The organism is Chryseobacterium lathyri (assembly GCF_003290185.1).
GTDB lineage: Bacteria > Bacteroidota > Bacteroidia > Flavobacteriales > Weeksellaceae > Chryseobacterium > Chryseobacterium lathyri.
Genome location: NZ_QNFY01000011.1, coordinates 1 through 57,671, shown reverse-complemented (window position 1 = coordinate 57,671; position 57,671 = coordinate 1). Strand labels below are relative to the sequence as shown.

Here is a 57,671-nt window from a genome sequence, read left to right as displayed (position 1 = left end):
CCTTACGGATATCAATGCTAAAGATTATGATATGCTGATCTTTTTCAGCCCACAGGGAATCAAATCTCTTCAGCAGAATTTCCCGGATTTCAAGCAGGAAGAAACAAAGATCGGTGTTTTCGGAAACACTACTTTAGCAGCAGCGGAAGACGCAGGCTTAAAGGTAGATCTTATGGCTCCTACAAAGGAAACCCCATCTATGACAATGGCACTTGAAAAGTATATTAAAGCTCTTCATAAGTAGACTTTAATACTCAATATAAACAGCCGTCTTTTCAATACAGGAAAGATGGCTTTTTTTTAACTAAATTTGAACAAGAATTAATATTGAATGAAATGTCCTATAAATTATTCTCAAATTATGAAAATCTATAGCACATTACACCAGGCCAAATAAATTTAAAATATTTAAATGAAAGCTCCACAGGCAAAAAAAATAGAGAAAATACTAGAAATACACGGCGACAGAAGAATTGACAATTACTTTTGGCTTAATGAAAGGGAAAATCCGGAAGTGATACAATATCTTGAAGAGGAAAATGCCTATGAAGAGTTTATGATGAAAGACACCGAGGCCTTTCAGGAAGAGCTTTTTGAAGAAATGAATGCTCGCTACAAAAAAGATGATGAATCTCTCCCCTATTTCTTTAACGGATACTGGTACATTGTACGCTATGAAGAAGGAAAAGAATATCCTATCTTCTGCAGAAAGCATAAAAGTCTGGATAACGAAGAGGAAATTATTGTTGATGTTAATATTTTAGCAGAAGGCGAAACCTATTTTGAAGTGGGAAGCATTGCAGTTTCCCCGAATAATGAACTGGTTTCTTTTTCATCGGATAATGTAAGCCGCAGGATTTATACCATTAGCTTTAAAAATCTTGTAACAGGTGAAATCTTCTCTGATCAGATTTTGAACACAACAGGAAAAGCAGTTTGGGCCAATGATAATGAGCATGTATTTTACATCAGAAAAGATGAAAGTTTACGGGCTTTCCAGGTGTACAGACATAAGCTGGGCACTGATGCTGCGGAAGATGTTTTGATTTTTCATGAAAAGGATGATACTTTTGATGTGAATGTCTTCAAGACAAAATCCATGGAGTATATTTTCATTGCCAGCTCCAGTACAATTTCCGACGAGCATAGGTTCATTCCTTCTGACAATGTTTTTGCAGAATGGAAAATCATCCAGCCCAGAATTGATGATCTGGAATATTCTGTAGAGCATTTTGAAGATGAATTTTATATCATCACCAATGCAGATGATGCAATCAATTTTAAAATCGTAAAGACCAAAATTGACAACTGTGGAATGGAAAACTGGGTAGATGTTATTCCACATCGTGCTGAAGTTCTGCTGGAAGGTTTTGAAATTTTCAGGGATTATCTGGTCCTTGAAGAAAGAGAAGAAGGGCTTCTCCAGATTAAAATCATCGATGAAAAAACCCAGGAATCTTATTATCTTCCTTTTTCCGACCCAACATATACGGCCTATATCGGGATCAACATGGAGTTTGACACTGAGGTTCTCCGTTATGGCTATACGTCACTGACGCAGCCAAGCTCAACCTATGAGTATAATATGAAGGAGAAAACAACTCAGCTCCTGAAACAGCAGGAAGTTCTTGGTGGCAAATTTGTTCCTGAAAATTATATTTCAGAAAGAATCTGGGCAGAATCGAGGGATGGAGAAACAAGAATCCCGATCTCATTGGTTTATCATAAAGACACCAAAAAATCTGCAGACACACCTTTACTGTTATACGGTTATGGCAGTTATGGACATACTGTAGATGCAAGTTTTTCTAATGTAAGACTTTCCATTTTAGACAGAGGATTTATTTACGCCATTGCTCATATCCGCGGTGGTGAATATCTGGGCAGAGAATGGTATGAAGACGGTAAAATGCTTTTCAAGAAAAATACATTCTTCGATTTTATTGATGCCGGAAAGCATTTAATTAAGGAAAATTATACATCATCAAACCACATGTATGCAATGGGCGGAAGCGCAGGCGGACTTCTGGTAGGAGCCGTTGTGAATTACGAGCCTAAGCTTTTTAACGGAATTGTAGCACAGGTTCCATTTGTAGATGTGGTGACAACAATGCTGGATGAAACTATTCCATTGACAACCGGAGAATATGATGAATGGGGAAATCCTAATGACAAGGAATACTATGAGTACATGAAGGAATATTCGCCTTACGATAATGTTGAAGCGAAAGACTACCCACATATATTGATTACAACAGGCCTTCACGATTCTCAGGTCCAATACTGGGAACCTGCAAAATGGACTGCAAAACTGAGAGAATTGAAAACAGATGATCATCTTTTATTATTCAAAACTGATATGAGCTCAGGTCACGGCGGAGCCAGCGGACGGTTTGAATCGTTGAAGGAAGACGCTCTGGAATATGCATTCTTGCTGAAAATAGATAAAAAATAACTTTAATCTTTTCTTCAGCTTTAAAAACAAAATCATGTTATTATTAATATTTCTTGCAATAGCCATTGTGTATTATTTAATACAAAAGGATAAAATCCGAAAGACAGAGAAGCGGGAAATTTTTAAAGAAAAACAAGAAAAAAAACTGCAGCAGCTTCTTGAAAAAGCAAGAGAAGAAGATGCAGAAGCTAAAGAAAAAAAATGACGAATACTATGAACGAATCTGAATATTGGCAAAAGATAGAACAGTTTTTTATAGACAATTTTGATACTGAGAAAAATCCTCCGATTGAAACACTTTTATTTCTGATCGGACTGCAGGAATTGGGAAGCGGCCAGCAGAAATACACCAAAGAAGACAAAGTAAACCTGATTCATATTGCAGTGTGCAGATTGCTGGAACCTTTCGGTTACTATAAGTTTACTCATTATGAAGATGGATGGCCACAGTATGACAAGCTGGAAGAGCTTCCGGAACTAAAGCCAAACGAACAGTCTCTTTTGATGAAAAAAGCAATTATACAATATTTTCAGGAAGAGGAGCTGATTTGATGTACTGATGGTAATTTGCCAATCAGGCAATAAATGATGAATGCTACAATGCATATATAAATAAAAAAAAAGACGGGTTTAGCCCGTCTTTTTTATAAAGCCAAAGATAAACATATTCCGGCCTTTAAAAATTTTCATATTATTTGAGAATTTCTTCAAGCTGCGCCAGTCCCATTTTAAAACCTTCTTCAAAACCCATTTCCAGCTGTTGCTTCATAGCTTCAGAAGCTGGAAAATAAATATTGATGGTCACTTTTGTACCTTCTTCTACTCCTGTAAATCCAAGCAGCCATTTTGCCTGTGCAAAATCTTCATTAATGTTTCCTTTTTCGTCACAGAAAGCATCTACACCATCAAAACTTCTATGCTCTGTAATTTCACCATATGCCATCTGACCATACATTTTTTCACCTTCAGGTCCTACCATGGCATAGTGCCAGACCCCACCTTCTTTAAAATCCTGTTTTACAGTTTCACATTTCCAGGGCTTCGGTGCCCACCATTGATCCAATAATTCGGATTTGGTAAAATAGTCCCACACTTTTGAAACGTCAGCGTCATATATTTTCATGACATATACACTGTTTGAATCAAAATCTTTGTTAAAAATGATATTAGATTCCATAAGTAATTATTTTTGTTAAAGCTACTCCTTTATCCATTTACAGGACTTTTCATATGACAAGTTATTGTAAATTCATAAATAATTGTTAAAAAACTCCCTTTTAAGAGAAATTAAACAATTTTTTGGCTCGTTTTTTGTTTATCAAGTCTTAAAATAATTAATTTTAACATTCATTTTTTTCAATATATAAAATCCAATAATGAATAATAAGTTCATCCCAATAATTTCGGTGTTTATGACAATCTCACTGATTGTATTTGTTACGCTCCAATTTTATTGGCTGAAAGGTTATTATGGTGCTCTTGAGCAGGAATTTTCCAATAAAGTATATGCTGCTTTAGAAAACACTTCAAAAAATATTGAAGAAATTGAAGCTGATAAATACCTGAACCAGGATTATACTAATTTAAGAAACAATATCCTTGCCAGCAAAGACCAGCCTTCTTTAACAACCATTCAGCAGGTAGAAGATTCCGGCGCACAGCGTCAGATCATCTATTCTAAAAACATCATATCAAAAACACAGCTTCCGATCTCTCAGAAAGGTGATTCGGTAAAGCTGACAACTTTGTATACAGACGATGCAACTTATAAAATAAAGAAAGACACAACCAACCGCGAGCTTCTTACCACAGACCTTAACAATGATATTGAAAACGGGGATTATGCCATAAAAGAATTTGTAAAAGTGGTTGGCACCAATCTGCCCATCGATAAAAGAGTAGACACTAAAGTTCTTGATTCGGTAATCGCTAAAGAACTGAAAATAAAAGGCATCACTGCAAAATTCGGATACGGGGTAATTGACAAGAACAACAAGCTTACCAGTGTTGTCAATAAGGTTTATAAAGAGAAAAAAGACAGCAATACCTATAGCTATCCCCTTTTTACAGATAAAAAAGACCGGACTTTATACAGTCTGGCTTTAGTATTTCCTAAAAAAGAATATTCCCTGGCGATGAACAACTGGCCCATGCTTCTGGGAACTTTTCTGTCATTACTGACTATTCTTGGGATTTATATTATCTCCATCAATTATATGATGAGACAGAAAAAACTGGCTGAAGTGAAGACAGACTTCATCAATAATATGTCCCATGAGTTTAAAACACCACTGGCAACAATTTCTGTAGCCACAGACTCTTTAGCCAATGATAAGATTGCTACCAATCCAGATAAAGTAAAATACTATTCGGAACTGATCAAACAGGAAAATTTAAGGATGAAAAAGCAGGTGGAAAACGTTTTGAATATGTCCAAGCTTGAAAGAAATGAGGTAGAGCTATTTCTAAAGGAGACCAATGTACGTGAACTGATCAAAAGAACGACAGAATCTTTTAATCTCATTGTGCAGCAGAGAAACGGTTCTTTGACACAGGAATTTACTGCAACGAACTATACTTTTAAAATAGATGAGTTCCACATCTCGAATATGCTGGTGAATTTACTGGACAATGCCAACAAATATTCTCCTGAAACCCCTGAAATTAAAGTAAAAACAAGTAATGAAGGAAACTGGTACGTCATAGAAATTTCCGATAAGGGAATGGGAATGGAGACCCATAATAAAACTAAAATCTTTGAAAAGTTCTTCAGAGAAGAAACTGGAAATATCCACAATGTAAAAGGACAGGGACTGGGGCTTTCTTACGTAAAGAAAATCGCAGAACTGCACAAAGGGCAGATAATTGTAGACTCTCACAAAGACAAAGGAAGTACGTTTACGATAAAACTGCCGATGAGCTAAATCATCAATGATAAGTAATGAGTAATGAATGAGAAGATCCTATAAAAATCAATGAGATCAAGATCATTTATCATTAAAAATAGAAACCAAATAACAAATATAGAAGATAGAGTGAGGAGGTCCATTCTTAATTTTTAATCATTAATTTTAATTATTAAAATCATGAGCAACAGAATATTATTAGTAGAAGACGATCAGAGTTTCGGAGCAGTGCTGAAGGATTATTTAACGATCAATAACTTTGAGGTAACCCTTGCTACAGACGGAGAGCAGGGTTTGAAAGAATTTACAGAAAATGAATTTGACATCTGTATTTTCGACGTGATGATGCCTAAAAAAGATGGATTTTCATTAGCCGAAGACGTAAAAAAAATCGATAAAAACACCCCTATCATATTCCTTACAGCAAGAAATATGAGAGAAGATATCCTAAAAGGATACCAACTGGGTGCGGACGACTATATTACAAAGCCGTTTGATACAGAACTTCTTTTGTATAAGATCAAAGCGATCCTGCAGAGAAGCTCTACTTTGGAAAATGAGGAGCAGGAGCAGTTCAAGATCAGTAACATTTTCTTCGACTCTATGCTGAGACAGCTTAAAGTTGGTGATAAAGAATACAAACTTTCTCCAAAAGAAAATGAGCTGTTAAAACTTCTTTGTATCCACAGAAACGATTTCATGCCGAGAGATCTGGCGTTGAGAAAAATCTGGAAAAAGGAAAATTACTTTACTGCAAGAAGTATGGATGTGTATATTGCCAAACTTCGTAAACTCTTAAAAGATGACGAAGGATTGGAAATTATCAACGTTCATGGTGAAGGATTTAGGCTTTTAGTTAAAAATTAAGCCTATATACCAATTATAAATATAAAATTAGCAAAACAATTAAAAATGTTTTGCTAATTTTGTTTCATACCGATTGGATATGAAAAATACATTCTTGGGCATTATTGCCATTTCAATATTAGCTGTTTCATGCAAAAAGGACGAAAAGCCTACTTATATAAAAGAAGAAGCAGGTGTTCAGCAGCCCAGCATTGCCGTTAATTCAACTTCTCAAACTGCCCTGATGGAGCAGGCAGGTGTACAGTCCAATCCAAATCCGGCTTCTGCCACGGTAGTTCCGGGAATTAAAAACCCTCCACATGGGCAACCCGGCCACAGATGCGATATTCCCGTAGGACAACCGCTCAATGTAAATCCGACAACTATCCAGACAACACCCGGTCAAAACCCCAATAATTCCATTAAAATAGATGCCAATTCTATGTCAGCAGGCAAAGTGCCAATCAACAATAATGCACAGCCGGTTAAAACGGCTCCGGGAATGAATCCTCCGCACGGACAGCCGGGCCACAGATGTGATATCCCGGTAGGACAGCCCTTAAACAGTAAGCCGGCGCCAGCGCCAGCTCCAACACCACAACCTGTTCAAAGTGCAGCGCAAAATGTTCCGGGACCTGTAACAGCCGCTCCTCCAACAGGTGAAAAACCTAAACTTAATCCTGCACACGGAGAACCATGGCACAACTGTGCTTTAAAAGTTGGTGATCCTTTATCATAATTTTTGTATTTTTGCAAAGATGAAGCTGTTTCACATTCTTACAGTTATTTTTTGTCTAGGAATTTTTTTAGTTCCTAAAGACAGCTTCTACTCGCAATCTATGCAGGATACCTGCTGCAAAACCAAGTCTGAAAAAAGCGACTGCTGCAAAAATCACTCTTCAAAAGAGAGTAAGGACAGCCAAACCAAGTCTTCATGTAATGACGACTGCTGCTCAACCTGTGTTGCGTGCTATACTTATATAGAAACTCCGTTTTCAAAGAATTTACATTTTGAACCGTCTTATTACAAAGCGAATAAGAATCCGCAGTTCCAATATTCACCGCCTCATTTATCAGACCGTTTAAAAGAGATCTGGCAGCCGCCTAAAATAGGTTAATTGTCAAACAGTGAGTCCGTTAAGCATTTTAAGGGACCGTTTATAATTAATCTAAACTTTTAAACAAAATGAAATTATATATTTCCAAGTTCATTCTTGGTCTAATGATCGTGTCTGTACACTTTATATCCGCTCAAAACCTTTCAAAATCCCAGTTCAAAGTCAAAGGAAACTGTGAGATGTGCAAATCCAGAATAGAAACTACCGCTAAAAAAGCAGGAGCCAAAACCGCTGTTTATTCTATTGATCTGCAGACTCTAACCCTGGAAACCGACAGCAAAGTTTCTCCCGACGAAATTTTAAAGAAAGTAGCCGATGCCGGTCACGACAATGAAAAATTCAAGTCCCCTGACGAAACTTATAAAAGTCTTCCTGGGTGTTGCCATTATGAAAGAGACCTTCAGCCTTCCATTGCAGAAGCTCATCTGCATCATTCTAAAAAAGGAAATGAGTTTTATGTAAAAGGAAACTGTGCTTCATGTAAAGCCAGAATAGAAAAAACCGCAAAAGATGCCGGTGCAGATTCCGCAGAATGGAATGCGGAAAAACAGACGGTAACCTTAAATTTTGATCCTTCAAAAACCTCGCCGGATAAGGTTTTAAAAGCGATTGCAGATGCCGGTCATGACAATGAAAAATACAAAGCTTCCGACGCTGTTTACAAAAGTCTTCCCGGATGTTGTCTGTACGATAGAGATATTCCGTTTGGAGAAGCCAACCCAAATGTTCACTATGAAGAGGGCGCAAAACACGACGATCATGAAGAACATGGTGCAACTCTTAATGAAACTCATGAACAGCATGAGAAAAGCATTGAAGGCGTAACGGTTACCGGTTCAAAAGCAGCAACTGCATTGAGCAAAAAAGAGGCAGGTCTTGTTTTTAATATTGATAAAAAAGAATTACTAAAAGCAGCTTGCTGTAACCTGTCTGAAAGCTTTGAAACCAATGCCACCGTAGATGTTTCTTTCAGTAATGCTGTTACGGGAACAAAACAGCTGAAAATGCTTGGCCTGGATCAAAAGTATACCAGTTTAACCAAGGAACTTCTTCCTGAAATCAGGGGTCTTGCTTCGGCTTACGGACTGAATTTCATTCCCGGAAGATGGATCGAAAGCATCCAGCTGACAAAAGGCGGAAGTACGGTAACAAATGGTTATGAAAGCATCACAGGACAGATCAATACTGAGCTTCTGAAAAATGCCAAGGAACCTGAAACGTCATTGAATATATTTGCTGATTTCAACGGAAGAGCGGAAGCCAATATCACCAGTGTCTCTCCTATCAATGAGAAATGGTCACAGACATTCTTATTGCACGGAAACGGAACATTTGGAGACACGGATATGAATCATGATACTTTCCTGGACAGACCCAAGGGAACCCAGATTAATGCAGCTTATCTCCTTAATTATAATGATCTTGAAAAATCGGGATTCGGGTCTCATTTCGGGATCAATTTTATCAGAGACGAAAGAACAGCCGGACAGGTTGCTTTTGATAAAAAACTGCCTCAGGACGAACAGGGGGCATATGGTGTGGGTATTGATATTTCAAGATTCCAGGTCTGGAATAAAACAGGGTATGTCTTCAAAGGAAAGCCTTACCAGAGCCTGGGATGGATGAATCAGTATGTATACCATCAGCAGGACAGCTTTTTCGGATTGAGAAATTATGCCGGGAAACAGCATACCTATTATTCAAATTTAATTTTTGAAAGCATTATCGGAAATACCAATCATAAGTACAAGGCTGGAGCCAGTTTTCTATATGACGGCTATGAGGAAACGTATTTAACAGACGATATGAAGAGAAATGAAATCGTTCCGGGGATTTTTGCAGAATATACATTAACGGGATTAAAATATACTTTGGTAGCAGGAGCCAGAGCAGATTTTCATAATCTTGCGGGTACTCAGTTTACCCCGAGACTTAATTTTAAATATGATTTCACGCCGCAGACGATCTTAAGGCTTTCTGCAGGCAGAGGATTCAGGACGGCTAACGTTTTTGCTGAAAACCAACAGTATTTTGCATCAAACAGAAGTATCCAGATTTTGCAGAATGGTGGAGATATTTATGGTTTAAGACCTGAGATCGCATGGAACTACGGAGCCAGTCTACAGCAGGAATTCAAGCTTTTCGGAAGAAAATCTTCCATCGTCGCTGATTTTTTCAGAACAGATTTCCAGGACCAGGTGCTTGTTGATCTTGACCAGTCTCCACAACAGCTTACTTTTTATAATTTAGAAGGAAAATCTTTTGCGAATTCTTTCCAGACGCAGTGGGATTTTACACCTTTCAAAAATTTTGATGTAAGATTGGCTTACAAATATTATGATGTTCAGGCAGATTATCTGGACGGCAGAAGAGAAGTTCCGTTCATGGCGAAGCACAGAGGCTTTGTGAACCTTGCCTATGCAACAAATAAAAATAATAATGGCGGATTCTGGAGTTTTGATACCACTCTGAATTGGGTAGGAAAGCAGAGGCTTCCCAATACATCAAGCAACCCTGCTGAATTCCAACTGCCAATATATTCTGATTCTTATGCTGTGCTGAATGCACAGATCTCGAGGAATTTCAATAAAAAGCTCAGAGCTTATCTAGGAGGTGAGAACCTTACGTCATATTATCAGAAAAATGCCATTGTTGATTTCAGAAATCCTTTTGGAAATTATTTTGATGGCGGAATGGTGTATGCCCCTATCATGAAGGCTAACTTCTATGTGGGACTGGATGTGACTTTTTAATTTTTTAACATAAAGTTGAAGAGTGTAAAGTAGGAATCAATAAGTTGGTTAATGAATCTAATAACTATAAAAGAGACTGTTTTAAAAACAGTCTCTTTTTTATTAAGCTGCGACATTTGAGCATCTTATTTAAAAACGAAATGATCTGTTAAATTCATGTTCAAAAAAAGCATTTAACAAAACCCACTTCTATAGATAAACATCTATGATTAATCGATATATATCGATGCTTTTTATAAGGTATTTTATTTTAGAAAGCTGTTACTTTGTACCAGTAAAATTAACCAACGGGGAATGTTACTGGAAACAAAAATGATGAAACAAAAATATTGATGTACAGATAACCTCAAGAACTTTTTGAAAACTTAAAAACACAAATAAGGAAAAATTAATTTGGTTTAAAGGTTATTTGATACAAATAAAAAAGACTGTTGTTAAGACAGTCTTTTTTTATTTTTGCAATTATCTTCCGAAATCATCCTGTACACGTACAATATCATCTTCATTTGAAGGATTGGAAGCATCGGTATGCTGCCAGATTTCCGCTACTACTCCCCAGCCGTCTAAACCGATCAGCCTGTGTCTTTCACCTTGCTGAAGTTTAATCTGATCTTTTGGATGGTATTCTTTCAGCTCGCCTTCTTCATCGGTATTGCTTGTTTTGATCCCAACTGTTCCTTCCACTACCTGCCAGATTTCGGCTCTGCGATGATGGTACTGCCAGCTTAAACGGGCATTGGGAGCAACCAAAAGGATCTTAGGACTTAGCTTTCCACCTATTTTCAGGTTTTCTACATCAATCCCATCAAAATACTGATTGGCAAAATCCTGCGCCTGGTTTTCATCGATCACAAAAAAGCCGCCCCAAGGTCTTGTATCATCTTTTGCCGCAATAGTAAAACCCTGGCTCGCTAACATTTTTTCTACCTTTTCGAATATTTCTGTTTTCTCTGCATTCATATAAATTGCGTTTCTTTTCTAAATTATTTTTAAATATATAAAAGTTTGTATTTCTTATTCTTTAGACATCGAATAAGGAAAGTCTTTTTCCTGGGATCCTCTTTCTTTATTCGGTTTATTATCCATCTGGAAATCCAGTACAGCTCCACTCATCAACTCTTTGTGGCTCAGCCAGTTTTTCGAATACGGCCGAAGATTTACGTTTAATGATTTTACATATAGATTTTCAGCATTGTTTTCCGGTGCTTTTATTACAATTTTCTTGCCGTTTTCCAAATGGATTACAGCTTCTTTAAAAAGCGGCGCTCCCAAAACATATTGGTCTGTAGCCGGGGTCACCGGATAGAATCCTAAGGCAGAAAATACATACCAGGCGGAAGTCTGACCATTATCTTCATCCCCGCAATAGCCGTCCGGTGTTGCATAATAAAGCTTATCCATCACCTGTCTTGCCCAGTATTGCGTTTTGTACGGGGCACCGGCATAATTGTACAGGTAAATCATATGCTGGATCGGCTGATTTCCATGGGCATACTGTCCCATATTCATAATCTGCATTTCGCGGATCTCGTGAATTACGCTTCCGTAATAGCTGTCATCAAATACCGGTGGAAGTGAGAATACCTCATCCAGCTTGGCTTCAAATTTCTTTTTCCCTCCCATTAATTTAGACAAACCGTCAATATCCTGGAAAACCGACCATGTGTAATGCCAGCTGTTCCCTTCTGTAAACGCATCACCCCATTTAAACGGATTGAATGGCGACTGGAATTTTCCGTCTTTATTTTTTCCACGCATCAGATCTGTTTCCGGGTCAAATACATTTTTATAGTTGTAAGCCCTTTTTTTATAAATATCAATTTCTGAAGCCGGTTTTCCCAATGCTTTTCCTAACTGATAAATGGCAAAATCATCATAAGCATATTCCAGGGTTCTGGCAGCATTCTCATTGATCTTTACATCATAAGGAACATAGCCTAAAGTATTGTAATATTGCACTCCTCTACGGCCTACAGCATCGATCGGGCCTTCGTTATTGGCTCCATGTTTCACTGCCTGCCAAAGTGTTTCCACATCATATCCGCGAAGTCCCTTGATATAAGCATCGGCAACCACTGAAGCGGAATTGTTCCCGATCATAATATCGGAATATCCAGGACTGCTCCACTCCGGAAGAAATCCGCCTTCTTTAAATGTATTGGCTAAACCTTCCTGCATTTCTACGTTCATACTTGGATATACAAGATTCAGGAAAGGATACAGAGCGCGGAAGGTATCCCAGAATCCGGTTCCTGCAAACATTTTTCCGTCCAGGATTTTTCCGTTGTAGGGACTCCAGTGTTTTACTTTGTTCTCAGCATCGATCTCATATAGCTTTTGAGGAAAAAATAATGTTCTGTAAAGGGAGGAATAAAATGTTCTGATCTGCTGATCTGTTCCGCCTTTTACTTCAATTCTACCCAGTGTTTTATTCCAGATATTTTTTGCGTCTGCTTTTACCTGTTCAAAATTCCTGCCTGCAATTTCTCTTTTAAGATTCAGCTCTGCCTGCTCGAAACTGATGAATGAAGAAGCTGTTCTTACATAAACGCTTTCTTTATTTTTTAATTTAAATCCGACAATTGCCCCGGCATGATCACTTGTGATTTCCAGCTGGTTTTTCACAAAAACACTGTCTTTCCAGGTAGTTGTCAAATCAAAATCCTTATCAAACTGGACCACAAAATAGTTTTTGAAATTGTTATATTTTCCTCTGGAATATTTAGTGGTGTACCCAAGGATTTTTCTTTCTTTGGGAAGAATTTTAATGTAAGATCCTTTATTCAGGGCATCAATAACGATATAGGCACTGTCTGTTTTAGGAAAATCGAATTTGAAGAAAGCTGCTCTTTCTGTGGGAGTAAGCTCTGTGGTCACATTGATATCCGCCAGATAAACGCTGTAGCTGTAAGGTTTTGCATTCTCTGCTTTATGGCTGAACCAGCTTGCCCGTTCTTCTTCCTTAAATTTTAGTTTACCGACTCCCGGCATGATGGTGAAAGCACCGTAATCATTCATCCAGGGAGAGGGCTGGTGGGTTTGTTTAAAACCTTTTATTTTATCTGCGTCGTAGGTATATGCCCATCCATCACCCATTTTTCCGGTTTGAGGAGTCCAGAGATTCATTCCCCAGGGAAGTCCTATGGCAGGATAGGTATTTCCATTGGACAAGGAAGGTTTGGATTGTGTTCCCATTAAAGGGTTTACATAATCGGCAAGAGACACTTCCTGGCCAAATGCTAAGATATTAAATAGAATAAAAAAACTTGAGAATAAAGACTTCATGATATCATTTTGTTAAATTGATCCTGGCTTTTTTCAAAGCATACCCTGCAGCACCAAGAATAGCTGCATCTTCAAAAATAGCAGAAATTTTAATAGGAAGATTGATTTTATGCTCTACTAAATGCTGATTTAACCTCTTTTTAAAGTAAGGATACACTTTTGCGATATTTCCGCCAATGACCAGCACTTCAGGGTTATAGTCTTTTACATATTTTATAATGAACCCGGCAAATGAATCTGCATAATCGTCAAATATCTGAGTCTGTATATCTTCCGGCTGGTCCAGCAGGTCTTTGGTGCCAGAAATTTTCTTACCGGTTAATGCCGCATACTGATTAACGAACCAGCGTGTTGCCAGATAATCTTCACAGATAGAATCTTTGAAAGGCGAATCCCATAAATCTTCATCTGAAGCTGTTTCTCCATTATAGAAAGCTGTTCCCAGACCTGTCCCGAGGGTTACACCAAAAATCTTATTATAGTCCTGTACGCAACCGCCAAAAACTTCCCCTTCAAGAAAGGCTCCGGCATCATTCACAAAATGAATCTGATCCGGGGAAACTGAAAGTCTTTGAGCTAATTCGTCTTTAATATTGACTTTATAAATATCAATAAATTTCCCCTGCTGCATCAGCGATATTCCATTTTCATAATCAAAAGGACCCGGCATGGCTATACCGATCAGAAGTTCATTTCTGACAAGGTTATGGATCACTTTTTCGATGGCTGAGATCCAGGAAGAAAAAATGGTTTCGCGTGTCCCGAAGGAGTCCACATGTTCTCTCACATAGGTAGAACTGATAATTTCACGTTTTTCAGGATCAACCTGGGCCATGGTGATGTGCGAGCCACCGATGTCTATTCCTACTATATTCTGCATTATATTCTTTCTTTATATTCTGTATAAATTATTCTTTTTCATTAAAAGGGACAGACAGGAAAGTATTTTATACTCCCCGCCTGTCATCCTAAATCCCCTAATTTTATTTTTACTTTTTATACGCCTGTTGAGGATTCAAATTTTATTCTATGATCACCTTTCCCGAAGATTTCATCTTACCGTCTTTTGAATTGATCTTATAAATATAAGTTCCTGTAGATAAGTTCCCGGTATTAATAACCACATCATTCTTATTAATTTTTTGGTTCATTATTAATTTTCCTACCATATCATATAACGTGATTTCACTGGTAGATTTATCTTTAATGGTAAAATGAATATCATTTCCTTTTTTAACAGGATTTGGATAAGCGTAGTTCATGTTATTTTTTTCTGAAGCAATATCTTTTGTTGATAACGCTGCAGCACAGGCTACATCTGTTCGCCAGTTGGAAGCTGACATATTGACCAGAGTCGCAAAATGAGTGTTTGCTGTAGCATCTAAAGCCCCGTTTCCGCTGCCTTCGTTCATTTTCCAGTTGGCTTCAAGATTGGGAGAACCGGCCGGAACGTTACAGTTATTGGTAAGAATTTCTGAAGCGGTCAATGCTCTTTTCCAAACCCTGAATTCATCCAGGAATCCGTTAAGGGTACGGGAATTATCATAATTTCTGGCCAGATAAAGAATTCCGTTTGCTGTAAAATTTCCAGAAGCAGCTACACTGGCATCAAGCACTCCATTGATATAGATTTTCATTGCTGATCCATCGTAGGTTGCAGCTACGTGATTCCATGTATTAGTTGTCAATGCTGTAACACTGTTAAGTTTTACCTGAGCAGATCCGAAACTTAAGATAAATTGCAGCTTATTATTAGCCAGGTTCCCATCTCCAAATCTCAGCATTGCAGAGTTACTATCACCCACTTCAATTCCAATTACTGATGAAATATAGGGAAAACCGGGTTTGAAGGCATTTACTTTAACCCAACCTTCAAATGTCACTGCGTTTCCACTAAGATTAAATTGCCCTGCATTCAGGTATTGAGTACTTCCATTGAACGAAAGTGATCTTGCGCCAGGGCTCTGCACGGGAGCAAATCCACTGTTGAATGTTGACTCTCCCGAATATACGCTGGTGGTTGTTCCACCACATACAGCCTGTACTTTCCATACATAATTTGTATTCTCCGTTAATCCCGGTAAGGTATAAGAGTTTGTGGAAATATTCTGAACATCAGTCCAGGTTGTTGCTGCAGCTGTTTTATACTGTAAATTATAGCCGGAAGCACTTGCTACCACATCCCATGATACTTTGGTGGTTGTTCCCAAAAAGCTTTCAGACTTCATTCCAGAGGGTGTTCCACATGTACTGCCGGAATTAAAACGGGGAGCAAACAAATAGGTACTTTTTATAGTTGCTGAGCAGTTCGACTGTATTCTCCAGTCATAATCCGTATTTAGCGTCAGGTTATTAACCATAATATTGTTTCCGGAATAATTACTTGCAATGTTTGTCCAAGTAGTTGAATTAGCTGGTTTATAATCAATATTATAGGTCTGGGAAGCATTGCCTGTCCAGTTTAATTTAGCTGAAGTTCCGGTGGTATTAGTCGCTTCAAGTCCTAGAGGCGGGTCACAGGCATCTCCCTGGGCCCAGGAATAAAGCGGTCCGGTAAGCAAGGTATTTTCGTTGTACAGAATATTTGACCCAGTGCTTAAATAACTGGCATTATTAACTCCGTTAAGATCGTACCACATAAAAACGCCATAACCGTCATTAATTGTATTGGTTGCCAAAGTGGAAAGAGTAGCAGCAGAAGTGGACTGAGGATTTGAATTCTGTATCCATGTAGCTGCTGCAGAAAGCTTGGAATTGGTAAGAGGCGGTACGGAAGGCGCACTGTAAGTTCCATAATAGGGATTCCAGCTGTAATTGATATAATTTCCGGCTGCATCACCGTTGTAGCTTTGTCTTGAAGTTGCCGGTCCTAAATAATAAAAGGTGATCAGCTTATCCGGCATTGCTGCCTTTAGCTCCTGCAAAAGCATTACAAAAGAGCTGCTGTTGGGTTGCCCAGTCCCGTTATTTCCGTAGCCTGCATATTCATCGTCAAGATCCACCCCATCCAGACCATAGGTGTAAACGGTATGGGCTAGCTGCCGGGCAAAATCACGTGCAGCTTCCCGGTTCGGGAAATTGGAAATTCCGGCTCCCTGATGATTTCCGAGGATATCCAGAAGTACCTTAATTCCTTTCAGCTGTAAGGGGCGGACGTAGGTATTGACGTCATTCAGGACTTTTGTGACGTTATTGTTATTCGAAATATAGGCCCTGCTTTTGGAAACATCATAATTAATATTGGCAGCAAAAATAATTGCTACATCAAACAGCTGTCTGTTTGTGTTCTGCAAAGTATACGATCCAGCATTCAGCATATTATTGTTGTTCACTTCCACATAGCAGATCCCCACAGGGTTAAGTTGCTGGGCTTTAAGTATGGTTGCCCCGTGAATGACCAGTAAGATCAGGGCGGTAAGAATAGATTTTTTTTTCATAGTATTAATTTAGTTTCGGTAAAATCACCGGGCCGGAGCCCGATGATGATGATTTTTTATTTTATAATTAATTTTTCAGCTTGTTTCAGGCTTCCGTTCTGAGATTCAAACTGAATGATATAATTGCCTTCTTTAAGTCTTGAAAGATCATACTGCTGATCTCCTGCATTGATTGTTTTTGTTTCCAGAGGGTTCCCGGTAAGGCTATATACCGTTAGTTTTCCTTTATTATATTCGTCGGGAACTGAAACTGTAAATGGCAAAGATTTACTTGCAGGATTCGGGTATAACTTTATCTTTTTTGCTGTAACTTCTTCAAGACCTGCATTTTGGATTCTTGCTGTTGAAACTTTTTGAGAACCTGCCGGACAAGGCACATCTGTTCCCCAGTTGGAAGCATCCACTCCCGTTAATGTCAGAGTAATTCCGTTTCCTGAACTGTCCTGAACCGAAGAACCACTCCCTTCATTAAATTTCCAGTAGGCTGTAAGAGAAGTTGCCGGAAGAGTCACATTACACATATTCTGGCTGATTTCTGTCTGGCTTAATGCTCTTTTCCAAACTCTCACCTCATCTATTTTACCATTGAAATTCCTTGATGTATTGTATAAATATCCTACATTGAATGCTCCGCTGGAGGAAACGCTTCCGGTCTGGGATTTAGTGGCATCAAGAACTCCATTGATATAAATTTTCATGGCAGAACCATCGTAGGTTGCTGCAACATGATACCATGTATTGGCATTCAAAGCTGTAGCAGCGGTCAGTTTTTGCTGTACATTATTGATGCTTACCACAAATTGCAGTTTGTTATTGGCAATATTGGCATCGCCTAATCTTAAAAATGCTGAATTGCTGTCGCTTACCTCCGTTCCTAAAAGAGATGAAATATAAGGGGATACCGATTTAAAAGAGGATGGTTTTATCCAGCCCTCCAGTGATAATGCAGATCCGCTTAGATTGATGGTTCCCGCCGCACCTGATTCCGTGCTTCCATCCAAAGAAAGAGAGGTCGATCCCGAAGGAGCTGTTCCTGTTCCGCTGTTGAATCTCGGGGCAAACATATAGGTACTCTTTACGCTACAGTTAGTTCTGATTCTCCAGTCGTATTCCGTATTGGCTGTTAATCCTGATATGGTTACAGATGTAGCTGTTGTAGCTGTTGCAACATTCGTCCATGTAGTAGAAGTAGCCGGTTTATAATCTACATCATATGTGCTGGTTCCTACGGCTGACCAGTTTAATTTTGCACTTGTTCCTGTAAGATTGCTGGTAAATAATCCTATCGGGGCATCACAATTGGTTCCCTGTGTCCATGACTGTAAGGCAGTGCTTAAGATAGTCTGTTCCCCATATAATGTCTGTGTTCCTGCTGAAAGCTGTGATGTTTCATTGGTTCCGTGCAGATCGTACCACATAAATACTCCGTATCCGCCGTTCTTCGTCTGGGTAGCCAGGCTGGTTGTAGTGGAATTGGAAGTATTTCCCAGCCATACAGCTGCCGGAGAGATCTGTGCATTAGTAAGAGGCGGAACATTAGGAGCGGAAAAAGTTCCGTACATAGCATTCCAGCTGTAGTTGACATAATCCCCTACTCTAAGTCCGTTCCATGAAAGTCTTGAAGCAGCAGGGCCATAGTAATAAAAAGTGATCATTTTATCCGGCAGTAAAGCTTTTAATTCCTGTACAAGCATCACAAAAGAACTTGTGTTGGGTTGGCCGGTTCCGTTTTGTCCGTAATCAGAATATTCATCGTCAAAGTCAATTCCGTCTAACCCATAAGTATTTACAGTATGGGCAAGCTGCTGGGCAAAATCCTTGGCTGATTCACGGGTTGGAAAATTACAAATACCTGCTCCCTGGTGGTTCCCCAAAATAGTCAGTACCACCTTCATTCCTTTTGCCTGAAGGGGTTTTATGTAAGTATCTGCGTTGGTCAACACTTTTGTAACGTTGTTATTACAGTACAGATAAGGCCTGCCTCTGCCTGTATCATAATTGATGTTGGCTGCAAAAATATTGACGACATTAAACAAATATTTACCTGATGTCTGCAGTTTGTATGAACCTGCATTCAGGATATTGTTGTTGTTTACCTCCACATAGCATATTCCTGTAGGATTAAGCTGTTGCGCATTCAGCACAGGAATGGCATGAATGATCATTACGATCAACATAGTAATGGCTTTTTTCATAATGTTTTTTTAAGTTGTTTTTGGTATGATCTGAAATTTCTTCCTTGAAATTTAATTTTGCAATATAAATACAGACTAGAAAGCTCCTTCCGTTGACTTTTCCAGCTCACGGGCCGATTTTAAAAATTCTTCCACATCCATTTCTTTGAAAAAGAGCAGTCCATGGGTTGCCCTGAGACGCGGGCTTTCATTGTCGTAGAAATAAGGTTTTCCTAAAACCAGCTGAACATCTTTCAGTTGCTCTACCCAGGTCTGAATGGAAAGGTGACTGAATTTTCCATCGTAACGGTAACTCGGGAACGAAGCATCCACCTGGCTCATGTAGCTGTTGGTAAAGCTTTCATCCATCGTACTCATGGCATTCAGCGATACAGGGAAAATATGCGTGACATCCGCTGCATTAAACTGATACCAAACATTTCTGTACCCCCAGATTTTAATATTTGAAAGATCTTTTTCTTTGCCCCATTCCCTTACAGCTTCGGCTATGGCCTGCAGAACTTTGTAATGGGTGTCGGGACCGCTGCCTTCGGGGTCAAATGCCAGGCTGATTACGGTAGGATCTATCTCCCGCAGCTGTTTGAGGATCGGGATAACATCTCTTTCCCGGTTGGGTTTCTCCGTAAAAATCGCACCGGTATAAAACCCCAGTCTCAGATGATGAACATTTTTGGTTCTCACTCCGAAGTGGGCCCATACCAGCTCTTCTTCATATTCACGGATCATTCCTTTTAAGGTCTGGATCTTTGGCTCAGGATTTTGTCCGTCATAGCTGAAATTCACGGCAGTGATGATTTCACTGATCCTGGTTTCCAGATCCTGTCTGTTTTTGAGATTCCAGAGCTCAACAATATTCCTTACCATTCTGTGGGAAACGGCTCTCGATCTTTCGTAAGCACTTCCAGAGGCAATATTGATCAGGTAATGGTAGACGTCTTTATCTTTTTTATTTTTATATCCTGCTTCAAAAAAATCGGGGTACTGAAGCATTTCTATTTCATCTTTCTTCACAAAATAAAGAGTGTCATTCAGAATTTTTATCAGAAACTTATTGGTAACCGCCGTAAATCCTGAAGTAAGAACCGAATAATGGGATGCATTGGTCTCATTACGCGACTGATAGTGGATATAAGGCAGCAATCCTAAAGAAATATCATCGTGATGTGGTCCGGTATGGTAAAAAACTTCGCTGCTGAGCCTTTCTGTTCCTTTTTTAATTTTCCCGTTAATGGAATCAATGACAGATTGAACGGTATGTTCGCCAAGGCCGGGAATAAGCTGTGTATACTGATCTTCTCTGAGATCATCCAATGTTAGATGTTCCGCATATTTATTCAGCTTCCGGGTAAGGGACATGATGGCTTTGTCTGTTTTTTCCTGTGACCAGCTGCCAGAACGGTAGTAATCATCAATATAATCATTCAGCATACTTGCCGCTCCCAACGTGATATAGAATCTTCCATTCGGGAGCCCTGCAAGAACAGAGGCCGGATATATGTTGGATGGCGGAAGCTCAAGAGCATTTTTTATCACAGGAGCCTTTGCTTCTCCTGCCGCGAAAATAATAGCTACTGCATCTTTGTTATGGGTAATGGTTTCCAGACCAATGGTGATCACCAGCCTTTCCTTTGAAATTTCAATCCCTCCAAGATCTCCTGCTGCAACAGCCTGGGTTTCAAAATTGGTGGATGTAAGCCGTGTGGTAGAGTAAGGATCGGAACCTTTGATATTAAAAGCGATATGGCCATCGGGACCTATTCCGCCCAGAAAAAAACCTATTCCACCCAATCCACGGATCTTCTGCTCATATTCCGAGCACCAGTTATCAATTAAAAAAATAGATTCTTTCTGTAGTTTTTCCTGAGGATTCCGGGCTTCGCGGTATCTCAGCTCAAGGTTTACTTTATGATCCGGGAAAATTTCTTCAAAACCCTTGCCTTCTGCTAAAGGAATTTCATTGGAATTGATGAGCAGTGCATTTTCACGTTTCAGTCCAAAACCTTCAATATAATATTTGTTGACGTAATGATAAAAGCTATTCGCCTGTGATGACTGTATAGGATAAAATTCATCAATCTGAACAAAATAAAGTTCTGCCAGTGAGGGTTTATCCTGAAACATCAATCCGTGTTTCTTCCTCAGTTCAAGGATGCTTTCGTTGTCCCAGTTTTCAAGAATATGTTGGGTCCAGAAAATAAAATATTCCGGCGTTTTACCCGTGGGAAGACTGATGACTCCGGCCGGGTTTTCATGAACCCACTCCAGAAAGCGCAGGGCTGTAAGCATCCCTAAATTCGGAAAGTTATCTACAACGATATAGGGAACATTTACCTTATTGTTGCGTGGAACATCATTTAAAAATGACTGTTCTACGGGCGTAAAAGTTTTGTTCTTTTCCATTACGTTTTGTATTTGGTTTTATACGGGAATAACCTTAAGTCAGCAGGTCAGGATTCTCGTTAAAGGTTTTCCATAATAGTTCTCCAAACAATGTATTGGCCCAGGCAAACCATTCCCTGGTAAATTTCTTATCGTTATCCTTGTGGAAGGATTCATGCATAAATCCTGTTCCTCCATGAGTTTTCTGCAGGGTTTCTATACACCATTTTATTTCCTTCTTGTCATTGGAAGTAAGCGCTTTCATGATGATACTCATCGGCCAGATCATATCAAGACCGATGTGTGGTCCGCCGATTCCTTCTGCCAGTTTTCCTTTGAAAAAGAACGGGTTATCCTGTGACCAAACATAATTTCTGGTATTTACATAAACTGGATCATCAGCTTTTACAGCGCCCAGATAAGGAAGGCCCAGAAGGCTTGGACAGTTGGCATCATCCATTAAATTATAACTCCCGAATCCATTCGTTTCGAACGCATAAATCTTTCCATATTGAGGGTGATCGTAGATTCCGTACTTCTTGATGGCAGCGTTTACCTCATCAGCCAGGCTATTTAGCTGCTGGGCTAACATTTTTTCATTTTTGATCTGTGAAACCATTTCCGCTGCCTGACGTAAACTCACGACTGCAAATAAATTGGAAGGGATAAGGAAAGCATAGATGGTAGCATCATCACTCGGACGGAACATAGAATTGATCAATCCTACAGGTTTTGTCGGATAGCCGTAACCGCCCATTGGAATTCCGTCTGTTGCCCAGGCTGTTGTACGTTCAAATTTATAGGGTCCCAGATCTGTTTTTCTCTGCTGCTCTGTAAAGGTTTGCAAAGTAAGCTTGATTCCCTGCAGCCAGTTGTTATCAAAGGGTTTTGTATCTCCCGTCGTCTTCCAGAAGTGGTAAGCCAAACGAATTGGGTAGCATAATGAGTCGATCTCCCATTTTCTTTCGTGAGTGCCGGGTTTCATATCCGTATGATCATATTCTTTCCACTTGCTTATTTTATTTTCGTCATTATAGAAAGCATTGGCATAAGGATCTTTAAGGATGAATTCTGTCTGTTTATGAATAACCCCGGAGATCAGTTTATGAAGTTTTTCATCCTTTTTTGAGAATTGCAAGTATGGAAAAACCTGTGCAGAACTATCGCGAAGCCACATGGCATCAATATCTCCCGTAATAACGTAAGTATCCGGAGTTCCATTGATTTCTTTATAAAAAACGGTGGTATCTAAAGTATTGGGAAAGCAGTTTTCAAAAAGCCACGACAGCTCTTTATTCTTCACTTTCTTTTTAAAAGCTTCAATTGCACTTTCTACCGCTTCACTCGTAAAATGTCTTTTATCTTTCGGAACGCGGACTACAGGGAAATTTTCTACGCTTAATGTTTTTGCGAAAACATTTTGAGTAAACATCAGTCCCGCTCCTGCCAGTGCACTTGTCTTTATAAACTTTCTCCTTTCCATTATACTTTTATATTTCGTTATTGTTTGATCTATTTTACAGGCTTGCTTCCCATTACAAATTTCAACTCGCCACCATTCATAATGTCGCTGTGATTGATTTCCCAGCTTTTGAATTCTTTCCCATTCAGGAACATTTTCTGAACGTAGATGTTTTTATCGGAAATTTTATCCGCAATCACCGTGAAGGTTTTTCCATTTTCCAGCTTTAAAGATGCTTTCGGAAACTGTGGCGCCCCGATTGCGTATACTGGTTTTCCTGGAGTTACAGGATAGAATCCTAATGATGAGAAAATATACCATGCAGACATCTGGCCGCAGTCTTCGTTATTGACAATCCCGTCCGGTTTTGCCGCATACATATTATCACGGATGAATTTGACCATTTTCTGGGTTTTGTAAGGAGCTCCCGCATAGTTGTACAGGTATGGAACATGGTGTCCCGGCTCATCACCAAATCCCAGAGAACCAATGAATCCTGAAATATCTACATGCTGCTCACCGATCATTTTAAGTTCTTCGGTAAAGGTTTTGTCCAGTTTTTCTTCAAATCCTTTTTTACCTCCATATAGATTCATCATTTCATCAATCTGGTGAGGAACGAAGAAATCATACGCCCATATATTCCCGGAAACCCAGTGTGGCTGCAGTTTTTTCCAGTCGTTTAAGGTAAAGTCCGGTAGGAATTCTCCGTTTTTCTGCTTTGGCCAGAAATGGTTGTTTTCTTTGTTGAATGTATTCAGGAAATTCATAGAACGTTTCTTATAAACTTCTGCCTCTTCTTTTTTACCCAATTTCTCGGCAAGCTGCTGAATGCACCAGTCATCATACGCATATTCCAGCGTTGCAGAGACTGAAGCCCCGTTTTCAGATGGTGTGTACCCTAATTTGATATAATCATTAAGGCCGCCACCGCCATCGCTGCTGCTCATTTTATCCGTTAAAGACGCATCTTTCATTGCTGCAAATGCTTTTTCCTGATCAATACCCGGTACGCCTTTGGAAATAGCATCCCAGATTACGGATACACTGTGATAACCAAGCATGCAAAAATTATCGTAACCACAAAGTTCCCAGATTGGCATGTGATCTTTACGGTCTGTGTATCTGCTGATCAGCGAGTTGGCAAATTCTTTTGTATGTTTCTGATCCATAATGGTCAGCAAAGGATGGGTTGCTCTGAAGCCGTCCCAATAGGAATAGGTGCTGTAGTTAGTAAACCATTTAGTATTCATATTTTCCTGTGCAGCAACATAATCTCCATTGGTATCCATATACAGATTAGGAGCGATGAATGTATGATACACTCCGGTATAGAAGATTTTTCTCTGGTCGTCCGTACCACCGGTCACCTGGAATCTGTTGATTAGATCTCTCCAGGTGTTCTGAGCCGTTTCTTTAGCTTTTGCAAAATCTACGTTCTTAGCTTCGGCATCAAAGTTTTCCTGAGCACCTTCCGTACTTACAGGAGATAAGGAGACTTTAACCTCTATACTTTCATTTTCCTGGGTAGAAAATCTCACGAAAGCTTTGGCATCTTTAGCAAGCGCTATTTTTTCGTTCTCTTTTATTTTTCCTTCAGAATAGGTTCCATAGGATTTAAAAGGTTTTGAAAATTCCATCACGAAATAAGCAAAACGTTTTCCGCCCCAGCCGTTGCTGTAGCAGTATCCTTTGATCTTATTGTTTCCTTCTATGCTTACCAGCGTATGGTAAATATTCCCGAAAATTTTATTGGTAGGATCAATGATGACATTAGATTCTTCACTCTTTGGGAAGGTATATTTATGGAAACCTACTCTCGGAGAAGCGGTCAGCTCGGCTTTAATTCCGTAGCTGTCCAACATCACGGAATAATATCCCGGTGAAGCCGTTTCTTTGTCGTGACTGAATGTCGACCGGTAGCCACTTTCCGGTTTGTCCTCAGAACCTGGAAGCATCTTTATTTTCCCGACGGTTGGCATCACTAAAATATCTCCAAGATCTGCCCAACCTGTTCCGCTGAGATGATTATGACTGAATCCCATAATGGTTTTACTGCTGTAATGGTATCCCGAACACCAGTCCCAATCGCCGCTTTTAGTATTCTGATCCGGACTGAGCTGGATCATTCCAAAAGGTGTAGTCGCTCCGGGAAATGTATGGCCGTGTCCTCCTGTTCCGATGAAAGGATCTACCCATGAAAGAACATCATCCTTCCGTTGCTGGGCATTTCCCACATGAGAAAACAGGATCATTGATAAAAATATAAGCAGTTCTTTTTTCATAATCATAATAGGGAAATCTTAAAAATTTCTCAAGATAGGAGTTTATTTAACAATATAAAAACCGAAACAATGATTTCAACAAGCAGTGACCGGTATATTATTTATATTTTGAATCCGCTTACAGCGAATTCTTTTTCATAAAATCAATAATTTCAGAAATATATCCAAACGCAATGGCCACAACGGTATCCGCGGCTCCATAATATACAGTTACCTTATCTCCTTCTGAAAGGGCAGCACACGGGAAAACCACATTCGGAATATCTCCCGTAAGTTCATACAATTCTGCCGGAGCCAGTAAATAAGGCTTCGTTCTGTACAATACTTTTGACGGATCTTCAAGGTCAAGCAGTGATGCTCCCATAGAATAACGGAACCCTCTGCAGGTATTGATCACTCCGTGATAAAAAAGCAGCCACCCTTCATCCGTTTTAATCGGAACAGGTCCTGCCCCTATTTTTGTACATTGCCATGCACTGTCTTCAAACGGTGCTACTTTCATCACGCAACGGTGCTCGCCCCAGTATTTCATATCCGGGCTGTAGCTGATGTAGATATCTCCGAAAGGCGTATGCCCGTTATCGCTCGGTCTGCTCAGCATGGCATATTTACCGTTTATTTTCTCAGGGAAAAGAACCCCGTTTCTGTTGAAGGGAAGGAATGCATTTTCACACTGAAAGAATTCTTTAAAATCAAAAGTATAGGCAATTCCTATAGTAGGTCCATGGTATCCGTTACACCACGTGATCCAGTATCGGTCTTCTATAAAGGCAACACGGGGATCATATTTATAATCCGATTCTATCATTTCTGTATTTCCGGCTTTCATATCAATCGGGTCATGATTGATCTCCCAATTGATCCCATCTTTACTGAAACCTGCAAAAATATTCATCTGCACTGCTTTGTTATCGCAACGGAAAACTCCTGCGAATCCATCTTCAAAAGGAACCACCGCACTGTTAAAAATGCTGTTGGACGTAGGTATTGCATATCTGTTGATAATCGGATTTGCAGAGTAACGCCACATGATATCCCGGCTCTCTTCCGGACGATCCTGCCAAGGGATCTTTGCTGGTTGAAATGTCATAAAGTATTTTTACTTTTTTATTTAATGTATTTAATAAAATGATTTAGTGTTCTTTTAGTTTTTCAGGATATGAAAACGGAACCAGAAGGGTCACGACAAAAGCAGGTATGGTAGCAATAAGTACCCAGATAAAAAACATTTTGTAACCTACCCAATCACTGATCATCCCGCTGAACATTCCGGGAATCATTACCCCAAGATTCATAATCCCGGTTGCAAAAGCATAGTGAGCCGTTTTATGTTCACCTGGTGCGATCTGCTGCATGATGTAAAGCATGAGTCCTACAAAACCGAATCCGTAGCCAAAATATTCGACTACAACTGCAATTCCTACCGGAAGAAGTTCTGCCGGCTGGAAATAGGCCAGTAGTGCATAAACTATAAATGGAATATTAAAGGCTGAGCATAACCAGATTAAAGATTTTTTCAATCCTCTGGCAGCAATAAAGTAGCCTGCCAACACAGATCCCAAAATAAAGGCTGCTGAACCATAGGTCCCATAAATAAGCCCAATATCCGATGTGGATAATCCAAGACCTCCTGAAGTTCTCGGAGCTTTGAAAAACAGGGGAGCGATTTTTATCGCAAATCCTTCTGCAAAACGATACAGGATAATAAACAGTACCGCCCACATGATATTTTTCTTTTTGAAGAAAGAGATGATCACCTCCAAAAGCTCTTTACGGACATTTCCTGCTTTTCTGGTTTCTTTTTCCTGCTTATTTTCTTTCGGTAAAACAGCATAATGGTACAAAGCCAGGGCAAAAAACAAAAGACCATAAATTCCCATGATGATCATCCAGGCATTGGTGACTCCTTTGGTTTTCTCCAAAACTCCCGCGAAATAAACCAGAACTCCGCTGCTTATGATTTTGGCCAGATTGTAAAAAGCGCCCTGCCATCCGATATATTTTGCTTGCTCTTTGTTCGTTAAAAAATTGATATAGGTCCCGTCTGCAGCTATGTCATGTGTGGCTCCGCAGAATGCAACGACCGCAAAAAGAGCAATACTATATTTGAAAAAATCCGGCAGAGGAAGCGTTAATGCCACCAAAGCAAACAGAATTCCTATGGCAAACTGAGTTGCAACAACAAAGAACTTTTTTGTTTTATAGATCTCAAGAAAAGGACTCCATAGAGGTTTTAATGTCCAGGAAAACATAATAAGCGCTGTCCAGAATGTAATCTTGGAATCTGAAACACCCATATCCTTGTACATAATTCCGGAAACCGCATTAATGGTCACAAAGGGTATTCCCATTGCAAAATATAATGTAGAGATCCAGAGGATCGGTTTTACTGAGCGAGTTTCAGACTTATTGTTTCCCATATTCAAATAAAATAGTAAAGAAAAGAAGGCCTCTCAAAAGCATCATTCCGAATTGAAACGAAACTAAAATTGAAGAATCTTTAAAACAAGTGTTTATCCGATATTTCTCCTGCCGAAATGAAAAAATTAAATCTAACTTTTGAGACGGCCTCTTTATCTTTATAATTGATCTGCTTAAAATTATTATTTTTTATCCCACCATAACCTGGTTCCACCTGTATCGGGGCCTCCCAGTAATTGGACAGCTTGTGCATAGTTCAAAGTACTGTTACGGTATTTTGATGGGATAGGGATTCTTCTGATCATAGCATCAGTGCTTATCGTTCCCTGGCTATCATTCAATACATTTTTGAAGATGATTGGATAGCCCGTTCTTCTTTGTTCTGCCCATGCTTCTGCACCATCAGGATAAAGCGCAATCCATTTCTGGGTCATAATTCTTTCTAATTTTCTTTCAAAAGAATCTGTGGCATTCCATTTTATGGTAATAGTACTTAGCTGTGGGTTTCCCGCCAAAATATCATTAGAATGATTTTTGGGATCTATATAAGGGGCTTCTGTAGAGGTAGAATTATTTACATAGGCATCATAGCCTCCAGCCTTTCCCCACTCTTCTAAAGATACAGAAATTCCTTTGTTATAATTGGTTCCTGCATCACCAGCACCTGCATAGCCTCTTATAGCAGCTTCTGCTTTTAAGAACCATGCTTCAGCAGCAGTAAAAATTTTGTTTTTACCATTGGAGCCAGAAAAGTAATCTCCATTAGCAGAGATCGCAGCTGCCTTTGAGTAGCTTCCGTAACCCGGACTCAAATCCACACCTTGCCTTACTCCCACATATTGGTTTAATACACCAGCATCGGTTGCAGGCTGTGCATATAAGGAAATTCTCGGATCATTATAACCATTCATGTATGCCATCAGAGGAGCTCCGATTTTACAATCACCCCAAGAATAAATAATATCAAACAATGGAGAAGCCTTTCCATAAGAAACCAAAGCATTTTCTGAAGTATCATCGATTAATCCAGCAGATGAGGCAAGTGCTTCTTCTGCATATTGTTTTGCTTTTGCAGGATCTGCATAGCTGATTCTGATGGCATATCTCAGTTTCAGAGAGTTGGCCAGCTTTGCCCAATTAGCAGTATTCCCTCCAAAAACCAGGTCTGATTTAGAAATTACCGCTTTATCTTCTACTCCAATTGGTTTTTGTAATGCAACAATCGCTGCATTAAGATCGGTAACGAAATGATTATAGGCATCTTGTTGAGAGTCAAAATCTGTAATACCATTAGCTCCGGGTGTTTCAAATTTGCTGTAAATTACCGGCCCGTGAGCATCTGAAACTTTTTGTGCTGCCAAAATTCTTGAAATATTAAGAACTGCTAAAGATTGAGAAAAATCTATTCCCGGATAATATTTCGGAGCATTTAATTTGAAATTTTTGTATTGCTGATTAACATCTTCCAATTGATTGAGCATAATTCTTTCGTTCCAGCCATCCATCATAAAATATGTGGTATTGTTTATTCCTCCATTATAACGGGTTGCTGTACTGAAAAAACCACTGTACATATCTGCATTTAAATTAGTTTGCAATTGATAAATCCAGTTTTGAGGATTTTGCAAATTGCTTTGTATCTGTCTTAAAGGATTGGTAAGCAACGCGAAATCTGCCAAAAGCTGCTCGTCATAAACCCCATTGTATTCAGAATCTATTTCTTCAAAATTGCCGGTACAGTTTAATAAGGGTAAAAGTCCTATTGTACCTAACATTAATATTTTAAAATATTTATTTTTCATTATTATTGTATTAAAAGTTTGCTTTTACTGAGAAACCTATCGAACGGGTAACCGGCATACCAAGAATATCTACCCCAACTCCACCCGGGTTTACACCGGATACCTGTTCCGGATCGAATGGCGCTTTGTTGTATAGGAAGAATAAATTGGTTCCAATTAAGCTTAGCGTTGCATCTTTGAAATATTTACCGTTTATACTGAATTGATAAGAAATAGAAGCCTGTCTTAATCTTACATTTGTTGCATTATACATATACGCTTCATTAATGCCTCCTGAACCTCCGACTACATCATAATATGCTCTTGCATCCGTTTTTCCTGTGTACGCCGTTCCATTTGCATAGGCTGCATTGGCAATAGAAACACCTCCATTGTCTCGGGCATCTGCGGAAACTTGGCTTACTCCTTTTTTGTCATTCAAAGCCTGTGTAATCCCCAGTACTTTACCCCCGAATTTACCATCAATCAGGAAATTAATATTTACTTTCCCAATATTAAATGTGTTATTAAAACCTAACATAAATTTAGGATTGGGATTCCCTAAATACGTTTGTCTGTCTGCAGCCAATTGCGGAACTCCTTCTGCAGTAACTACAATCCTTCCTTGCGCATCTCTCAAGAAAGCAGTTCCGTAAATATCTCCGAAAGAACCACCTACTTTAATTCCGTTGTACCCACCACCAGTCAAGAAAAACGGTTTTACATCACCACTTCCTGTATAGAAACCGATTGGGAATACTTCTTTTATTTTATTTTTATTTGCAGAAGCATTTACAGCAACCGTCCAACCAAATTTCTTAGAATCCAATACTTTGTAAGACAAACTGGATTCGAAACCAGTATTCTGAATTTTTCCTGCACTGATGTCAATTCCTGCCAGATTGGTACCATATATACTGCCTCCTGTACTTACATTTTTTAGATATTGATTGGATACATTTGAATTATAGTACGTAAAATCGAAACTCAATCTATTATTAAACAACCTGAATTCTGTTCCCGCTTCAAACGTTTTGTTCATTTCCGGTTGTGGAAACAGATAGGCAAATTGTGGAAAGTTTACAATATCAACAGGTGCTGAGCTATAAGATCCTGTAATTACACCACCATTAAAAATAGGTTGTGGGTTGGTAGATGTAGGATCTAAAGCATTCCCCACAGTTGCGTATGATGCTCTTACTTTCCAAAAGTTAATAGCTTCAGGAAGCTTGAAAACATCGCTTAAAATAGAGTTAAGACCTGCGGAATAATAATCAAAATTATTTTTAGGGGCTTTTGATAATGTAGAAGACCAATCGACTCTATACGTAAGATCTAAATACAATAATCTTTTGTATCCAAAATTGGCACTCGCAAAAACCGACTGATCTTGTCGATGCGGGGTGTCAATTTTGTAGCCATTCCCCTCCCCATTCCAAGCAAGGTTATTTAAAGTAAAAAGATTGGCAGTAAATAATCTGTTGTTTTCTATATTGGTAATTGTATATTTAAGATCAGAAATACTTGTTCCAACCGTAAAATCAAAACTTAAATTATCACTGATTTTTGGGCTACCCGCTAAGATAAAGTCACTATACGTTGTGGTTTTCTCAATGGTGTTTTTTGATAATTTTCCATTGATACCACTCACAGTATTATTAGAAAACGCATAAATATTTCGTTGTGTGTCAGAATTATAATAATTATAATTTCCTCTTAATTTTGCAGTTAACCAGCTGTTTAAGGCATAACTTAAACTTGCAGATCCGTAGAAGTTTTTATTTTTGGTCGTAACAGGATTTTTGTTGAGAATCCAATAAGGATTTTGGGTTTCACTATCCTCAAAACCACCATCCGGCCTGATTGCCCACCAGTTTTGTGCGGGTAAAAAACGGGTATTGTTAAAATAGGTATAGTTATCTCCACTGAATTGATCAAAATCGATTCCTCTTGGCAACCAATATAAATTACTAATTGGCGAGAAGTAAGAACCCGGTGTTAATCTATTTTTAGAATCCTGCAAAGAAGCCATTACGTTGGCATCCAATGTCAATTTATCGTTAAGAAATTTACTGGAATTTCTATAGTTAATATTATATTGATCAAATGTAGAAGTTGGGATTACACCGGTATTATTAGTACTCCCCAATGAGAAAAAATTAGTTGTTTTTTCATTCCCTGCCTGGAAACTCAAACTATTGATCCTTGTAATTCCCGTATCGAAAAAATTTTTCACATAGTCTTTAGAAGCTCCTTTTGCGCCCCAGCTATCATAAGTACCTGTAGCTCCGGTAGCCGCATTATAAGGGGTTGACTGTAAATAACTGTTTTGTAATTTTGGTAAATTGTAAACATCATCGAAAGTAATGCTGGATGAAAACGAAATACTGCTCCTTCCTGCAACTCCTTTTTTCGTCACAATCAAAACTGCACCATTACTTCCTTGCGATCCATACAAGGCCGCCGCAGAAGCACCCTTCAAGAAGTTGATGCTTTCTATATCTTCAGGATTTATTGTGCTTAAAACATCTCCAGTGTCTGGCATTCCTGAAAAATAATCTACGTTTGGACCTCCTGTTCCTGTAATACCTGTATTATTGACGATAGGAACTCCATCAATAACATACAAAGGTTGGCTATTTCTTGTGGATTTGTCACCTCTCATGGTGATTCTTACGGAACCTCCGACACCACCATTGGTTTTATTAATCTGTACATTGGAAACTTTCCCGTTAATAGAGTTTAAAAGATTGGGCGTTTTTACTTCTGTAAGTTCATCTCCTCCTATTTGCTGGCTAGAGTAAGTAAGGGAGCGAGCCTGCCTTTTAATCCCCAAAGAGGTCACCACCACTTCTTCAATTTTGGTTGTTTTAGCAGTATCTGCCTGTTTTGTTTCCTGTGCGTAGGCAGATAAAGAAATAGCTAATAAAACCGGTATAACAGTTTTTCTCATAAGGTTAGTTTTATTAAGATTTATTTGAGAATCAACTACATTGCCTTAAATATTGTTTAGATTTTAAAACAGGATTTATCTTCATTTTTCTGCAACATTATATCCTATTCGCATCAAATAATTAAAGTTTTGTTAAGATTTAATTCACATTAACAAATCTAAATTTTGTTCACAGTCAGATATAATGCTATTTTATCATAAAACGATATTATTTTTTCATACGTTTTTGTGAAGCCGAAATTACACCCTGATTTACAGCATAGTAAGTAGATATCAGACTTATTATTTATAATTAATATGTAGTGCTTTTTCAGCATATTTTGATTAAAATACATTTGATTACATCAAAAAAATCCGGATACAACTATCCGGATCTTATGATTAAAATGTATTTATTTAATATAAAAGGATTACTCGATTTTTTTCACTCCTTTAAAAAGCTCTTTAAACTCTGTAGGGGTTGTTTTTTTAATAGACTTGAAAACTTTATTAAAATTGGCGATATTATTAAAACCAGCTTCAAATGCAGTCTCAAAAACCGTCAGATTTTTCTCCATGAGCCATCTTGCCGCATAGCTGATCCTGATTTCATTCAGATAATTCACAAAGGTTTTGCCTGTTCTTTTCTTGATGAACCTATTGAAGGTTACGCTGCTCATATTGATAAGGGATGCAGCATCATGGAGTGTTATTTTGCTTTCAAAATTCTTATGGACAAAATCATGAACAATCTTCATTTTATCATTATCGGCAAAGGTTTCAAGCTCTATACTGTAAGAGGATAACAATGTCTTGTCTTCGGCAATGGCCAGTTCATTAAGAATTTTCATGATCTCAATAAAAGATTCAAAACTGTTCATTTTGGATAAGTTGAAAAAAGAGTCTTTAAGCTTTTCTGCCGTTTCCTGAGAAAATAAAATGCCCCGGATGGAGTCCTTCATCAGGTTGCTGATAGGTTTCAGGATATTTTTATCCATCATGGACTGATTAAAAAAATCCTGATTGAACTGCACTGTGATTTCATGGGTTTTCCTGTTTTTGCATTTATGATTGGCCCAGCAGTGCGGAAGATTGGGACCCACCAACACCAGTTCGATATCGCCAATCTCCCCTGTGTGATCACCGATCATACGGCGGTATCCCTTTCCTTTGCTGATAAAATTGATCTCGATCTCCGGATGATAATGATACGGAAAATCAAAAGAAGCCTTTATCCGGTCAAACACAAGAAAGCTGTCCTCGGGAGATAATGGAGTTATTTCTCTCAAAATATTTTCTAGCTTGCTCATCTAATCTTTGAAAAAATTAAAGTTATTATTCAATACAGAACTTTTTACAAATTTGATAAAAAACCAATCAATTAATATATAATTTTTATTTTTTCTTTATTTTTAATAAAAACAGCAAATTAGAATTTAAATTAATGTCTATTATAAATAACAATAATGCTTTTAAATAATAGATGTATTCTGTTGATAATTTCAAAACGCCTTTTTGTATCTTTAGCTAAATTATATGAGGCGACGGTTATTTTTAGAAGCCACTATAAAAATCCAAGGCCATCAGTAGAACTTAATTCAGATATGACATTTAAAATACTTTTTAATTTCGGACTATGAATGTAGTATAGATTTTATCATGATAAAGTTTCAAAAATTACTTATCGGGAAAAAAGTACAATATTTAAGGCTTTTTATCCATTGATTCCGGTTTACAACCGCTCTATCTTTGTATCATCAAAACAACATATTAAAACAACAACAAAACAAACATTATGAGACGTAACGCAACAGCCGTTTGGAACGGTAACATCAAAGAAGGTAAAGGACACTTAACTACTCAAAGCACAACTTTAAACGAAACACAGTATTCTTTCAACAGCCGTTTCGCAGACGGAGTAGGGACAAATCCCGAAGAATTATTGGCAGCAGCACATGCAGGATGTTTTACGATGAAACTGAGTGCCGAGCTTTCCCAGGCTGGTTTTACTCCTGAAGAATTAAAAACAACCTCTGTGATCACCCTAGATCCAAGCGTTGGAAAAATCACAAAATCTGAACTGACTCTTACCGCAAAAGTTCCGGGACTTTCAGAAGAGGAATTCCAAAAATATGCTAAAATTGCAGAAGAAGGTTGTCCTGTAAGTGCAGCTTTCAATTTCGAAATTACTTTGAGTGCTACTTTAACTCAATAACAGCAAAATTCTTATTGAACCATTAAGATTTTTTTTAAGTGATTAAGGAAGGTTAAGAATATCAAACAATATTTTTAAGTAAACTGCTTCTATCCGCTGGCAGATTCTTGATTAATCTTACTGCTTAAAAGATCTTAATGGTTTATTTTTTTGGTGAAAACATTTTATCTGAAATTCTCAAATTAAGCAGAAAAGTTTTTCCCACAGATCACAAAGATTACACAGATTTTTTTATTAGACTTCAATAGATTATGAAAATCAAAGATTTTCAAAAAACTTAAGTGATCTTCTTTAGCACAATGATTTTAAACTTTAGATCAACTTAAGTGTCTTAAAACTTTTGTTCCTTTTGTAGCAGAACCTTTTCAGTAGCATATTTGTTAAAGTAAAGCACACAATTTCAAAACAAAATATACCAATCGGTATATTTTATGTATATTTGCAGTATATTAAATACTTAAAATGTCAAAAGCAGAAAAGACCAAACAGTTTATTATTGAGAAAACAGCTTCTTTGTTCAATACCAAGGGTTATCTGTCTACATCTTTATCTGACATTACTGAAGCTACGGGCCTTACCAAAGGCAGTATCTACGGAAACTTTGACAATAAGGATCAGGTTGCGCTTGAAGTTTACAAATACAACTCCAGTCTTCTGTCTAAAAGTATGGCCAGATCTTTAGGAGAGGAATTTCCAACTACGATTGATAAGTTAAATGCTTTTGTCAGTTTTTACCGTAAAAACTGGAAAGCAGTCTTTGAAAATGGAGGCTGCCCTCTGATGAATGCCGCCACCGAAGCTGATGATACCTTCCCCAGCCTGAAGAAACAGGTGACCCAATCGTTTGAAGGCTGGATCAAAAAAATAACAGCCGTCATTATTGAGGGGCAGAAAACAGGAGAAATACACCCGGATATCGATGCTGACGCATACGGGTCACTATTTATTATGCTCATTGAGGGCGGAATTCTTCTTTCCAAAACAACAGAAGATGAAAAATACTTAAACCTGGCTTTAGACAGAATATTATTCATGATCGATAAAGAGCTAAAAATACTTCCATCATAAAACTTTTCAATATGGAAACAAAAAAAGTGGCCATTGTAGGATACAGCAGAATTCCTTTTGCCAGAATTAATACAGCCTATGCAGACCTGGATAACCAGGAGCTTCTGGAAGCGTCTCTCAACGGACTGATTAACAAATATCATTTACAGGGAAAACTCTTAGGCGAGGTAGCTGGAGGTGCCGTTATCAAACATATTTCAGAGAGCAACCTCATCAGAGAAACAGTGATGAATACTGCGCTTGATCCTGCTACTCCAGCATGTGATCTTCAGCAAGCCTGTGATACCGGAATTGAGGCAGCCGTATACATTGGAAATAAAATTGCGTTGGGACAGATAGAAAGTGGAATTGCCTGTGGCGTTGAAGCAATGAGTAATATTCCGTTTGAATCCGCACCGAGATTAAGGAAAGCCTTGTTAAAAGCCAATAAAGAAAAATCAGTATTTAAAAAACTTAAACAACTGTTAAGTCCAAAGTTGAAAGACTGGATGCCTATTCCTTACAGAGGACAGGAACCGAAAACCGGTCTGGTGATGGGTGGGCATACGGAAATTACAGCAAAATATTACCAGATTTCCCGTGAGGAGCAGGATGAATTGGCATTCAAAAGTCACAGAAACATGGCCAAAGCTTATGATGAAGGATTTTTTGATGATATGATCATTCCCGCTTTCGGCTTAGATAAAGACAATAATCTTCGCAGAGATACCAGCCTTGAAAAACTTTCACAGCTGAAGCCTGCTTTTGATAAAGAGAACGGAACTCTGACTGCCGGAAATTCAACTCCTTTTACAGACGGCGCTTCTGCCGTACTTCTGGCCAGTGAAGAATGGGCCAATGCCAATGGTCTTCCTGTTTTAGCCTATATTACTTTCTCAGAAGTGGCAGGAATTGAATATGTAGAAAACAAACAAAATCTACTTCTTGCCCCTGTTTTTGCAGCAGACAGAATGCTTAAAAAGGCAGGAATGAGTCTGGAAGATTTTGATTATTATGAAATTCATGAAGCTTTTGCCGCACAGGTCCTTGCCACCATCAAGATATGGGAAAATGATGATCTTGCTAAAAAATTCGGACTGGAAAAAGCACTGGGGAAAATTGACAGGGATAAACTGAATGTAAAAGGTGGAAGCCTTGCAGTAGCACACCCTTTTGCAGCTACCGGCGGAAGAATAATCGGTACCTTAGCAAAACTCCTCCACGAAAAGGGCAGTGGGAAAGGCTTCATCTCTATTTGTGCTGCGCGCGGACAGGGTGTAACTATGATTTTAGAAAAGTAAAAAGAAAAATATGGACAGATTAACACAACTGCAGCAATTCATTGGAAAGGAATTTGACCAATCGCCATCTCCGTTTATGAAATGGCTCAACCCTATTGTAGTTTCTGCAGAAGAAGGACATCTTGAATTCCAATATACCGTGAGACCGGAATGGCTTAACCTGATCGGAAACCTTCATGGCGGTGTCACTGCAGCCATCGTTGACGACATTATTGGAGCCACAATGTTCTCCCTGAACGAAAATTCTTTCATAACGACCATCAATAATGTGATCGATTATTTTTCAACTGCAAAAGAAAATGATAATATTGTAGCCGAAACGAAAATTATAAAAAGAGGCAGGCAGTTTGTCAATGCACAATGCGAAATATGGAACGCAGACAAAACAAGACTGATTGCCAGGGGAACCTCTAATCTATTCAAAATTAATAACTAAGTATGAAAAGAGTTGTCATTACAGGACTGGGCGCGGTAACGCCTTTGGGGAACAATGTCGAAGATTTTTGGCAAAATAGCATTAACGGTGTCAGTGGAGCAGGTATAATTACCCATTTTGATTCAGAGAAATTTAAAGTGCACTTCGCCTGTGAAGTGAAAAACTTTGATCCGAAAGTATACCTGACCCATAATGAAATAAAAAGGAGTGACCTATTTTCACAATATGCAATGTATGCTTCTACTGAAGCAATTCAGGATTCGGGGCTCGAATTCGAGAAAATGGACCCATTCGATACGGGTGTGATCTGGGGAACCGGACAAGGCGGCATGATCACATTTGAAACTGAGGTTATGAATTTTGCAGACGGAGACGGAACGCCAAAATTCAATCCTTTCTTTGTTCCTAAATTTATTGCCAATATGGCTTCAGGAATGATCTCTATGAAATTCGGACTGCAGGGAATCAATTATACAACCATTTCAGCCTGTGCAACAGGAAACACCGCATTGATGGATGCGTTCAACTATATCCGTCTTGGAAAAGCTAAAGTGATTGTGAGCGGCGGTTCTGAAGCAGCTATTACGCCTGCTTCTGTGGGTGGTTTCTCAGTTATGAAAGCAATGTCCACCAGAAATGATGATTTCGCCACAGCAAGCCGTCCTTACGATGCAGACAGAGACGGTTTTGTCATGGGTGAAGGTGCCGGCGCTTTGATCCTTGAAGAGTATGAGCATGCCAAAGCAAGAGGAGCCAAAATTTATGCTGAACTGGCTGGTGCTGCTATGACCGCAGATGCGTATCATATGACTGCACCTCATCCGGAGGGAGTCAGTGCCATTAAAGCCATGCAGCTGGCTATGAAAGAAGCTGGTGCCAATATTGAAGATCTTGATTATCTGAACCCTCATGCTACTTCCACTCCGCTTGGAGATCTGGTAGAGTTGAAAGCGATCAGTACATTATTCGGAGGAAATAAAAATCTTGATATCAGTGCTACAAAATCCATGACAGGGCATTTACTGGGTGCTGCAGGCGCCGCAGAAGCCATCCTTTCTATCAAGGCTGTGGAAAAAGGAATTATCCCTCCTACTATCAATCTTCATCATATTGATGAAAGCATTCCGAAAGATGTAAATATCGTTTTTGGGGAAGCTAAAGAAAAGGATATTAATTTCGCGTTAAGCAATGCCTTTGGATTTGGAGGACATAATGCGAGTTTGGTTTTTAAAAAATTCAACGGTTAATTGAATGGTTTTTAATTTACAGGTTTAACAGAATCTGCTTAATTATCCCTGACAAGGATAAAACCAAAATCAGTAACCCAAATTCAGGTTAAATAACAACAAAAGCAGTCAAAATTGACTGCTTTTTGCCTTTCATTCTTTTTTTAAGAAATTTATTACTTTCTTAAATGACAGATCTTTTACTCAGAATCTTGTATAAAAAAATCATCCGCATTGTCTGTCATTGGAATATATAACCTTTCCCATTGTTCACCTTCTTCTATTTTCCAACTGTGCCCCTCGCCTTCTACATCTTCTGCTAAAAGGATAATTCCCGGTTCGATAAGGAATGTGGAACCATTACTCACTTTAAACCTGATCTTGCCTTTCAGCGTTACCACATATTGCTTTCGCGGGGCAGTGTGCACCTCTTTTTCCCACTCTTCAGTGGTCGTACTTATCCAAAAAGCGGTTGTGTTCATCTGCTTCAAAGTAGGAATTCTTCCTATTTCGAAATTACTGGTCCCATCAGGACTATTCACGAGCCTTACGGCAGGAACAGAATCACTTGTGCTTTTCAAATTATACTATTTTTATACAATAATTACTCTGAATTAAGACCTCAGCCATTCCGAAGAAGAAAGGTATTTCTGATCGGGATAATAAATAAAAAGGCAATTTCGCCCTTTTATGGTATTAATGATTGGCTGCGTCAATGCTTTCGGAACCGCCGGACATCCCCAGCTTCTTCCTATTCTTTTGTGCATGGATGCAAACTCGTCGCTTACATAATCTGCTCCGTGCATCACGATAGCTCTTCTGTAGGCGGCATCATTAAAACCTTTATCCATCCCCAACAATTTCAAAGAATATCCGTTGTCTCCCTGGTAAGTAGCATCTGTGATATAAAATCCTAAGCTGCTCTGCAGCGAACTTTCCGTATTAGAAAAATTCGACGCAAATTCTTCGCCTGTATTTTTTCCGTGTGCTACCAGTGAATTGAACAGTACCTTTTTCTCATTGGTATCAATTACCCAAAGTCTTTTTGTATTCGAAGACATAGAAAAATCGCAGATAGTCAATAAATGCGAGTCTTGGTTCAGCAATCCTGCTTTTTTTAAATTTTCAAAACCTGTCAATGCTTTTGCGAAAACTTCGTAATTCAGTTCATGTTCAGGGTCAAATGGAATTGATTTGTACAATTCTTCTGACGAAGATGCTGTACCAGCGGTCTTCTCAGATTTCGTTTCTGCTACTTTTACAATTTTTGCTGTATTGACATTCTCATTCTTTACTGCCTTTCCCGGCGAAAGATAGAATGAAGTCGTGACCATATACACCAGGCCTAATACACTATAAATTCCTTTCATTCAATAATATTAAATTCCAAATTAGTGAGGCAAAATTATAAAAACATAATTACCAGACACTTATAAGTCTACAAAGTTTAACTGAATTTAAGAAACTTTAACGTCCTGATTTTGTGAATTAAAGCTATATTTTTTGGCTAATCCGGAACAAATTCCAGGCTTACAGAATTCATACAATACCGCAGTCCCGTAGGTTTCGGACCATCATCAAAAACATGTCCGAGATGGGAGTCACACCGTTTGCAAAGCACTTCCACTCTTTCCATTCCATACGCAGTGTCTCTCTTGTAATAAACACCTTCTTTGTCTGCCTCGAAAAAGCTTGGCCATCCGCAGCTGCTCGCAAATTTTGAAGTAGAACGGAAAAGATGATTCCCGCAGACAGCACAATAATAATCACCGGTTTCATCAAATTCATTATACTTTCCGGTAAACGCTCTTTCTGTAGCAGCCTCTCTGGCAATAGCATATAAATCCGGGGTAAGGATCTTTTTCCATTCATCATTAGAAACATCAAGTTTTGAAGTATCGGTTCTGGAATAGTATGGATTATTTTTTGCTTCTTTATTTTCCATAGGAAAGGTTTTAATAGATTGGGTGTTCTGCAGACATGCCTGCAAAAAGGTTAATAATATGATGAAAACTAAAAATTTCATTCTACATTTTAGTCCTGAATTCCATCCTAGTTATAATGATGGTTTCATTACCAAATTTAGTAAATTTGAGAATATGAATGACGAAGCGAAAAGAAAACAACTGAGAAAATATAAAATGTTTGCCACCGGATTATTTGTACTGATGGCCGTTATTTTTATTGCCACTACCCTACTTCAGAAGTCGAATCCATCTCATTGGCTTGGCTATGTGAGGGCTTTTTCCGAGGCAGGAATGGTTGGAGCCTTAGCAGACTGGTTCGCTGTGACTGCTCTTTTCAGGCATCCGCTTGGGCTTCCTATTCCTCATACGAACCTCATCGAAAACAGTAAACAGAGGCTGGGTGATAATCTCGGCAGTTTTGTCGTGAGTAATTTTCTTTCGCCTCAAAATATTCGTCCGTATATCCAGAAGCTTAAAATTTCGAATTTCGTCGGAGAATGGCTTGGCAAAGAAAAAAGCCAGGAAATCCTGATCAGAAATCTTTCGGATATTGTTCTGGATATTCTCAATAAACTCGATGATACTTCTGTGAGCCAGTTTATCAGCAAGAAAGTTTCAGAAATGACGGATGATATCAAGCTTAATAAGGTGGTGGGAAATGGTATCAGTTATATCCTGGAAAAAAATGACCACCAGAGAATCGTTACCAATCTTTCCAAGCAGATCAAAGATTATATCATCGAAAATGATGAAATGATCAAAGAACGCGTACAGAAAGGAAGTTATTCATTCATCCCTTCTTTTGTTGACAATAAAATTGCAGATAAAATTGCCAGCGGACTTTCAGATTTTTTCAGGGAGATAGAAGAAGATCCTGACCATGAAATCCGAAATCTGATTACCCGGAAGATCCATGATTTTTCTACCGATCTGAAGGAAGATCCGAAATGGGATGATGAATTTAAAACCATCAAAAATGGCCTTCTGAAAAATGATAAACTTGATGAATACTCTAATGACATTTGGGTTTCCATTAAGAAAACTCTGATGAAGGAGTTACAGGATGACCAATCTTCTTTAAAAACCTACCTCACTAAAAACCTGAATGAATTTTCCGAAAATTTAAAAACGGATGAAAATCTTCAGAATAAGATAGATCATTGGGTTCGGGTGACTGCTTATAAATATATTCTTAAAAACACTCATCAGTTCGGAAACCTCATCAGTTCCACCGTAGGAAACTGGCAGGGCAAAGAGCTAAGCGAGAAACTGGAGCTGGAAGTGGGAAAAGACCTGCAGTTTATCCGGGTCAATGGAACGCTTGTTGGAGGACTTGTCGGCCTGATCATCTACACCATCGCCAATTTCTTCCTCTAAAAACTATCAAAACCAACCATGAAAAAACTATTTATCATTTTGCTATTTCCTCTTTTTGCGCTTTGTTTCTGTCAAAAAGTTGAATTAAAAGCAGTAACAGATTCCTCACAGATCTTCAAAGGGGAAATTTCGGGAGTTCCGGTTACCATGCAGCTTAATTACACTGGAATTGTTGACTGTAACCAGTACCAGCATTTTGTAGACGGATGGTACTATTACGACAAATATCAGAAGAAAATTCCACTAACAGGAATTTATGATTTGGGGGTGCTCTATCTCTATAATTTTGGAAACAGACATAAATATTATGCAAAAGAATTAAGGAAAGCTATCACTTCTCCGCGTAAAGTGGAAAAAACAGACAGCATTGCCCGCTTTTTAAAACCTAAGGAGTCCCTTTTATTTGAAAGAAGTGATAAAAAACAGAATGTTTCCGGGACTTTCTATATGGGAAAACAGTCACAACCGGCTAAATTATATACCAGCAATCCAATGATCTACCGGTATAACAATTATTTACTTCTTCCTGGCAATAAGAAGCTCAATACTTTTGATTTCATGAATAGGCTGGGGGGAAATACATTATTATCAACAGCCGCTTATAGTATAGGAAATAGAATATTGCTTTATTTTGAAAACTTGTCCAATTTTAATTTTTGCGGAATGTGTGGAGCCAGTGATGGTGAAAAAGGATACAGGGTTTTGTATTTTACCAAGAACTGGAATTATAAAAACTATGAAGAATTTCTTACTGAAAGTTGCCTTGAAGGAATATCTGAAACACAAAAGGTAAAAACCAAAAATGCTAATATACTACAGTTTAATATTAAAAAATCATATAATAATCCTCCTTATATTCTGACAGTGGATATAAAAAATGCTTCTGTTTCCAAATCAAAGTAACAAAATCAAAAATAAAAAGAGAGCTTCTCAACTCTCTTTGTCTTATCTTGGAAGCCTGCCGGCTCTTTTTAAAAGTTCTTTATTGATGTTATTGATCAGTTCCGGACCTTCGTAGATAAATCCGGTGTAAAGCTGTACCAGACTTGCTCCTGCATCCAGTTTCTCTATTGCATCTTTTGCACTATGAATTCCTCCTACTCCAATGATCGGGAAAGCTCTGTTGCTTTTATCGGAAAGATATTTGATCATTTTTGTACTTCTTTCACGGATAGGTTTTCCACTCAATCCACCATTTCCTATTTCTGCTAAAGCCTCTGGTGAAGTTTTTAAGCCTTCCCGGTTGACAGATGTATTGGAAACAATGACTCCGTCAATTTTTGTCTCTGCAATCAATTCGACAATTTCATCTAACTGGTTGTTATTAAGATCCGGAGCGATTTTCAGTAATATAGGTTTCTGTACAGATTTCGATTGATTGATTTTCTTTACTGCTGTAATCAGCTCACGCAGATATTCCACATCTTCCAGTTTGGCGTGGCTTCCCACATTCGGACAGCTTACATTCAGGACGAAATAATCTACATGGGGATGAAGGCCTTCAAAACAGTCCAGATAATCCTGGGTATAGTTTTCTGGGCTTGTATTGGTGTTTTTTCCGATATTTCCACCGATGATTATTTTCCCTTTATTTCCTTTGAGTTTTTCTATAGCAGCTTCAAGACCATCATTGTTAAAACCCATTCTGTTGATAATTCCACCATCTTCAATGAGACGGAATAATCTCTTCTTAGGATTTCCTGCCTGAGCTTTTGGTGTTACGGTTCCGATTTCTACAAATCCGAAACCAAGATCACCCAACTCATTGAACAAGACCGCATTTTTATCAAAACCCGCAGCCAACCCTACAGGATTTTTAAATTTCAATCCGAAAACTTCTCTTTCCAGTCGCTTGTCTTCAATAGGTTTGGGCAAAAATAATTTGGTAAGAAATCCAAAATTTTTAAGCATTGAAAATGTAAAATGATGAACTTCTTCGGGATCAAATTTAAAGAGAATGGGTCTGATGATACTTTTGTACATTGAAAAAAAGTTTTACAAAAATACTCAATTTAAAATTAATGTTCAGCTAACCTATGATATTTTATCAAATTGTTTTATAAACACCATCTATAAAACACAATAGTTTTTATCCTTGTCAAGGTTTAAAACCTTGACAAGGATATTTCCTAGAAACTTGCTCTATAACATAGAAAGTTTATTAATACAATCTTTGCGTTTAACTTAAGAATACGAACTTAAATCGAAATTCAAAATATCACCTACTCTTTTGAACTCATCATCTATAGTGGCATTTACCGTAATTTTTTCGTTAGAAATAGGATGATTAAAAATTAATTGATGGGCGTGAAGTGTCATTTTGTTGATGTCAAATGTTTGGAGCCACAATTTATTCTGTTTATTGCAACCGTGTTTCCGACAACCTAAAATCGGATGCAGAATATGTTTAAAATGTTTTCTCAACTGATGAAATCTTCCCGTTTCAGGAATGGCTTCTACCAGACAATATCTGGAAGTCTGATGTTTTAAAAAAGGTAAATTGATTTCTGAAGTCTGTAAACGGCGATAATAAGTGATTGCATTCTGCTTAACTTCATTTTCATTAATCAAATCGTAATCAATCGTTTCTTCTTCTTTTGCCCATCCACGAAGAATTGCTATGTATTTCTTTTCAACTTCCCGTGATGCAAACTGATCGCTCATCGTTCTCAATGTTTCTTTATCTAAAGTGAACAGCAAAACACCTGAAGTTTTTCGGTCTAACCGATGTACAGGAAAAACTTTTTGTCCAATCTGTTTCTTCAACTCCTGAATGGCATACGTATCGGCTTCTCCCGCATAAAAAGATTTATGAACCAGTAATCCGCTGGGTTTGTTGATGGCAATAAGATGCTCGTCGCGATAAAGAATTTCTAACATGGGACAAAAGTAGAAATTTTATACTGATTTAGCCCTGATGGCAGCGGCATCCTTTTGCAAAGCAAAAGATACAGCGGACAGCAGGTTCCCGGCTCCTTAAAAATTGCATGAAACTTCGCGCTGTTACCTGCTTTATTTTTTCATTTCCACGAAGGTTTATAATGTATAGTATAATTGGAAAATTGGATAAACACCTATTTTTTCGGTTAATACACTCTTTTTTTACTGAATTCCATGATTTTGGAATCCAAATTCATATTTTTGCACATCAGACGTAAAAAAATTATGGCAAAGCAAGAAGATGTTTTCAAGAAAGTGATTTCTCACGCTAAAGAATATGGTTTTATTTTCCCTTCCAGTGAGATCTATGACGGTTTATCCGCTGTTTATGATTATGGACAGAACGGTGCCGAATTAAAAAACAATATCAAACAGTATTGGTGGAAAGCTATGGTACAGCTTAACGAAAATATTGTCGGCATTGATTCGGCGATCCTTATGCACCCTACCACATGGAAGGCATCGGGCCACGTAGACGCTTTCAACGATCCATTGATTGACAATAAAGATTCTAAAAAACGTTTCAGAGCGGATGTTTTGGTAGAAGATTACTGTGCTAAAATTGAAGACAAAGAGAATAAAGAAATTGAAAAGGCCGCGAAAAGATTCGGTGATGCTTTCGATAAAGATCAATTTGTTGCAACGAATCCAAAGATTCTTGAATACAGAGCAAAAAGAGAAGCTATTCTTTCAAGACTGGCAAAATCTCTTGAAAATGAAGATCTTGCTGATGTAAAAGCCTTAATTGAAGAACTGGAAATTGCTGATCCGGATACCGGTTCTAAAAACTGGACGGAAGTAAGACAGTTTAACCTGATGTTCGGAACTAAATTAGGTGCTTCTGCAGATTCTGCGATGGATCTTTATCTAAGACCGGAAACGGCTCAGGGTATCTTCGTTAACTTCCTGAATGTACAGAAGACTTCACGTCACAGACTTCCTTTTGGTATTGCTCAAATTGGTAAAGCATTCAGAAATGAGATTGTTGCCAGACAGTTTATCTTCAGAATGCGTGAATTTGAACAAATGGAAATGCAGTTTTTTGTAGCTCCGGGAACTGAACTTGAGTTCTATGAGCAGTGGAAAACAAAACGCCTGAACTGGCACCTCGCTTTAGGTTTAGGTGATGACAACTACAGATTCCACGATCACGAAAAACTGGCTCACTATGCGAATGCAGCAGCTGATATTGAATTTAACTTCCCATTCGGATTTAAAGAACTGGAAGGTATTCACTCCAGAACGGATTTCGATTTAAAAGCTCATGAGGAATTTTCAGGAAGAAAACTTCAGTTCTTCGATCCTGAAAGAAATGAAAACTATGTCCCTTATGTTGTGGAAACATCGGTAGGTTTAGACAGATTATTCCTTTCTATCTTCTCTCACTGTCTGAAAGACGAAGTATTGGAAGATGGTTCAGAAAGAACGGTTTTATCTTTACCTCCGGCTTTAGCACCAATTAAAGCGGCCATTCTTCCATTGATGAAAAAAGATGGTCTTGCGGAATACGCAGAAAAGATTTTCAATGATCTGAAATATGATTTCAACTTATTCTACGAAGAAAAGGATGCCATCGGAAAACGTTACAGAAGACAGGATGCCATCGGTACTCCTTACTGTATCACCATCGACCATGATTCTTTAACGGATCATACGGTAACGATAAGAGACCGGGATACAATGCAGCAGGAAAGAGTTCCTGTATCCGAATTAAGAAGGATCATCGACGAGAAAACAAACTTCAGAAATTTACTTTCTAAACTATAGACTCAAGCCCCATTTGGGGCTTTTTTATTGTTATTTATTAGCATAAACATCTATTTTAAAAACCTCGCACAGATTGGGCAAATGACGCTGATTCTTTCGAATCTGCAGAGAAGATACTTACAATACAAACCTTATAGGTCTTGAAGACCTATAAGGTTTTTCATATTCAGAAAAGCTCAGCATCATATACTTTCTTCATCAGACAAAATTTTCCTGCTTCTCTGTTTTATTTAGAATATTAATAAAGAAAATGAAACTTGTCCGGTGTATGTCTTAATTTATTATTTTTGGAAAAATAATAATTATGAAAAAAATATATTTTCTGCTCTTTGGATTGTTCCAGACTTTATCCTATTCCCAGACACAAGACCTTACAACACTCGCAGCCGGTGATCATGTAGGCATGAATGCCCTGTTCGATGATAAAGATAATCTTTATGGCTACGTCTCTCTTTATTCTTACGGAAAAGCAGGCGATAAGACTAAGAAATTCGAATATGTAATTTTGGACAAAAACCTTAACCCCGTTGCCAACAAAGAATTTGAAGGAGATATTACAGCAGGCTCTTACCTTGGTTATGTTGATTTTAAGGGACAAATCATTTTGAAACCTTCCATGATGGATTATTCCCTGGTAAAAAGCAGGGAGGTCTTCACACCGGTTTCTATGGTAATAGATCCGAAAACCAATACTATTAAGAGAAAAGTGTACTATGATTATTTAGAGGATGGTACTTTCAAAGAGATCAACGAGCCCAAAAACTGGAAAGCACAACGCAAAGAAAACCGTGAGGAGAAAAAAGAAAAGGGCTACAACTATGTTTCGGCTGTGGGAGAAGTGAAAGAAGGTGGTTATTTTGCCATAGAATATAAAGACTATGGAAAATATGTGAACAGCAACAGCATTATTAAATTCGACGATAATAAAAAGGAGCTTTGGAGATACAAATACAATACGGACGGGAATAAAAAAGTATTCTCCACATTATCCGTTCTGGAAAGAGATGAGAACTATATGTACTGCATCATGAAAAAGGTGGATGATGATAAAAAATCTTTCAGCCTTGTTGTAATTGATATGAAAACAGGAAAAGAGGCTGCCAATAAACCTGTCACCGGGCTTTCCGATACAACTATCGACCTCATCGACAGTTTCTCTCTGGGCTATGGCAGCAGTCTTGACAATGATAAAACATTTGACGACAAGATTGTTCTACTGGGAAGAAATTTCGCCAAATATGATTTTATAGGCTATGCCAGAATGATGGTCAACAAATCTGATTTTACCGTAGACACGAAAGAGATCAATTTCAAGCCGGACTTTGCATCATTCCTTCCGAAAATCAATGCCAACGGAATGGTAGAAAGCGGCTATATGCTTCAGACCAAGGATATGTATTTTATGAATGACGGAAGCGTTGGGATCCTTACTGAAAAATACAAACCGGCCGGCCAATATAACGCCCCTAAAACGACCGATTTAGTTTATATTTATACGGATAAAGATTTCAAGATCAAAAATATCAAGGTTTTTGAAAAGGAAAAAACGAAATGGGTGAACAGCGATTATCTTTTCTCCCAGTACCTCAACGGCGGGAAAGATGTTGTTTTCTTCTACCGCGACTACCAGAAAGATGAAGTTACCAAACAGAAAAAATGGAATCTTTTCATCAACACGGTTATAGATGGAAAGTTCAAGCAGGAAATCATTCCTATTTCTGAGAAAGACAATTATGCCGTTACACCGTATGTTGGAAAAGAAGGCTATATCCTTCTCCGGGAGTACAACGAAAAAGAAAAATTCAATAAGATTCGCTTAGAAAAACTGAATTACTAAAAAATAGGAATCCTGATGGTGCATCAGGATTCTTTTATTTGGTAGCTGCTCTGGTAAAAATCTGCTATATTTTTAATGTCATCAAGGCTTAGATTCCACATAAAGTTCAGGAACTGCTGATAGCTTTCACTTTGATTTTTAGGTTCAATCCTGTCCAGATAACGGTTCAGGTTGTAATTTTTCCGGGCTTCATATATTTTTGAAAAGCATTTGCCCAGCCAGCCTTTATAATATTTTTCCTCTTCGCCGTCCTGCAGGAACTGCATGGCTACATAAATCCCCAGTCCATAATCTTCGGAATGAAAATAATTGGGAAGGATTTCCATTCTGGCCATTTTCTTTAGGGTTGTAAAGGTCTCAGAGGCTTTTTCCGGTTCTGCAGATGTTTTCAGCTCAGTGAATGTTTTTTTGAGTCTTTCAATTCTCCTGGACATTTCAGGATGGGATGCCAGGGAATCTTTATCCAGCTTCTCTTTGTAAAAATTATAATTATACAGTGAGAAATCTTCTTTTTTCATCCACTTTTCATTGAAAGCCTGCTTGGGAAGATCAAAAAGCTTTTTATAGGTTTCCACTTTTAATTCACGGGGAGAGATCGTATCGAAATCCTGCAACCGTTGAAGGACATTGACGAATTCAGCTTTCTTAAAATCACTGCTCTTAAAGATCACATACCCCAGCGAATCGGCCTTCATTTCCTGTTTTCTTCTTTCCACCCCTTTTTTATAAGCGCGGTTTTTAAGGATATCAAAGGCCTTCTGATTTTGGCTATGGCTGCGTTTTTCCGTTGTTTCCTTTAAACTCTGAACCGTTATTTTATCTAGTTGATTCTGTTCAATAATGCTTAAAAATGTTTTAAGTGAGTGTTCATCAAGTTTATGTCCAAGCTCATGAGTGATGACGGCAGCAATCTGATCTTCGCTGTTTAGCCAGTTGTAGAGGCCCATATTGATCACGAAAGTACCGTCTGCAAGGCAATAAGCATTAGGAGTATTGTCCCTCGCCACCAAAATTTTCAGATCCTGGGGAATATTCGGATTGTTTTTTTTGAGGCGCTGGATCAGGCTTTTTATTTCAGTTTCAAATTCAGACTTGAAAATAAAATCTTTGTTTTTCACCTGTTTCTCAAAATCAGTCCCGAATTCCTTGTAAATCCTGGACAGTTCTGTCCCTGTCTTCCCAGAATACTGCGATTTTAATTTTTTAATAAAAACCTCGTTATTTCCGGCAAAACTTTTTAAAAATTCTTTTCTCTGTAAATAGTCTGCGGTGTCAATCATTTTATAGGTCTGGGCAGCTCCCATCACTGAAAAAATGAAAAACACGAATACAATAAGTTTTCTGGTCATATTTTTCATCATTAATCGCAAAAATAGTTTATTTACCGTTTCTTTCTCATTTTCTTATCAAAATTATTATAAATTTGTTTGAGACTGATACTCATGATCATATGAAGGTATTAAAATATGTAATAGGCGGAGCAGCCTTAGGTGCAGCTGCAGTTTATCTTTTGGGATACGATTATTTATTCAGCGGAATTTCCAAAACGTATCTTAAAGGAAAATCAAGCGCCTATATTGACGATGGGAAACTTTTTCCCGGAAACTTCATCGCTACGAAAGAGCCGGAACTGTGGGCGGAAGACCCTGAATACAATCATAAGGAACTCCCGGGCAATGTAATTGAAAATTTAAAACATTCCAAAACAGCTGCCTTTGTTGTCATAAAAAATGGCAAGATCCTTCATGAGCAGTATTGGGACGGCTATAATCAGCTTTCACCGACCAATTCTTTTTCCATGGCAAAGGCTGTTACTGTCATGCTGCTAGGAAAAGCTCTGGAAGAAGGTATCATTAAAAATATGGATGAAAAACTTTCTGATTTTCATCCTGAATTTAAAGAAAAACAATTCGGAAGCAATGTCACGCTTAAAAATTTAGCCCAAATGGAAGCAGGGCTTGACTGGGATGAAAATTACAATAATCCTTTTCTGCCGAATGCAAAAGCCTATTATGGCAAAGATCTGATTAAAGCAGTTTTTTCGAGAAGGTTTAAAGAAGAACCCGGCACCCGGTATGAATACCAGAGCGGCTCTACCCAGCTCCTCGGATTTGCTTTGAAAAAAGCCCTGAATCAGACTTTAGCAAGTTATTTATCCGAAAAATTCTGGATCCCGATGGGAATGGAACAGAATGCCTCATGGAGCACGGATAATTACGGGATGGAAAAAACATACTGCTGCATCCATTCCAATGCAAGAGATTATGCGAAGCTGGGACAGCTGTTTCTAGATGACGGGAAGGTGGGAGATCATCAGATCCTTAACAGGGATTTTATAGAGCAGATGAGAACACCTACGGAAAAATCTGAAGAGATCTACGGAATGGGGCTCTGGATCAACCATGATAATCCTATCAAACATTATTATTTTCTGGGACTGCAGGGACAATATATTATTATGGTTCCCGAACACAATATGGTCATTGTAAGAACCGGAAGCTACAGAAATAACCCTAAAAATGACAGGGGAAGACCGGATCAGGTAAAATTTCTTGTCAACGAAACCGTATCATTATTTCAGTAAAAACTATGGAAAATTATCATGTAAAAGTCGATGAGTACATTGAGAAATCTCCGGATTTTGCAAAACCTATTTTAAATTATCTCAGGGAAACTATTCATGAATGCTGTCCTGAGGCAGAAGAAGCTATAAAATGGAAGTTTCCTACCTTCATGTATAAAGGAAAAATACTTTGCTCTATTACTTCTTTCAAACTGTATTGCAGCCTCGGATTCTGGCTGCACCAGGAGATGAAAACTTTAAAGGAAATAGAAACAACAGCCGAAAGAAGTTCAATGTTCAGCTTAGGCAAGCTCACCAAAATGGAAGACCTGCCTTCAAAACCTCAGCTTAAAAAGGCGATTAAAGAAGCGATGGAACTTACAGATATGGGGGTTACCATGAAAAAAGCAGCACCCTCCAAAGTGGAAACGGAAATTCCTGATTATTTTCAAAATGCCTTGAATAAAAATAAAGATGCCTTGGCCGTTTTTGAGAAAAAATCGCCTTCTTTCAGGAAAGAATATATCAGCTGGATCACTGAAGCAAAAACTGAAGTAACCAGAAACAAAAGAATGGAACAATCTTTGGAATGGCTAGCCGAAGGAAAATCCAGAAACTGGAAATACGAAAAAAAGTAAACACAACAAAAACAGATGAAAAAAAAAATTATATTCTTTCTCTTCCTTATATTTTCACATTCCCTATTCTCTCAACACTTTGATTTTGAGAGACAATATAAATACGCACGGTCACTGACCTCTAAAAATCCGGACAGCTCGGAAATTGTCCTGAATACCATCATAGATTCTGCCCAGAGAAAAAATCAGCCTAATTATATTGCTAAAGCTTATTATCTGAAATCGTTCAACAGCTATCTAAGATCGGATGCCAAGGGAAGTCTTGATTTTGCTGAAAAAGCACTGAAAATCGCTACAGAAAACAATTATGCCCCTGGAAAGGCGCTTGCCTACAGGATGCAGGGAACACAGTATGCAAAACTCGGACTGTTAAAAGAAGCTTCAGAAAGCTTAAATAAAGGGTTGTCCGAAATAAAAAACGAAAACACGGATGAAGGACATGAGCTGAAAGGAATGATCTACAATTCTTTTCTGATCCTTTTTAATCAGAATGAATATCAAAAAAAAGAATCTTATTCTAAAAATGCAGTCCGGGAATTTCAGCAGATCAAAAATATTCCGAGAAGAAATGAGCTTCTGGTTTCGGCATACACTAACCTGGGTTATAATTTATCAGAAGTTAAAAAGTTTGAAGAAGCCCAGTCTTTTTTCGCGAAGGCTCTTGCCCTGGTTGGGAATGATAATTATTATCTGAGATCCAATATTCTCCATGATATCGGATTCTCATATTCACAGCAGAATAAACAGGACAGTGCTGTTTCATATTTTCAAAAGGCTTTAAAAATTGCCAATAAATATGGTTTTACGGAAAAGAAAATAGAGATTACAAAAAATCTTGAGGAAGCCTACAAAAAATTGAAGGATCCTGAAAATGTTCAGAAATATAAATTAGAGAACCTTGAATTAAAAGACAGCATTGCCTACAATCAGAAAATGGCCGTCAATAAAACCCTTACCCAAAAGGAAGAGAATTTCGACAGCCAGCTGGTTAAAAGCCACAGCCTCTCAAAGGGTCTGATTGCAGCCTGTATCATGCTGCTTCTCGTTTTGGGAACAGTTATTTTTAATATGATCAGCCTCCAAAAAAAACACAAAAAAACTGTAACTCAAATTTATCAGCAGGGAATTACCCCCGTTGCATACGAAGAGGATCCTCATGAGGCTGAAGATCAATCGGGAAACAGCATTCCGGCTGATATAAAAATTTCACCTGAAGCAGAGGAACATATTTTAGCAGGCTTAAAGGCCTTCGAAGAGAGCTTTGGCTTTAACAACAAAAATATTTCACGTTATAATATATCGAATACCCTGAATGTGAATACAAAATATCTGTCTGCTGTAATCAGGAAGCACAAAAATTTCAATTTCAATCAATACATCAATCATCTGAGGATCAATTATATTGTTGACAAGTTAAAAAATGATCCTCAATACCGTAAATACAAGATCAATCATCTTGCAGAAATCACAGGATACTCCTCTCACAGTGCATTCTCTCTTGAATTCAAAAAAATAACAGGAATACACCCTTCTGCATTCATCAAAGCTCTGGAAGGAATATCGTAATTACTGTTCCGCTATGGTCAGGTTGTTATAGCCTCCCGTATTATTCAGTGAGAAGCCTGCTGTATTTAAGCCATTTAAATTGAACCAGATATAAGGCATCAAACGTTGTCCTGTAGTCATATAAAAGGAAGCTGTACAGTTACTTCCTGCATCAATATTCCCGTTGCTGTTTGAAGACATGGTATTCACACACTTCACGGTATTTACAATATTTGCCGGAAGTACTCCTGCTGTATTGTCATACAGCTGCCAGATCGCTTCTATTTGTATTGGATTCAAAGGATCTGTCGTATAATTAATAGCAAGAGGAGCCAGATCTGTAGTAAAAGAAGCTACATAAACTCCGTTCCGGGGTGCTGTAAAAATTCCCGTCGCAGCATTGAAATTGTTTCCGGAATTACTCTCAAAAGCTTTCGTCCAGCCTACCAGGTAATTGCTGGCGCGGTTCTGAAGACCTGTTGTAACTGCTGCTGCCGGGGTTACCAACTTTACAGTGTTATCCGTTTTTGCAGCAATAACAATGACCTTATTAACGGCTGGTTGGGCAGTAAGCAAGGGCAGCCATTCATTTCCGTTAGAATATTCCATTCCGCTATTGTAGCGAACGGCACCTTCGTCTGCCGTTGCTGCCGTAAGTGAAGAAGTTCCGAAACCGATTGCTCCGTCCCCTGAATTTCTGGCATCTACTTTTACAGTCGGGCTGTGTGTTCCCGCTCCTACTCTTCCTGCGCTTGTAATCAAAACATCATTAGCCTGCTGGGCAGGTGTAAATGAAGATCCTGATACGGGATTGTCCTTTTGCCCATCGGTATGAAGGATTCCTGCTGGGTTCGGTGTATTAACTCCAACCTGTGAAAATGCAAAATTGAAGCTTAAGGCTAAAATTATTATTAAATATCTTTTTTTCATCATTCCTGTTTTTATAATCCGAAAATACTTAGAGAAGTCAGTGAACCGTCCGTATCTAATGTTTTTGCAGTTCCTAAAGCCTGATTGAGGCTCACCGTAATATTATCTCCTTTGTTAAGGTTGAAAATCCCGGAGCAGTTTCCCGCAACACGGTTGGAAAGGGAATTCGTTCCCGGATAGCTTCCGACACATTTGAAGACCTTATTGGTTGTTGAAGAGGTGGAATTGGTTTGAATCAGGGTCTCATAACGTGAATCATTGGCAATAGTCCCTGAAGCCAGTGAAAATGTAAAAGAGACAATATATACTCCGGTTTTGGAAGCAATAAAAATTCCCGTCCCTGAATTAAAACTGCCATTAACATCTGTTTTTTTTGTCCAGTTAGTAACGGCTGCCTGTGTTCCACTGGTAAAACTTTGTGTTGAAAAGTTTTCTGCATCCACAAAATCATTGGTGGCTTTATGTGCCAGTGTGACCCATGAGGTTCCATTGGAGTAACTTAAGTCCTGTGTTCCGGTATTGTACCTCATCGCACCTGCTTTTGCTGCAGAAGCAGTCTGTGATGTTCCGCCAATACCTATAGCATTGACGTGTTCACCAGATCTTAAATCCAATCTTACTTTGGGTGATTTTGTTCCAGCCCCCATATTTCCTGAAAAAGTAACGACTACATCATCATAATAGCTTGACGGAACTGCCGAAGCTGTATTTTTCTGTCCGTCTACATGAAGGATTGCTTCGGGAGCAGACATATTGATTCCTATCTGTGCCTTAATTAATAGACTTCCACCTATCATTAAGGCAATTGCTAATCTTTTTTTCATATCAAGTGTGTTATTGTTCTACAATGGAAAGATTTACAAAACCGTACTCATTACTAGCCGGTGTGATATCTGTCCGCAGGCTTAAACTTCCGTTATAGACCGACTGGTAAATATGTGGCTGGAAAGTATCTCCTTTATTGAGCTGTACGCCGGCCACGCATGAACCTGCAATCTGTGCCTGTTTTGAAGTATTCGAAAAAGATTTTACACATTTTTTAACGACAGTGTTCCCGTTCACAACATATCTTGCTTCGGAAAAATATCCTGAAGCAAGGGCGACTCTTACAAAGTCATATGTAAAAGAGATTAAGTAAACACCGGTTCTTGGCGCTGTGAAAATGCCCGTTGCGGGAGTGAAATTAGCAGTAGGGTCAGAAATTTCCGTCCATCCGGAAATTCCTGTAGAAACCTGATAAGGAACTTTAACTGCAAAATTAGCTGCCTGAAGGTTAGCTACTACAACAGCTTTTGTAGGCGAAGAAATAAGATCCTGCCAGACAATTCCGTCTGAATACTGCATTTTCCCACCATTAAACGGATTATACCTCATCGCTCCTGAACCTGCCACAGATGCTGCCTGGGTAGTCTCTCCTATCCCAATAGAATTGTCTGCATTATTAGCGGACCGGGCGTCTATTTTTACTGCGGGAGCAAGGGTTCCCACGCCTATTTCTCCGTTGGCAGTGAATACCACATCATTAGCTGCCTGGGCAGCAGTTGGAATTCCGGAGGCAGGATTATCTTTGGCACCGTCGGTATGCAGTACGGCTTGAGGACTTGATGTATTAATACCAACTTGAGCATTGGCAAAACTCATCAAAAAGCATCCTCCAGCCACTACACTTTTCATCATTGTGTTTATTTTTTTCATGTAATTTGTGGTTTTTAGAATGTGAAAATTCCTTTGCAAAGATAGATTGAAGTGAATCACCTGTACAATACACAGATTAACTGAATAAACTTAACTAACTGATAACTATAGTGTTAGAAATATTTAAACAATATCAAAATTCGGAATTTTAATAAATTATGATGACAAAGTTTCAAAAACCGGCATTTTTTTTACCGGAAAATAGATTTATTAGAAATTTTTAAAACATTAGTGAAACCTGAAATTGGCTTCAGGAAGTGTATTGTTTTTTAAGAAAGCTTCGTATTCCGGAGAAAGTTTAGCCCGCCCGAATGTATTCTCTCCGCTCATGCTTCCGAGACGTACTTTATCTTTCCCGAATTTTTTATTCATGGCATCCATTGCTCTCATAACGGGAAGATGTTGGTTTTGGGTATCTTCTTCAAAGAGGCTGATCAGTCTTTCGTTTTCAGGAACGAAATCATTGACGATAACCCCTGCTCTTTTGTAATGGAACCCTTCTCTGTAAATAGCCTCAAAAAGCTCGTTCACTACCCTACCTATCAAAATAGAGGAATTCGTAGGATTAGGAAGGACTTGCGTCATTGCATTTTTATATTCCGGAAGATCTTTTCTGAAACGATTGGTCTGGACAAAAACGGTAACCATTCTGCAGCATGTATTTTGCTTACGGAGTCTTTCGGAGCAATACATCCCAAAGGTTTCCACACGTTCCCGGACTTCTTCTTTTTTGGTAAGCATTTCCATAAAGCTTCGGGTAACTGCTATTGACTTTTTAGGCGATGGACTGTCTAATTCGAGCTGGCGGATCCCTTTCAGCTCATTGATCATTCTTACTCCGTGGATCCCCATGATTTTCCGAACCCATATTTCGGGTTTCTGAAGGAGATCCCAGGCTTTATAAACACCACTGTCATTCATTTTTGCTGCAAGTTTACGCCCTATTCCCCAGACATCACCTATGTTGAGCCATTTCAGAGCTTTTTCAATTTTTTCAGGAGTATCGAGGGTATAAACACCTTCAAACTTATCCGGAAATTCTTTTACGATCCTGTTGGCGACTTTACAAAGCGTTTTGGTAGGAGCAATGCCTATGCTTACAGGAATACTTTCCTGATTTTTGATGTCATTTTTGATCTTAAGGCAATAATCCCGGATATCTATATATTTAAAGCCTGAAAGCTCCAAAAAAAGCTCATCAATACTGTAAACTTCATATTCCAGGACGTATGATCTTGAGATTTCAATAACCCGCTGGCTTTTGTAATTATAGAGCTCAAATTTTGCGGAGAAACTTTTTACATCATGCTGCTTGAAAAGGTCTTTATATTTGAAAGCAGGAGCTGCCATAGGAATCCCCAGATCTTTTGCTTCTTTACTTCTGGACACTACGCATCCGTCATTATTGGAAAGCACCACAACAGCTTTTCCCTCAAGAGACGGGTCCAGAGTTCTCTCGCAGGAAACAAAAAAATTGTTGCAATCTACTAAAGCATACATGACAGGGTACTGATAATTTTAATGTAAAATTACATTTAAAAAACCAATTATTCTGTTTTATTTTAAAATCAACAGCACATTTAACAAACTGAATATGATATAGTTAATCTATTTCAAACACGTCAAGTTTTGTCGCATTAAAGCTTTACTAGGCTCTGAAGGCTACTATTTCTGACTTCGAACATTTCAGCAAAATGATTTTATATTTGAACTTAAATTACCGGGTCGCAAAAAACCGAATCACTGAGTTTGTACATTAAATTTTGAAATACCGTATATTATTGGGGTATAAGGTTGTATGAAAATTTTTATATTTAAAATATATTTTTATTTAGAGCCTGTTTAAAAAAGTATAAAAATTTTTGTTAGGCGGTTTTCAGAAGTTGGATATTTGAAAAAAAAAAATGCAATACCCAACTGATCTGACTGAAA

Annotated in this window: 45 protein-coding genes (1 of these 45 running past the window's edge); 21 read left to right on the top strand and 24 right to left on the bottom strand. The window is 38.4% G+C overall.

All coding sequences use genetic code 11. The annotated features are described in order from the left end of the window. From DRF61_RS15920 to DRF61_RS15910, 4 genes are all read left to right on the top strand, one after another. Nucleotides 1–244, top strand: partial view of a uroporphyrinogen-III synthase gene (locus tag DRF61_RS15920; protein WP_111959027.1) — the 3' end only. The gene continues 497 nt to the left of window position 1, outside the view; 244 of the gene's 741 nt are visible here — the last part of the coding sequence; its start codon lies beyond the left edge, outside the window; the stop codon is at nucleotides 242–244. Nucleotides 245–412: 168 nt separating this feature from the next. Continuing rightward, nucleotides 413–2,455, top strand: coding sequence for a S9 family peptidase (locus DRF61_RS15915; RefSeq protein WP_111958800.1), 2,043 nt, complete (start codon nucleotides 413–415; stop codon nucleotides 2,453–2,455). 34 nt (nucleotides 2,456–2,489) lie between these two features. Continuing rightward, nucleotides 2,490–2,660: a hypothetical protein gene (locus tag DRF61_RS22665; RefSeq protein WP_157963390.1), complete on the top strand. Its 171-nt coding sequence runs from the start codon at nucleotides 2,490–2,492 to the stop codon at nucleotides 2,658–2,660. Nucleotides 2,661–2,668: 8 nt separating this feature from the next. Further along, entirely contained in the window at nucleotides 2,669–3,007 is a 339-nt protein-coding gene (locus DRF61_RS15910; protein ID WP_111959025.1) for a hypothetical protein, read from the top strand. 139 nt (nucleotides 3,008–3,146) lie between these two features. Here the strand turns inward: DRF61_RS15910 and DRF61_RS15905 are convergent, their stop codons facing one another. Continuing rightward, nucleotides 3,147–3,632 carry an SRPBCC family protein gene (locus tag DRF61_RS15905; protein ID WP_111958798.1) on the bottom strand — a complete coding sequence of 162 codons (486 nt, stop codon included), beginning with the start codon at nucleotides 3,630–3,632 and terminating at the stop codon, nucleotides 3,147–3,149. 199 nt (nucleotides 3,633–3,831) lie between these two features. On the opposite strand from DRF61_RS15905, the gene DRF61_RS15900 reads away from it, so the two are divergent. The 5 genes from DRF61_RS15900 to DRF61_RS15880 all read left to right on the top strand — a co-directional run bounded on the left by DRF61_RS15900 (nucleotide 3,832) and on the right by DRF61_RS15880 (nucleotide 10,078). Then, nucleotides 3,832–5,379 (top strand): sensor histidine kinase, encoded by a 1,548-nt coding sequence (locus DRF61_RS15900; RefSeq protein ID WP_111958796.1) that lies wholly within the window; start codon nucleotides 3,832–3,834, stop codon nucleotides 5,377–5,379. Nucleotides 5,380–5,541: 162 nt separating this feature from the next. Beyond that, on the top strand, nucleotides 5,542–6,228 hold the full coding sequence (locus DRF61_RS15895; RefSeq protein WP_002982671.1) for a response regulator transcription factor: 687 nt from the start codon (nucleotides 5,542–5,544) through the stop codon (nucleotides 6,226–6,228). A 79-nt stretch (nucleotides 6,229–6,307) separates the two neighbouring features. Continuing rightward, the gene (locus tag DRF61_RS15890; RefSeq protein ID WP_111958794.1) at nucleotides 6,308–6,946 is read left to right on the top strand and encodes a hypothetical protein; all 639 of its coding nucleotides are present in this window, start codon (nucleotides 6,308–6,310) and stop codon (nucleotides 6,944–6,946) included. A gap of 19 nt (nucleotides 6,947–6,965) precedes the next feature. Then, on the top strand, nucleotides 6,966–7,325 hold the full coding sequence (locus tag DRF61_RS15885; protein ID WP_167409440.1) for a hypothetical protein: 360 nt from the start codon (nucleotides 6,966–6,968) through the stop codon (nucleotides 7,323–7,325). Nucleotides 7,326–7,393: 68 nt separating this feature from the next. Continuing rightward, nucleotides 7,394–10,078, top strand: coding sequence for a TonB-dependent receptor domain-containing protein (locus DRF61_RS15880; protein WP_174772326.1), 2,685 nt, complete (start codon nucleotides 7,394–7,396; stop codon nucleotides 10,076–10,078). Nucleotides 10,079–10,540: 462 nt separating this feature from the next. On the opposite strand, the gene DRF61_RS15875 is transcribed toward DRF61_RS15880, so the two are convergent. The 13 genes from DRF61_RS15875 to DRF61_RS15815 form a co-directional block, all read right to left on the bottom strand. Continuing rightward, nucleotides 10,541–11,038: a cupin domain-containing protein gene (locus tag DRF61_RS15875; RefSeq protein ID WP_111958792.1), complete on the bottom strand. Its 498-nt coding sequence runs from the start codon at nucleotides 11,036–11,038 to the stop codon at nucleotides 10,541–10,543. Between the two features lie 54 nt (nucleotides 11,039–11,092). Beyond that, the gene (locus DRF61_RS15870) at nucleotides 11,093–13,363 is read right to left on the bottom strand and encodes a GH92 family glycosyl hydrolase (protein ID WP_111958790.1); all 2,271 of its coding nucleotides are present in this window, start codon (nucleotides 13,361–13,363) and stop codon (nucleotides 11,093–11,095) included. A gap of 4 nt (nucleotides 13,364–13,367) precedes the next feature. Continuing rightward, nucleotides 13,368–14,243: an ROK family protein gene (locus DRF61_RS15865; protein WP_111958788.1), complete on the bottom strand. Its 876-nt coding sequence runs from the start codon at nucleotides 14,241–14,243 to the stop codon at nucleotides 13,368–13,370. Nucleotides 14,244–14,385: 142 nt separating this feature from the next. After that, nucleotides 14,386–16,800, bottom strand: a complete 2,415-nt coding sequence (locus DRF61_RS15860) for an endo-beta-N-acetylglucosaminidase H (RefSeq protein WP_111958786.1) — start codon at nucleotides 16,798–16,800, stop codon at nucleotides 14,386–14,388. A 56-nt stretch (nucleotides 16,801–16,856) separates the two neighbouring features. Then, nucleotides 16,857–18,995 carry an endo-beta-N-acetylglucosaminidase H gene (locus tag DRF61_RS15855; protein WP_111958784.1) on the bottom strand — a complete coding sequence of 713 codons (2,139 nt, stop codon included), beginning with the start codon at nucleotides 18,993–18,995 and terminating at the stop codon, nucleotides 16,857–16,859. Nucleotides 18,996–19,070: 75 nt separating this feature from the next. Continuing rightward, entirely contained in the window at nucleotides 19,071–21,395 is a 2,325-nt protein-coding gene (locus DRF61_RS15850) for a glucosamine-6-phosphate isomerase (RefSeq protein WP_111958782.1), read from the bottom strand. A gap of 34 nt (nucleotides 21,396–21,429) precedes the next feature. Continuing rightward, nucleotides 21,430–22,857 (bottom strand): glycoside hydrolase family 125 protein, encoded by a 1,428-nt coding sequence (locus DRF61_RS15845; RefSeq protein ID WP_111958780.1) that lies wholly within the window; start codon nucleotides 22,855–22,857, stop codon nucleotides 21,430–21,432. Nucleotides 22,858–22,886: 29 nt separating this feature from the next. After that, a complete protein-coding gene (locus DRF61_RS15840) occupies nucleotides 22,887–25,121 on the bottom strand; it encodes a GH92 family glycosyl hydrolase (protein ID WP_111959019.1) in 2,235 nt (744 codons plus the stop codon). Between the two features lie 118 nt (nucleotides 25,122–25,239). Further along, nucleotides 25,240–26,211, bottom strand: a complete 972-nt coding sequence (locus DRF61_RS15835; RefSeq protein ID WP_111958778.1) for a glycoside hydrolase family 130 protein — start codon at nucleotides 26,209–26,211, stop codon at nucleotides 25,240–25,242. A gap of 43 nt (nucleotides 26,212–26,254) precedes the next feature. Beyond that, nucleotides 26,255–27,541, bottom strand: a complete 1,287-nt coding sequence (locus DRF61_RS15830; protein WP_111958776.1) for an MFS transporter — start codon at nucleotides 27,539–27,541, stop codon at nucleotides 26,255–26,257. A gap of 183 nt (nucleotides 27,542–27,724) precedes the next feature. After that, complete coding sequence (locus DRF61_RS15825) at nucleotides 27,725–29,344, bottom strand: SusD/RagB family nutrient-binding outer membrane lipoprotein (RefSeq protein WP_111958774.1); 1,620 nt, start codon at nucleotides 29,342–29,344, stop codon at nucleotides 27,725–27,727. A gap of 10 nt (nucleotides 29,345–29,354) precedes the next feature. Further along, nucleotides 29,355–32,276: a SusC/RagA family TonB-linked outer membrane protein gene (locus DRF61_RS15820; RefSeq protein WP_174772327.1), complete on the bottom strand. Its 2,922-nt coding sequence runs from the start codon at nucleotides 32,274–32,276 to the stop codon at nucleotides 29,355–29,357. Between the two features lie 410 nt (nucleotides 32,277–32,686). Further along, the gene (locus DRF61_RS15815; RefSeq protein WP_111958772.1) at nucleotides 32,687–33,565 is read right to left on the bottom strand and encodes an AraC family transcriptional regulator; all 879 of its coding nucleotides are present in this window, start codon (nucleotides 33,563–33,565) and stop codon (nucleotides 32,687–32,689) included. 485 nt (nucleotides 33,566–34,050) lie between these two features. On the opposite strand from DRF61_RS15815, the gene DRF61_RS15810 reads away from it, so the two are divergent. From DRF61_RS15810 to fabF, 5 genes are all read left to right on the top strand, one after another. Next, complete coding sequence (locus DRF61_RS15810) at nucleotides 34,051–34,470, top strand: OsmC family protein (protein WP_111958770.1); 420 nt, start codon at nucleotides 34,051–34,053, stop codon at nucleotides 34,468–34,470. Between the two features lie 462 nt (nucleotides 34,471–34,932). Beyond that, the gene (locus DRF61_RS15805; protein ID WP_111958768.1) at nucleotides 34,933–35,538 is read left to right on the top strand and encodes a TetR/AcrR family transcriptional regulator; all 606 of its coding nucleotides are present in this window, start codon (nucleotides 34,933–34,935) and stop codon (nucleotides 35,536–35,538) included. 11 nt (nucleotides 35,539–35,549) lie between these two features. Then, complete coding sequence (locus DRF61_RS15800) at nucleotides 35,550–36,818, top strand: acetyl-CoA C-acetyltransferase (protein ID WP_111958766.1); 1,269 nt, start codon at nucleotides 35,550–35,552, stop codon at nucleotides 36,816–36,818. A 10-nt stretch (nucleotides 36,819–36,828) separates the two neighbouring features. Continuing rightward, nucleotides 36,829–37,254, top strand: coding sequence for a PaaI family thioesterase (locus tag DRF61_RS15795; protein WP_111958764.1), 426 nt, complete (start codon nucleotides 36,829–36,831; stop codon nucleotides 37,252–37,254). A gap of 2 nt (nucleotides 37,255–37,256) precedes the next feature. Continuing rightward, the gene (fabF, locus tag DRF61_RS15790) at nucleotides 37,257–38,501 is read left to right on the top strand and encodes a beta-ketoacyl-ACP synthase II (RefSeq protein WP_111958762.1); all 1,245 of its coding nucleotides are present in this window, start codon (nucleotides 37,257–37,259) and stop codon (nucleotides 38,499–38,501) included. A 179-nt stretch (nucleotides 38,502–38,680) separates the two neighbouring features. Here fabF and DRF61_RS15785 read toward each other — a convergent pair whose 3' ends face one another. The 3 genes from DRF61_RS15785 to msrB all read right to left on the bottom strand — a co-directional run bounded on the left by DRF61_RS15785 (nucleotide 38,681) and on the right by msrB (nucleotide 40,425). Beyond that, nucleotides 38,681–39,061 (bottom strand): cupin domain-containing protein, encoded by a 381-nt coding sequence (locus DRF61_RS15785; RefSeq protein WP_111958760.1) that lies wholly within the window; start codon nucleotides 39,059–39,061, stop codon nucleotides 38,681–38,683. 33 nt (nucleotides 39,062–39,094) lie between these two features. Continuing rightward, nucleotides 39,095–39,850 (bottom strand): murein L,D-transpeptidase catalytic domain family protein, encoded by a 756-nt coding sequence (locus DRF61_RS15780; RefSeq protein ID WP_111958758.1) that lies wholly within the window; start codon nucleotides 39,848–39,850, stop codon nucleotides 39,095–39,097. A gap of 137 nt (nucleotides 39,851–39,987) precedes the next feature. Then, nucleotides 39,988–40,425, bottom strand: coding sequence for a peptide-methionine (R)-S-oxide reductase MsrB (msrB, locus tag DRF61_RS15775; protein ID WP_174772328.1), 438 nt, complete (start codon nucleotides 40,423–40,425; stop codon nucleotides 39,988–39,990). 154 nt (nucleotides 40,426–40,579) lie between these two features. Here msrB and DRF61_RS15770 point away from each other — a divergent pair, with 154 nt between their 5' ends. Both DRF61_RS15770 and DRF61_RS15765 read left to right on the top strand, forming a co-directional pair. Further along, nucleotides 40,580–41,824, top strand: a complete 1,245-nt coding sequence (locus tag DRF61_RS15770; protein WP_111959010.1) for a DUF445 domain-containing protein — start codon at nucleotides 40,580–40,582, stop codon at nucleotides 41,822–41,824. Between the two features lie 18 nt (nucleotides 41,825–41,842). Next, entirely contained in the window at nucleotides 41,843–42,727 is an 885-nt protein-coding gene (locus DRF61_RS15765) for a hypothetical protein (protein ID WP_111958754.1), read from the top strand. Nucleotides 42,728–42,769: 42 nt separating this feature from the next. Here DRF61_RS15765 and DRF61_RS15760 read toward each other — a convergent pair whose 3' ends face one another. Continuing rightward, nucleotides 42,770–43,807 carry a quinone-dependent dihydroorotate dehydrogenase gene (locus DRF61_RS15760; protein ID WP_111958752.1) on the bottom strand — a complete coding sequence of 346 codons (1,038 nt, stop codon included), beginning with the start codon at nucleotides 43,805–43,807 and terminating at the stop codon, nucleotides 42,770–42,772. Nucleotides 43,808–44,008: 201 nt separating this feature from the next. Then, a complete protein-coding gene (locus DRF61_RS15755; protein ID WP_111958750.1) occupies nucleotides 44,009–44,704 on the bottom strand; it encodes a pseudouridine synthase in 696 nt (231 codons plus the stop codon). A 285-nt stretch (nucleotides 44,705–44,989) separates the two neighbouring features. Between DRF61_RS15755 and DRF61_RS15750 the strand changes: the two genes are divergently transcribed. Next, nucleotides 44,990–46,531: a glycine--tRNA ligase gene (locus DRF61_RS15750; protein ID WP_111959008.1), complete on the top strand. Its 1,542-nt coding sequence runs from the start codon at nucleotides 44,990–44,992 to the stop codon at nucleotides 46,529–46,531. A 304-nt stretch (nucleotides 46,532–46,835) separates the two neighbouring features. Next, nucleotides 46,836–48,368, top strand: a complete 1,533-nt coding sequence (locus DRF61_RS15745) for a hypothetical protein (protein WP_111958748.1) — start codon at nucleotides 46,836–46,838, stop codon at nucleotides 48,366–48,368. Nucleotides 48,369–48,391: 23 nt separating this feature from the next. On the opposite strand, the gene DRF61_RS15740 is transcribed toward DRF61_RS15745, so the two are convergent. Next, entirely contained in the window at nucleotides 48,392–49,717 is a 1,326-nt protein-coding gene (locus tag DRF61_RS15740; protein ID WP_228452686.1) for a M48 family metalloprotease, read from the bottom strand. Nucleotides 49,718–49,818: 101 nt separating this feature from the next. Here DRF61_RS15740 and DRF61_RS15735 point away from each other — a divergent pair, with 101 nt between their 5' ends. From DRF61_RS15735 to DRF61_RS15725, 3 genes are read left to right on the top strand one after another with little or no spacing between them, the layout of a single operon-like run. Continuing rightward, nucleotides 49,819–50,952 carry a serine hydrolase domain-containing protein gene (locus tag DRF61_RS15735; protein WP_111958746.1) on the top strand — a complete coding sequence of 378 codons (1,134 nt, stop codon included), beginning with the start codon at nucleotides 49,819–49,821 and terminating at the stop codon, nucleotides 50,950–50,952. A gap of 5 nt (nucleotides 50,953–50,957) precedes the next feature. Further along, entirely contained in the window at nucleotides 50,958–51,569 is a 612-nt protein-coding gene (locus tag DRF61_RS15730) for a YdeI/OmpD-associated family protein (protein ID WP_111958744.1), read from the top strand. A gap of 15 nt (nucleotides 51,570–51,584) precedes the next feature. Next, on the top strand, nucleotides 51,585–53,135 hold the full coding sequence (locus DRF61_RS15725) for a tetratricopeptide repeat protein (protein ID WP_111958742.1): 1,551 nt from the start codon (nucleotides 51,585–51,587) through the stop codon (nucleotides 53,133–53,135). Here the strand turns inward: DRF61_RS15725 and DRF61_RS15720 are convergent, their stop codons facing one another. The 4 genes from DRF61_RS15720 to DRF61_RS15705 form a co-directional block, all read right to left on the bottom strand. Further along, nucleotides 53,136–54,047: a complement C1q domain-containing protein gene (locus tag DRF61_RS15720; protein ID WP_146897159.1), complete on the bottom strand. Its 912-nt coding sequence runs from the start codon at nucleotides 54,045–54,047 to the stop codon at nucleotides 53,136–53,138. It lies immediately after the preceding gene. 8 nt (nucleotides 54,048–54,055) lie between these two features. Continuing rightward, entirely contained in the window at nucleotides 54,056–54,868 is an 813-nt protein-coding gene (locus DRF61_RS15715; protein WP_111958738.1) for a hypothetical protein, read from the bottom strand. A 10-nt stretch (nucleotides 54,869–54,878) separates the two neighbouring features. Beyond that, nucleotides 54,879–55,739, bottom strand: a complete 861-nt coding sequence (locus DRF61_RS15710) for a complement C1q domain-containing protein (RefSeq protein WP_111958736.1) — start codon at nucleotides 55,737–55,739, stop codon at nucleotides 54,879–54,881. A gap of 228 nt (nucleotides 55,740–55,967) precedes the next feature. Further along, nucleotides 55,968–57,239 carry a Y-family DNA polymerase gene (locus DRF61_RS15705; RefSeq protein ID WP_111958734.1) on the bottom strand — a complete coding sequence of 424 codons (1,272 nt, stop codon included), beginning with the start codon at nucleotides 57,237–57,239 and terminating at the stop codon, nucleotides 55,968–55,970. Nucleotides 57,240–57,671 lie beyond the last annotated feature (432 nt).

Bases quoted from the DNA above. Each gene is read 5' to 3' on its own strand.
- DRF61_RS15900 (WP_111958796.1), top strand. From the start codon at position 3,832: ATGAATAATAAGTTCATCCCAATAATTTCGGTGTTTATGACAATCTCA.
- DRF61_RS15880 (WP_174772326.1), top strand. From the start codon at position 7,394: ATGAAATTATATATTTCCAAGTTCATTCTTGGTCTAATGATCGTGTCT.
- DRF61_RS15715 (WP_111958738.1), bottom strand. From the start codon at position 54,868: ATGAAAAAAAGATTAGCAATTGCCTTAATGATAGGTGGAAGTCTATTA.
- DRF61_RS15905 (WP_111958798.1), bottom strand. From the start codon at position 3,632: ATGGAATCTAATATCATTTTTAACAAAGATTTTGATTCAAACAGTGTA.
- DRF61_RS15705 (WP_111958734.1), bottom strand. From the start codon at position 57,239: ATGTATGCTTTAGTAGATTGCAACAATTTTTTTGTTTCCTGCGAGAGA.
- DRF61_RS15765 (WP_111958754.1), top strand. From the start codon at position 41,843: ATGAAAAAACTATTTATCATTTTGCTATTTCCTCTTTTTGCGCTTTGT.
- DRF61_RS15795 (WP_111958764.1), top strand. From the start codon at position 36,829: ATGGACAGATTAACACAACTGCAGCAATTCATTGGAAAGGAATTTGAC.
- DRF61_RS15840 (WP_111959019.1), bottom strand. From the start codon at position 25,121: ATGAAAAAAGAACTGCTTATATTTTTATCAATGATCCTGTTTTCTCAT.
- DRF61_RS15780 (WP_111958758.1), bottom strand. From the start codon at position 39,850: ATGAAAGGAATTTATAGTGTATTAGGCCTGGTGTATATGGTCACGACT.
- DRF61_RS15830 (WP_111958776.1), bottom strand. From the start codon at position 27,541: ATGGGAAACAATAAGTCTGAAACTCGCTCAGTAAAACCGATCCTCTGG.
- DRF61_RS15890 (WP_111958794.1), top strand. From the start codon at position 6,308: ATGAAAAATACATTCTTGGGCATTATTGCCATTTCAATATTAGCTGTT.
- DRF61_RS15895 (WP_002982671.1), top strand. From the start codon at position 5,542: ATGAGCAACAGAATATTATTAGTAGAAGACGATCAGAGTTTCGGAGCA.
- DRF61_RS15850 (WP_111958782.1), bottom strand. From the start codon at position 21,395: ATGGAAAAGAACAAAACTTTTACGCCCGTAGAACAGTCATTTTTAAAT.
- DRF61_RS15835 (WP_111958778.1), bottom strand. From the start codon at position 26,211: ATGACATTTCAACCAGCAAAGATCCCTTGGCAGGATCGTCCGGAAGAG.
- DRF61_RS15875 (WP_111958792.1), bottom strand. From the start codon at position 11,038: ATGAATGCAGAGAAAACAGAAATATTCGAAAAGGTAGAAAAAATGTTA.
- DRF61_RS15860 (WP_111958786.1), bottom strand. From the start codon at position 16,800: ATGAAAAAAAAATCTATTCTTACCGCCCTGATCTTACTGGTCATTCAC.
- DRF61_RS15755 (WP_111958750.1), bottom strand. From the start codon at position 44,704: ATGTTAGAAATTCTTTATCGCGACGAGCATCTTATTGCCATCAACAAA.
- DRF61_RS15710 (WP_111958736.1), bottom strand. From the start codon at position 55,739: ATGAAAAAAATAAACACAATGATGAAAAGTGTAGTGGCTGGAGGATGC.
- DRF61_RS15810 (WP_111958770.1), top strand. From the start codon at position 34,051: ATGAGACGTAACGCAACAGCCGTTTGGAACGGTAACATCAAAGAAGGT.
- DRF61_RS15760 (WP_111958752.1), bottom strand. From the start codon at position 43,807: ATGTACAAAAGTATCATCAGACCCATTCTCTTTAAATTTGATCCCGAA.
- DRF61_RS15720 (WP_146897159.1), bottom strand. From the start codon at position 54,047: ATGATGAAAAAAAGATATTTAATAATAATTTTAGCCTTAAGCTTCAAT.
- DRF61_RS15805 (WP_111958768.1), top strand. From the start codon at position 34,933: ATGTCAAAAGCAGAAAAGACCAAACAGTTTATTATTGAGAAAACAGCT.
- DRF61_RS15725 (WP_111958742.1), top strand. From the start codon at position 51,585: ATGAAAAAAAAAATTATATTCTTTCTCTTCCTTATATTTTCACATTCC.
- DRF61_RS15870 (WP_111958790.1), bottom strand. From the start codon at position 13,363: ATGAAGTCTTTATTCTCAAGTTTTTTTATTCTATTTAATATCTTAGCA.
- DRF61_RS15820 (WP_174772327.1), bottom strand. From the start codon at position 32,276: ATGAGAAAAACTGTTATACCGGTTTTATTAGCTATTTCTTTATCTGCC.
- msrB (WP_174772328.1), bottom strand. From the start codon at position 40,425: ATGGAAAATAAAGAAGCAAAAAATAATCCATACTATTCCAGAACCGAT.
- DRF61_RS15740 (WP_228452686.1), bottom strand. From the start codon at position 49,717: ATGACCAGAAAACTTATTGTATTCGTGTTTTTCATTTTTTCAGTGATG.
- DRF61_RS15825 (WP_111958774.1), bottom strand. From the start codon at position 29,344: ATGAAAAATAAATATTTTAAAATATTAATGTTAGGTACAATAGGACTT.
- DRF61_RS15730 (WP_111958744.1), top strand. From the start codon at position 50,958: ATGGAAAATTATCATGTAAAAGTCGATGAGTACATTGAGAAATCTCCG.
- DRF61_RS15735 (WP_111958746.1), top strand. From the start codon at position 49,819: ATGAAGGTATTAAAATATGTAATAGGCGGAGCAGCCTTAGGTGCAGCT.
- DRF61_RS15800 (WP_111958766.1), top strand. From the start codon at position 35,550: ATGGAAACAAAAAAAGTGGCCATTGTAGGATACAGCAGAATTCCTTTT.
- DRF61_RS15745 (WP_111958748.1), top strand. From the start codon at position 46,836: ATGAAAAAAATATATTTTCTGCTCTTTGGATTGTTCCAGACTTTATCC.
- fabF (WP_111958762.1), top strand. From the start codon at position 37,257: ATGAAAAGAGTTGTCATTACAGGACTGGGCGCGGTAACGCCTTTGGGG.
- DRF61_RS15855 (WP_111958784.1), bottom strand. From the start codon at position 18,995: ATGAAAAAAGCCATTACTATGTTGATCGTAATGATCATTCATGCCATT.
- DRF61_RS15750 (WP_111959008.1), top strand. From the start codon at position 44,990: ATGGCAAAGCAAGAAGATGTTTTCAAGAAAGTGATTTCTCACGCTAAA.
- DRF61_RS15910 (WP_111959025.1), top strand. From the start codon at position 2,669: ATGAACGAATCTGAATATTGGCAAAAGATAGAACAGTTTTTTATAGAC.
- DRF61_RS15885 (WP_167409440.1), top strand. From the start codon at position 6,966: ATGAAGCTGTTTCACATTCTTACAGTTATTTTTTGTCTAGGAATTTTT.
- DRF61_RS22665 (WP_157963390.1), top strand. From the start codon at position 2,490: ATGTTATTATTAATATTTCTTGCAATAGCCATTGTGTATTATTTAATA.
- DRF61_RS15915 (WP_111958800.1), top strand. From the start codon at position 413: ATGAAAGCTCCACAGGCAAAAAAAATAGAGAAAATACTAGAAATACAC.
- DRF61_RS15815 (WP_111958772.1), bottom strand. From the start codon at position 33,565: ATGAGCAAGCTAGAAAATATTTTGAGAGAAATAACTCCATTATCTCCC.
- DRF61_RS15845 (WP_111958780.1), bottom strand. From the start codon at position 22,857: ATGGAAAGGAGAAAGTTTATAAAGACAAGTGCACTGGCAGGAGCGGGA.
- DRF61_RS15865 (WP_111958788.1), bottom strand. From the start codon at position 14,243: ATGCAGAATATAGTAGGAATAGACATCGGTGGCTCGCACATCACCATG.
- DRF61_RS15770 (WP_111959010.1), top strand. From the start codon at position 40,580: ATGAATGACGAAGCGAAAAGAAAACAACTGAGAAAATATAAAATGTTT.